Genomic DNA, 54,999 nt, shown 5'->3' on the forward strand with positions numbered 1-54,999 from the left:
CGGAAGCGGGACTTACCGAAACTTACGATTACGCTCTTTCGGCATACGATGCCTTTCAGTTGCCTTACATAAATTCCGCCGACGTTATGCCCGTTGTGTCGTGGCTTCGCACCGCCGTGTTTTACGAAATTTTCGTAGACAGATTTTATCGCGGCGACCTGAAAAAGAACGCCGACTACATAAATCTTAAATGGGGCGAAATACCCAACCCAAAAAGCTTTGCGGGCGGCGATTTAAAGGGAATAACGGCTAAACTCGATTATCTGAAATCTTTGGGAATAAACGCCGTTTACCTTACGCCTGTTTTTAAATCCGTTTCAAACCACAAATACGACATAAGCGACTATTTTGAAATAGACGGCTGTTTCGGCGATAAAGAAACTCTGCGCAAGCTTGTTTGCGAGGCGCACGCTCGCGGTATGAAAATAGTGCTCGACGCGGTTTTCAACCATTGCAGCGAAAACCTTGCGCAGTTTCAAGACGTGCTCGCGCGCGGCAAGGAGTCGCCGTATTTCGAGTGGTTTATAATAAAAGGGGATAAGATAAACGAGCAACGCGACAACTACGAGTGCTTCGGATTTTGTCGATACATGCCTAAGTTCAACGCTTCTAATCCGGAAGTGCAAAAATTTTTGCTCGGAGTGGCAACATATTGGCTAAAAGAATTTAAAATCGACGGTTGGCGTCTTGATGTGTCCGACGAAGTTGCGAACGATTTTTGGCACGAGTTTAGAAAGACAATCAAATTCGAGAACCCCGATTGCGTCATTTTGGGCGAGAACTGGCACGACGCTTCCGCGCATCTTCGCGGCGATAAATTCGACGGCATAATGAACTATGCGCTCACAAAGGCGTGTATGGACTATTTTGTTAGCGGCGCACTTTCGGCAGAGGAATTTGCGAACAGGTTGAGCGGATTGTATTTGCGCAACACAAAGCAAGCAAACGCAATGATGCTCAATCTTTTGGATAGCCACGACACTCACAGATTTTACACGCTGTTGAATAAGAATAAAAACAAACTGTTGTGCGCTTTGGCGCTAATATATTTGCATACGGGCGCGCCTTGCGTTTATTACGGCACCGAAGTTTGCGCCGAAGGCGGCTACGACCCCGACTGCCGTCGCACAATGGATTGGAGCGACTCGGCGGCTCCCGATATAAGAGCTTCGCTCGCAAGCTTTGCTTCGCTGCGTTCGCTTGCGGAAGTTTCGCACGGAGAAATTTCGTTTTATTCTCGCGGGGAACTGTTTGTTCTCGAACGTATGGAAAAAGGCGTGTTGCGGTTGGTAATAAACAACTCGGAAAAACAGCAGGTTTACTGCGCCGAAGGCAAGGTTTTGCTCGGCAACAATTATTCTTGCGGCGAGCTTTTGCCCGACGGATTCGTTATTGAATATTGCGTATAACGAGTTCCCCACGAAAGTGGAAATCGGTTGACATTATCTTACAAAAAGATATAAAATAAATAAGTTGAATATGGCGAATTTTGTCTTTTCGGCGCGAAAAATTGCGGAAAAGGGCGAAAGGCGCGTGGCGTTCGGCGGCAAATCGCCGAGTTTTAAACCGTGAAAAGGAGTTGATAAAGTATGCGTCGGGTCGTGAACGTGCGCGCAACCGTGCTTGCGGCGGCGAGTGAAACGGCGGTTATACTTATTCTCGCGCTCGGCGGAAAAAGCGTCGGTGCCGCTCTTATTATCGGCTTGTTCATGTTGGCGGCTTATATTATTGCGGGTGTCGTAAGCGTGAAAACTTCTAAAAAGAAGTTGCTTGCGGCGCTCGTTTTCGCATTCGTTCTTTCGGTTGTTACGACTGCGACTTATACGATTAGACTTTTCTCTTATAATTCGTTCGTGCCCGATGCGAACGCGCAATACGAAGTCGACGGCGAAATAGACGCGGTTGTCTCTAAACACGGAACTGTTGAAAGCTTAACTCTAACGGCTGTGAAGATAGACGGAAAGAAAACGAACGGCAAAGTGCAAGTGTTTTTCGAAGAGGACGATGTTCCCGCCGACAGCTTGCCGCTCGGCGCGTCGTTTTCTGTTCGCGGCAAACTGCGCGCCGTAGAACTTGTTTCCGACGCCGAAATAAACGGCTCGGCATACAGAAAAAATTTGCGTTACAAGTTGTATGCCGAATATTCCGACGCTGTGAGCGTAGCGGGCAAAGCGGGGCTTTTCGTTAGAATGCGAGCGACGATTTATAACCGTTTGCGTTCGGCGTGCGGCTATAAATACGGTTCTGTTGCATATTGTATGCTAACGGGCGACAAGAGCGAACTCGATTCCACCGCGTCGGATATGTTCACTCTTGCGGGAATAGGACATGTGCTCGCGGTGTCGGGGCTTCATGTGGGGTTAATTGCGGGCATGTTCGAATTTTTGCTGAGAAAGCTAAGAGTTCCGCGACTTGCGCGCGTCATATCCGTTGTGGCGGCGCTTAGCTTTTACGCCGCGTTCGTAGGTTTTTCGGCATCGGTTGTTCGCGCGGTTATTATGTGCGCCGTAGCGCTTGCCACGCTTGTGAACGGGCAAAGAAAAGACGCGCTTTGTTCGCTTGGGTTCGCGTATTCTTTAATACTCGCGGCGGAGCCGTTTTTGCTCGGCGAGGTAGGCTTTTTAATGAGTTTTTCGGCGGTATTTGGACTTGTTCTGTTTGCGGGCACTTTCACCAAAATTTTGCGCAAAATAAAGCTGCCCAAATTTGCGGCGGCTCCGCTTGCGGCAACGGTATCGGCTCAAATAGGAACGCTTCCCGTGTCGGCATATTTCTTCGGCGCCATTCAAACTTATTCGGTGCTTTTCAACCTGCTCGCCGTGCCTCTTTTATCGGTGATTTTCGCACTCTTTTTATTTATAACGCCGATTAGTATTTTGTTTAAAACCGACGTGTTGTTGCGCGTGTGCGGAATGGGACTCGCCGTTACGGACATTTTGGTGGGCTTTGCGGCTAATTTGCCTTTCGCCTCGTTGAACACCGTGCCGAACAAAGCCGTGTTTGCGGCTTATCCCGCAATGTTCGTTGCGAGTAAGTTTTTTATGCTTCCCAAGCTGAAACGCACGGTGTCGTTGTGCGTTTTCGCGTTGGTGCTCTCGTCCGTTTTTCTGCCGTCGGCAGTGGCTCTGCAAGTGCCCCGAAAGCTGAGAAACTCGGTTTTGGCGGTAAACTCTTACGGCGAAGTTACAACGGTGATTCTAACCGAAAAGGCGTTTGTTGTCGGCGACGTTAAAAATCCGTCGGCGCTTTCGCGCACACTTGAAAAATACGGAATTTTAAAGATAGAAGCTATTCTGTTAAACCGCTTAACGGAAGAAGCGGGCGAGTCGGTGAGCGAGCTTATGAGAAAATATTCTGTGCAAAAGGTGCTGTGTCCGCTCGATTGCGTGGAGCCCGACGGACTTGCCGCAATGGGGAAGTACAAAAATTTTTACGCATGGGAAGAAAGCCCGTTGCAAAGTTTTGCTCCCGTTTCGGTTGGCTCTCGCCATGCGGGATATATTTACACTTCGGAAACGGGCGCTGCGCTTCTTGCGGTGAGCTACTCTTCGAGGTATACCGCTTTGTCGCCCGAAACTCTCGATTCGGCTGCAATTATACGCTGTTTCGCCTATTCGAACGCGTATTCCGAAAGAATTTATTTAACTAATTTGCCGCGCGGCTATTTCGGCGAAGAACCCGCGCATCAATTTTCTACAGCCGAACTCGGCTCGTTCGCGTTCGGGCTTTCGTCGGGAACTGTGATAAGCAAAAAATAAAGCCGCAACGTCGGCGTTTATCCGTTGCGGCTTGCGTGATTTTTTATTACGTTGTGTGAGAGTTATTTGCTCAATTCGTCGGCAAGCGCCGTAAGTTCCGAAATTGTTTGCTCGTTTACCGCCGAATTTACGGTAACGGATTTTTCGGTAAAAGTTATATTTTTCATGGTTTCGAATATCGAACGCATAACTTTGTTTGCTACCGGCGCCCAACTGCCGTTTTCTATTAGCGCCACTTTGCGGTTTTGATAGTTTTTGCTTTTTATGCGGTTTAAGAAATGTTCCATAACGGGGAAGAGCCAACCGTCGTATGTCGAGCATGCAACCGCGAGCTTATCGTAGCGGAAAGCGTTCGCAACGGCTTGCGGCATGTCGTCGCGCGTTAGGTCTGCGGTTTCCACTTTAACGCCTTTGCCGCGCAAAATGTCGGCAAGTTTTTCGGCGGCTTCGGCGGTGTTACCGTAAATAGAAGCATACGCAATCATAACGCCGCTGTCTTCGGCGGCATAAGAGCTCCAAATGTCGTATTTGCCCAAATAATATTCGAGATTTTCGTTGAGAACGGGACCGTGCAACGGGCAAATCGTTTTAATATCGAGTGCGGAAGCCTTTTTGAGCACCGTTTGAACGGGCGCGCCGTATTTGCCCACTATGTTCATGTAATAGCGCCGTGCTTCGCTTGTCCAGTCTTCGTTTACGTCTAAGGCTCCGAATTTTCCGAAAGCGTCGGCGGAAAACAACACTTTTTCGGTGGTTTCGTAAGAGAGCATAACTTCGGGCCAATGCACCATAGGCGCGAATATGAATTTAAGAGTGTGCTTTCCGATAGGCAGTTCTTCGCCGTCTTTCACCGAGAGCTTGTTTTTTATAACGTCGCCGAAAAATCGCTCGGCTATCGTAAACGTTTTTTCGTTGCCCACTACGGTTACATCGGGATATTTTTTCAAAAAAGCCGTTAAGCTTGCCGAGTGGTCCGGCTCCATGTGCGACACAATGAGGTAGTGCGGCACTTTTTTACCGAGTGCGGCTGCCACTTTCGAAAGCCATTCGTCGGTTTTGCGTTTATCTACGGTGTCGAACACCGTAATTTTTTCGTCGAACAATATATAAGAATTATAAGACATTCCGTTGGGCACAACATATTGCCCTTCGAACAAGTCTATTGTTTTGTCGTTTACGCCGACGTACTTAATGCTTTCCGAAATATTTTCCATTGAGTTCACCTCTGTATAGTATTGTAAATTTTCGCTTGTATTATAACAACCGCTTGTCGTTCAAGTCAACCGTTTTGTATAGAGCGGCGCTATTTGCATTTAAATGAGCGATTAAATATTTGCCGAAATAGTTTCTATAAGTATAACATAATTTATAAAAACATACAAGCGTATGCGCCGAAAATTGAGTGCCGCAAACCGTACAACTAAAATAAAAGCTCGAACGCGTTGTCGCAATCGAGCTTTTAACTTGCTATTCGGTTATTTCTTCGTCGGTGATTTTTTCGAACGTGATATTGAAATCGCCGTAGTATAAGATTTTAGGTTTTTCGTCGCCGCGATATTTAATTACAATATTAGCTTTAATAATATTGTAATCGGGGCTGTCGGCTATAATAATTTCGTTAACATTGCTTGAAACGGTCATTGTGCATGTTGCGCCTACCGTTTCGGTGGTTATATCGGGATTGTTGTATAAATTCGTGGCGTAAGCGTAGTGGGCAACCAAGTTCAAATCGTGTTCGAATTCTTTCGGAACGGTAATTTTAGTAAGGTTTTCGCCGCGCGTAGGTTCCGCTTGCCCTTCGTATGTCCAGCCTAAAAACAAATAACCTGCGTATCTGTTGTGGTAAAGAGTTAGAGTTGTGTCGGTTGCGCCGTTTGACGTAAAAGAAGTTTTCGTATTGTCTTCGTGGATTTTAATGTGCGAAGTCGTTGTGTTCGTAACGTCTACCGAATATGAAATATTGCAGGTTTTTCCCCATTTCGCATGGCAGTGGATTGTAGTGTCGTCCGCGTCTAACTTGAGCGAAAGAGTCTTTATCGGAGTTGTAAAGCTTTCGTCCTCGTACCAACCCAAAAACACATAGTCGCCGTTTTTAGTCGGGTCTTTCAAAATTACTTTGCCGTTGGCTCTCTCGGGATTATCGGGATTGTTAATTCCGCCGTTCAGGTGATACACTACGTTGTAAGAAATGGGTTCGTATTTGGCGTAAAGATTGTAGACTTTGCCTGCGCCGCCCTCTCCCGTGATGGGGAACGGAAGACTTATCACTTCGCCTGCGCCGCCTTCTTCAAGCGTGTAGCCCATAAAAGTATAACCGGGTTTTTCGGGCGGGGTATAGAATTTTTCGATATTATAAGTTTCGCCTTTCACAATAGAATACTTTTCTTGATAATAGTGTTCTATTGCCACGTCATATTCGTAATGATAATTAACTTGCGCAAAGGTGTACGCTATGTTCGGCGTCGTTTTGTCCGAACTTGACTCGGTGTTTAAGCAACCCGTAAAAAACGAAAAAGAACACATGCAAAAAACAAGTAAAATCAAAAATCTTTTGATACTCTTCATTATATTTATACTCCTAAATTTGCAGTATATATAGCTTAGCATATATATTGTTTTTTGTCAAGAGGACGGAAAAAACGAACCGCGATTACAAAGCAAAGACGGATAGGCAGGGTGGGGCTTGTTATAATTTGACTAACTTAGCGTTTCGATGAGGCAGCCGTTGCGCTTATAATAGTCTATCATTTCGGGGATTTTCTTTTTATCGTAGCTTGTAACGCAGTCGGATAGCACATGCACTATATAGCCGTTCTTTGTCATATTGTAGCAAGTGGATTTAACGCATGCTACGGCGTCGGCGCCCGCCACATAAAATTCTTTAATATTGTTCTCGCTTACGAAAGCGGCAAATTCTTCGCTTGTTAACGCATTGCCTTTGCTTTTAACGAATATGTTATTTGACGCTATTTTCATATCGGGCACTAATTCCGCTCCGCGAGTATTCGGCTTGAAAGTTCTTGTGCCTGCCGATAAGTTATTGTGTTTGATATATACAACATGAATATTGTTATTAACAGCCCAATCGATAGCGGCATTTATATTGCCGATTATTTCTTTGTAGTTTTTGGTTATATCGTTTTGAATGTCGATTACAATCAACGCTTTATCTTGCATTCGGTTACCTCTCTTTATGTTTTTTTATCGTTTATTAAACAAATTCATTATACCATAAACGTCGCGTATTTTCAAGAAAATAACGCTGTTGAATTTATACGACGGAAAAATGTTGTTTTGATTTTTTCAAAAATAAATATCAAAAGCTAATTCTTTTTCAAGCATAAGACATAAAAGAAAAAACAGAAACGAAAAATAAGACGAAACCGTATTCTGCAAGAGCAAAGTTTGAGTGTGCTTTCGGGCAAAATAAAGAAACAAACGAACCGCTATGTTAAGCGGTTCGTTTTAGGTTTGGACTGGTGGACGGGGGTGGATTCGAACCACCGAAAGCTGAGCTGGCAGATTTACAGTCTGCTCCCTTTGGCCACTCGGGAACCCGTCCGTAATATTCGAGTGTTTTAATTCACACTTTTATGTCGTTGGAGCCGGAGAAGGGACTTGAACCTTCAACCTACTGATTACAAGTCAGTTGCTCTACCGATTGAGCTACTCCGGCATACAAAAAAAGGATTTAATCCTTTTAATGGTGCCTCGAGACGGAATTGAACCATCGACACGAGGATTTTCAGTCCTCTGCTCTACCGACTGAGCTATCGAGGCATAAAAATGGCGACCTGGAAGGGACTTGAACCCTCGACCTCTAGCGTGACAGGCTAGCGTTCTAACCAACTGAACTACCAGGCCAAATTTATGAAAAATAGGGAAAGTGGTGGGCCTTCAGGGACTTGAACCCCGGACAGGTCGGTTATGAGCCGACTGCTCTGACCAACTGAGCTAAAGGCCCTAAAGCTCGGTTTTGCGTTATAGTTTTTTTATGCTTGCGCACGCAAAAACGCTCTTGCAAAAACTGACTTGTTTACTATACTACAAATCGGCTTTTCTGTCAAGAAAAAAAACTCTGTTTTCGGAAAAAAGTGCAAAAAATATTTAATCGGGTTTGCGCGGCGCAATGGGGACGACGCTTTTTTGTTTTGCGCAGGTATTGTGAGAGTATAAAAGCGTAGCCGACAAAATTAGCCTGTTTAGCGCCATTATCGACAAAATCGTTGCGGCGGTTTTTGATACAATGGTTTTACGCAAAAAGAGAAAGCGGAATTTGCGGCACGGCGTCAAACGTTTGGCGCAAATAACCGTTCACGGAGGTATGAACAAAATGAAAGTCGCTCATAAAATTGCGAACAACACGCTTTATGTGTCGATTTGCGGCGAGCTCGACGAAAGTTGCGCCGCGCCGCTGCGCGTTCGCCTCGACGAGCTTTTCGATGCGGCGGGAATAGCAAGAGTTGTGCTCGACCTCGCGGGCGTGTCGTTTATGGATTCTACGGGCATAGGTATGCTCATAGGCAGATACAAGGTGCTGAAAGCGAAAGGAATACCGCTGTTGCTGTCGTCGCCGCAAACGGTTGTTGATAAGTTGTTGTCGCTTTCGGGAATTTACGAAATAATGCCAAAAATCGGATGAGTTCGAAAGCTCGGCGCCGCAAACGGTTGTGCGGCGGGGAGCTAAGCGTTAGGAGGTTTCGGAATAATTTATGGACAATTACATGCGTTTGAAAATAAAGGCAATCAGTTCGAACGAGGCGTTCGCGCGTAGCGCGGTAGCCGCTTTTTGCGTTGACGCAAACCCTACGGTAGATAAACTCGCCGACGTGAAAACGGCGGTTTCGGAAGCCGTTACTAACAGCATAGTTCACGGATATAACGGAAGCGGCGAAGGAGAGGTGGAAATATACGTCGAACGTAGCGGCAACACGGTACATATCGAGGTTAAAGACTGCGGCGTGGGAATAGAAAACATAGAAAAAGCGCGCACGCCGTTTTTCACCACTAAACCCGACGAAGAGCGTTCGGGAATGGGCTTTACGGTTATGGAGTCGTTCATGGATTCTCTTTCGGTAGAGCCTAACGTTCCGCGCGGAGTTGTGGTGAAAATGAGTAAAAACCTCGACGGAGCCGAAAAAACTACGGAGTGACACGGAATTTGCTGGAACAGAGCGTAACTCAAGAATTGATTTCAAAGGCGCAGGACGGCAATAACGAAGCGAAAACGGAGCTTATAGAGCAAAATTCGCCGCTTATAAAAAGCGTTATTCGCCGTTACCGCAACAAGGGAGTGGACTACGAAGATTTATATCAACTCGGTTGCATAGGTTTTTTAAAAGCAATCCGCAATTTTTCCGATGCCTTCGGAGTAAAATTCTCGACCTATGCCGTTCCCATGATAGCGGGCGAAGTAAAGCGCTTTTTACGCGACGACGGATATATAAAGGTTTCGCGTTCGGTTAAGTCGCTTGCGTCTAAAATAAACTATTATATAGAGGAATACAAAAACAAAAACGGCGATAGCCCGAGCATAGAAACTATTGCCGAAGAATTCGGAATAGAGGCGCAAGAAGCGGTGTTCGTGCTCGATTCGGCAAAGTTCCCTGTGTCGCTATACGATAAGACGGACGACGAGCACAACCGCACGCTAATGGATAAACTCGCGTCGAAAGAAACGGTTGAGGACAACCTCGATAGAATTGTGCTTAAAGACGCTATTCAAAGCCTTGACGAGCGCGAGAAAAAAATAATACTTTTAAGATACTACCGCGACAAAACCCAAAGCGAGGTTGCGCGCGTTCTAAACGTTTCGCAAGTGCAGATTTCGCGGCTTGAAAACAAAATTCTCGAAAAGCTCAAACGAGGATTTTCGTAAGACACGAAAATATTTGACAACGGAGTTGCGCTTCTTGTATAATTAAAACATAATAATTTTACAAGAGGTGGATTATGAAAAAGAGGTTGTTTGCCGCCGTTACGGTGCTCGTTATGTCCGTGTTGGCGGCTTTTTGTATGCTCGGTTGCAATTCGGGCGGCTCGGATACTTTGCGCACATACAGTTCTTTGAAAATGAAAGAAAAATATGTAAGGCTTGATGACGATTCTTCGCCAAGTACATCTTTGCAAGTTTCTTACACTTTTTATTCAAACGGAACGGGAGAATATGATTATTTTAACAAATCTTATTCTTATACCGGCGGAGGTAATACCACTTATAACATTTCTTCATACATTATAAAATTCAAATACACTTATTGCGATAAAGATAAGGAAGGAATTGCTTGTTTTTACGATTCAATCGAATATAAGGATAACGACAATCAACATTCCGATAAGTCGGATTGGTATTCGATTTTAACGGTCTCGGAAAATATACTTATGAATATGGGCGGCACAGTTTATGTGCGCGAGGGATATAAAGACAAAGAGTTGCCTAATTTTACTCTGTAACGAAATTGTTTTCTTCGTGTTCTTTAACTTCTTGCTCGCGCTTTCTGAACACTTTGGGAAATGTTGAGAACAGAACTGCGGCGGTTATTATTCCCGCCGCAAAGTCGGCTATTCCTTCCGACAGATAAACTCCTTTAAATCCGAGAAAACGGGTGAGGGCAAAGCACAGAGGAATGAGTATAATCACTTTGCGCAGCACGGCAAGAAAGAGCGCCGACTTTGCTCTTCCTAAAGCCACGTTCACGTTTTGCAACGTCATTTGCACAAAAAACATTATTGAGCCCATAAGGAAAAGCGGCGAATATTTTTTAACGATTATCCGCACGCTTTCGCTCGCCGAAAACAAAAACGAGTAGGCTTGCGGAAACGCCATAGACGCCGACCACATAACTGCGGCGAAAATAAACGCAATCACGGTTACGCACTTTACGCCTTGCTTTAATCTGTCGGCGTTGCCTTTGCCGTAGTTGTAGCTAACGAACGGTTGCATGCCGTAGCCCAGCCCGTTAAGCGGCAGGGAAATGAGTTGCAAAGCGCTCAGCATAATGGTGAGCGCGGCTGTATAGTCTTTGTTTCCGCCTGTTGAGCGTTTAAGATTTATGTTAAACACAATTTGAATGGCGCATTCGGTGAGCGTCATAATAAAAGGGGAGAAGCCCAAAGAGACGATTGCGAATATTCGTTTGCCGTTCGACTTCATATCTTTTATTCGAAGTTTGAAAAAGCTTTTTTTTGAAAAAAAGAATACTGTAATCCATAAGAACGACAGGAATTGAGAAAGCACGGTTGCAAGGCTCGCACCTTTCACGCCCATATCGAGTGCGAAAATAAACAGAGGGTCTAACGCAATGTTGGCGAGCGCGCCTATAAGAACTGAAAACATTGCTGTAAGCGAATGTCCTTGCGCTGTTATAAACGGATTAAGACCTTGCGCCAAAAGTACGAAAACGGTTCCCGCCGAGTATATTTTTAAATAAGATTCCGCAAAATCGACTGCGCTTTCAGGACACCCGAAAAGCACGACTATTTGTCTTGCCGAGAAAAACGTTGCGACGCTAATTATTAAACCCGTAAGCAGTAGCAAAACGAACGAAGTGTTAAATATTTTATCTGCTTCCGCTTTTTCGTTTTCTCCGAGTTTCATGCTTGCTCGCGGTGCTCCGCCCAACCCTATAAGGTTTGAAAATGCTTGAATAATAAGCGTTATGGGTAGCACAATTCCGAGCGCCGCCAACGCGTCCATGCCCACGTCGTCTATTTTCGCAACATACATTCTGTCTACGATATTATATAAGAACGTTATAAGTTGCGCGACAACGGCAGGTACCGTAAGTTTAAAAACCAACGGCAGTATTTTTTCTTTTTCCAATCGTTCGGCGGAATTCATAGTTAGAATATTATATCACGGACTAATAAAAAATTCAATCGCTTTTCTGCGGATTGACAAATTCTTTAAATTATGTTAGATTAAATCTTATGAGTAACGTAAACAAATTCAGCAATAAAGCGAACGAATATTCGGCGGGCAGACCTTCTTACGCGAGCGGTTTAATAAACATGCTTTACGGTGAGCAAGGTTTTTGTTCGGGTTCGGCGATAGCGGATATAGGTTCGGGAACGGGCATATTCGCAAAACAGATGTTGGAAAGGGGAAGCGTTGTTTACGGCGTGGAACCTAACGACGATATGCGCAAAAGAGCGGAAGATGATTTGAGTCGCTTTGAAAAGTTTTATTCAATAAACGGAACTGACGAAAATACTACGCTGGAAAGCGGTTCGGTTGATTTCGTTACCGTCGCTCAAGCTTTCCACTGGTTTAACGTTATGCCGTTTAAAAAGGAATGTTCGCGCATATTAAAACCCGGCGGTAAAGTATTTTTAATTTGGAATACGCGCGACGCCGAAAGCGAAACAAACCGCAGGCAAGAAGTAATATTCAAGCGTTTTTGTCCGTCTTTCAAAGGTTTTAGCGGCGGCATAAAAGAAAACGACGAAAGAATACGTTCGTTTTTCGGCAACGATTTTACTTATGCCGAGTTCGCTAATCCGCTTTTGTATAACAGGGAAAAATTTATTCAAAGAAGTTTGTCGAGTTCTTATTCGCTTTGCTCAGCTAACGAACGCTACGGAGAATGTTTGCAGGCGTTAAACGACTTGTTCGATGAATTTTCTATCGACGGCGTTTTAGCCGTTCCGAATAAAACGGAAGTGTATTTCGGCGCGATATAATTGACTGAATTGCGCCGTTTAGTTAAATTCTGCTTAGAGTAACCTAAAAAATTGTTAAATGAAAAAATCGAGACGAATTGCACTGTGGCGGCGTAACCGCGCAAAGATTAACCCCGCGCAAAAAGAACTCTTTATGGTTGGAGCTGAATAAAGAGCGCTGTCGAAGAATGGAAAAGTTGGGGCTTATGACTGACGCGGGGCGCGCCGTTTTGCCGGATATGTCGCCGTCCGGTTTTGTTATTGACAATGAAATTTTTAACGCATTACAGACTGACGCGGTAGTATGGAACAATTTTTTGAGTTTCCCGCAATTATATCGGCGTGTTGGAATCGACACGATACAAATCAAGAAAAAACAATCCGAGCTTTTTCAAAGTCGTTTACAAAAATTTATTGAAAACACAAAGAGGGGTATAATGTACGGCGAATGGAACGACAACGGGCGACTACTTAATTATTAGGGTCTTTGTCATTTTCGACTAAACAATGTTTTATATAATCGCTTCGACTACCGTCCCAATAACAATGAATGCATCTGCCATCCTTAAAAATATGGCTACAATTCGGATAACCATATATTATACTTGCACATTCCGGGCATAAAGATTCCATCATTGAACTTGATTTAAGGAATTTACTGCCGCATTCATCACAAATAGCGTATTTTTTATTTCTCATAGTATGACTCGTAAGTTGCTAATTTGAATATTACATTGCAATCCAACATCCAAATATCCATTAGAAAAAAAATAAAACGCACCCATTTTTAAAAAGCGGTTCGTATTATTTCTCTTGGCGGAGCGGTAGTAACCTAAAACGAATTTTTGTAACTTATAAAAATGTGGCACACGGCAAAAAGAACGGAAAAGAATATCAGCGGAATACTTGCCAAAACAATGCCGCCGAATAAGAATATGCAAGACGGAATTATCGAAAGCGAAAACGCTTTTAATTTATCGTTTCTATTCCAACATATTGCCCAAAATATCAAATATGACAAGCATAAACTGCCTATTACAGCCAAATATACTATTAGCGTATAATTAAACCAAAAGTTAAAATACGTGTGCGGAATATTGAAAATCATAAATGCAAAACAGCCGTATCTGCCTATTTGTTCTAAAAGTTCAACCGCTTTATTGTGATAAGTGCTTTCGCCGTTTTTATGTTTTACGGCATAAATGATATTCGGTATCATAATAACCGCCATAACGGTAAGTCCGTAATAATTAAACCACCCCATAACATTCGCCCAAAATAATTTTTCTCCGTTAAATTGAAATTTAATTTTCAATTTTAATAATAATGTCGTATGCAGTAGAACATTCTTCTTTTGATAATTTTGTTTCATTGACCAGATACTCTATTGCCTCATCTTTGCTATCAAATTTTTTTAATATATCTTTTACCTCTTTAAATTTATCAATAGCAACCTGAATTTCGGTGTTCATAATTTCTCGCCTCACTTGTAAATTACTGTTTATCGCTCTATATGAGCAAATAAATTATAGCATAAACGACAGTATTTTTCAACTATATGACAGCGTAAAAATGGACTTATGGCACTGTGGTGGGTGCTTGAATAAACAAGCGGCTCGTTTACGCTCGCCGTCAAGCACCCGCGACAAAACCAACCAAACAAACCAAGAAACCGCCTAAAAAGCAAGGCGGCGGCTAAAATACGGCGACACGCGCAGGCTTTCCGTGTTCGCCGTATTTTTTTACACCGCCGCACTTTCTGCTTTTTATTACGGCGCATTCTTCTCAGAGTGTTATTCGCACCGTCTTTTTACCGCCGTTTACGCTACGTTATGCAAAACCGAAAAGGCAAAGAAAAAACCTAAACCGAGATGTTCGATTTAGGTTTCACTTGGCGGAGAGGGCGGGATTCGAACCCGCGGTACGTTTTAGCGTACGCACGCTTTCCAAGCATAAATATGTATTATCCCTATAATCGGGACATATTTCCCATTGCGTGGGATTTATTCCAGATGTCTGGAAAATGATTGTTCCGACTTGGAATGATAGGGGATAAAAGAAAACCGTATCGGCGTGATACGGTTTTTTAATCTTCATAATATTCGGCGTCAAGTGACAAGAGTTCATCAGAGGCAAGGGCAAACAAGAGGTTTTCTAAATGTATTTTTGCTATTGTGAATGAAATTAGAGTTTCGTTGTTTTTATTTTGCTCGTAGTGTTCTTTGGTTGTGTTATATTCTTCTAATGTGCTTTTTAAGCAATTTTTGGAATAATCACTTCCATGCATTTGGGTTTCTTCAATTACTCTTGGCGCAATTTCGCGTAGATGTATTTGTGTCTTTTTGTCCTCTCCGAATAAATATTCTATCGGTATGTGAAAAAGTCTGCTTAAAGTGATTAGTTTTTCGTATGATGGCTCTTGTCTTCCAGACTCCCAATTACTTATTGTGTTTTGTGTAGTATGTAGTAATTTTGCGAGGTCATGTTGTGTTAGTTTGTGCTTTTTTCTGAGAAAGCGCAAACGATTCATAAAAACATCATCAATCATTATGTTTTAATTATAAACCATTTTGCGATAAATTGCAAGAAAAATTGTGTCCAAATACATTTTATCGCAAAATGCGATAAAATTGTTGACATTTGCAAAGCAATGGTTTATTATATAAGCAATATCGCAAAATGCGATATTAGATTGTGTAAGGGAGTAGCGCAAAAATGGATATGTGGGATTTAGTAAACGATTTGCAATTAGAAGTTGCAGAACTGCAAGAGACGCAAGAAGTGTTCGTTGAGGATTTAGGACAACTGCTTGTGAGTGAGAATGTAAGTAAGGATACACAAAAGCGGCTTGCATTGTTGTGTTTTATCGGAAACGCAATGGCAAACCGCTTAGGCGGTTTGTGTAAGCGCATTTCGGACTTTTGGGGGATAGATTCTAAATTATCCGAATAGTGCGGAAATGACGCTACAAGGGGCAAATGCGGGCGAAAAATGCAAAGAGGTGGCAAAACTCTTTGCAAAGCGAAAACCCAAAACCAACCCCGCCACCCACGCCCCGCTTGCGGGGCGATATGGAGCGCCGTAACGGAGTGTAGGCAAGAGAAGTGAAATCAATCCGTTTAGGGTGGGGTTCCCTAAACGGACAACAGTGCGGTGGATTAGTGGGCAACCCAACGAACTCCTATGGGTTCGGACTATGCGACGTGGGTTGTCCACTTATCCCCCCGCAAGACCGACGGGCGGAAGCATTGCGAACGCCCTGTGAAACGGTTGTGTGACGGACGCATGCGGACGGTGCGTAGCCCGCCGCTTGCGTCGTGCCGTTGGTGTGAGCGTCAGCGAACACCGCGCAGTGCCCTTTGGGCGCCTCGCGCGCGTGCGCGCGTGTGCGCGTTAGTATTACCCAAAGGGCACTGTGTAAAAGTGTAAAAAAAAATCCCACAAAAAGGGAAAAGAAAAAGGAAAACAAAAAAATGAAAAACACTAATTTTGATAGCTACTATTACGGAGCAAAACGTATTGATAGTTCTTCGTTCTTGTTTGATGTATTCGGCAAAAGTGCGGGTATTCGTCGAACATCAAAAAATCATTACGAATTTGTTGCGGTTATGCCCTGGCGAATTTATGTACAGTGTTTTCCTACTTTTCGGGCGGCTTGGGGTTATGTTTGGGGCGAATTTTACGAGGAATATAAAAAATATACAGAGGAAGTAAAAAATTGACTATTGAGGAAATGCAAGACAAAATTAAAGATTTATCGCAAAAGGTTGATTTACTTATTGCCTTAGTGGTAAAGGGTGGTCAAGGTGCGCTTGCACCTTGTGCTTCTTCATGTGTCTATACTTTGTTTTCGTGGATTGATGAGTGGTTTGTGTTGTATAAGGCTTCTACACTTTCGGATAAAGGCTATAAAATGGGATTGAGTATAGAGAAGCATATAAAGCGTAATTTTGAGGATAAGCCTTTGCAAGCCGTTACAAGTGATGATATAACATGTGCGTTGAACGCGGTTAAAAGCGAGCGTATGCGGCAAATAGTTTGGAGCATATATAACCAATCATTTGCCAAAGCTGTTAAGCTCGGATATATTGCCGAAAATCCAATGTCGAATGTGGATACTGTTAAGCATCAATATCAGAACGGGCGAGCTTTGACAAATAGTGAGCAATCGCTTTTTCTTTCAGTAATAGTCGGTAATGAATTGGAATCGCTTTATCGCTTTTATTTGCTGACTGGTTGTCGTAGAGCCGAAGCATTGACGGTTAAGTGGTCGGATATTCAAGACGGATATTTACATATTCGCGGTACGAAAACAAAAAACGCCGTTCGGACTTTCCCGTTATATACTCCATTGGAAAATTTGTTACAATCTATACCGAGAACGGGAGAACGGTTGTTTCCGTACACGGTGGGCAAAGTACGTAAAAACTTTGAGCGCATACGCAGCCACTTGCCGTTTTCCGACTTTACCATACATGATTTGCGGCATACTTTTGCTACACGTTGTCTTGAAAAAGGCATTGCAATGAAAACTGTTCAAAAATGGTTAGGACATTCAAAATATGATACTACCGCCGATATTTACAGTCACATAACCACGCAATTTGAGTTAGAAGAAATAACTAAAATTTCGGAATAAATTTGTCCAAAAGTGTGTTCGTAGCGTGCGCCCCGATTTATAACCTAAGTGGGCATGATTATTTGAAAATATATAGAAAAATACCCTTTGAGTGGTTACTCATAGGGTATTTTTGCATTATTTGGCGGAGAGGGCGGGATTCGAACCCGCGGTACGTTTTAGCGTACGCACGCTTTCCAAGCGTGTGCCTTCGACCACTCAACCACCTCTCCAAGTGCGAGTGCTCTACAAAGATTGCATTGCCTAATAAGGATATAGAAAAAAAGAATTTTTGTCAACTGTTTTACGCGGACTTTAAAAGAAAATGCGCTAAGGGAGAAAAACTTCCGCAAAGCGCATTTTTAATTATAGATTACAAATAAAAACTTTTAATTTACACTACCAGCGACGGGGCGGCGTATACGCGAGCGGCAAGCTCGTTGTTAAGCATATATAGTCCGTTGGGGGTGGAACCGAACAATTCCATTTTGGCAATAAGATTGTTGGCGTTATCCTCTTCTTCGCTTTGTTCTTTAACAAACCAATCGAGAAGCTGCATTGTGCGGTAGTCTTTTGCCGATTGCGCGGCGGAATAAATGTCGTTTATAAGCGAGGTAACATATATTTCATGTTCCAAGCCCGCTTTCAAAACGCCCATGTCGGAATCAAGTTTTTTGTCGGGCTGCGCGATTGCTTCCAACGCAACCTTTTCGTTGTTTTTGTGCAAGTAGCGGTATAACAGCATAGCATGGTCTCTTTCTTCCTGCGCCTGAACGTAATACCAGTTGGCAAAACCGTTTAATCCGCGCGATTCGAAATAGTTTGAAAAGTCGAGATACAAATACGCGGAATACAGTTCTTTGTTTACTTGTTCGTTAAGCAGTTTTTTTACTTTTTCGTTTAACATAAATTTTCCTCCGTTTTCTTATGCTGAAATTTTAACACCTTACGAAGCGGCTTGTCAACCGATTTTCAAAAAATGGAAGAATGCGTTTTTTTTGCAAAATCGGCTTGCTCGGCAAATTGCGTTTCTATCCTTGCCAAATCGAAAAATATGTGCTATAATGTTTCAAACGCAAAAATAAAGGAAGAAACGGCGTTCAAAATTTTTTTGTCGAATTTTGAAAAACGTTATTTTACGGCGGCTTAAAAGGCGTTCCGTTAGGTAATATAAATATTAAGACAGTTTGCCGTTTAACGCTGTTTGCGACGCGGCTACGAGAGGAATTTATGAAAGCATGGAGATTGCACGACAAAGAAAAGCTCACGCTCGACGAGTTGCCCGTTCAAAACGTGGGACCCGACTGCGTTAAGCTTAAAACTTTGGCTTGCGGCATTAGCATAACCGACGTTTTAATGTACGAGGGCAAAATGCCGCTTTCGTCGTCGCCGCTCATAATGGGCAGACAGTGTGTGGGGCTTGTTGTGGAAACGGGCGAAAACGTTACGGGGCTTAGCAGGGGAAACCGCGTTGCCGCCGACCCGTTCGTTTGTTGCAAAACGTGCGCGCCGTGTAAGTCGGGTAAAAGCGACGAATGCGAAAAAATGCTGTGCTACGGAGTGAACGACAACGGCTTTATGAGCGATTTTTCGGTTGTGCCCGCAAATATGCTGTACGTTTTGCCCGACCGCGTGCAAGACAGCGACGCCGTTTTTATAGAGCACATAGCGCTTTCGATTAACACCGTAAGCAAGTTGGGGCTCGATAAGGGCGAGCATATAGTTATAGTTGGCGCAAACGCGCTCGGAATAATACTCGCGCAAGTGGCCATATATTACCAAGCGGTGCCCATACTTGTTGATACCGATGCCGAAATGCTTTCGCTTGCAGAAAGTCTCGGAGTTTACTACACGGTGAACAGCGTTGAAGCCGACCCAATGAAAAAGATATTCTCGCTCACGGGCGGAAAGATGGCGGAAACGGTGGCTTTCGTAACAACTTCGCACATGGCTTTCGGGCGTAGCCTCGAATATGCCACGAACGGCGGCAGAGTTGCTTTGGTGGGTTGCTCGGATATTGCCGACGAACTTTCGGGAAGTTTCGCGAGCATTTTGAATAAGCAGTTGAAAGTTATGGGTGTGAACAACGGCGCGCGAATGTTCCCTGCCGCAATAAACTTGCTCGCCACCCGCACGGTAGACGTGAGCAAACTCGTTAGTTGCGAAATAAAGTTTGCCGACGTTGAAAAATGCGTGCGCGAACACGTTGAAAACAGAGACAGGTTTATTAAAGCGGTTGTAAAGCCGTAAAGTTTTTTAAATGCGACGCCCCTTAATAAAATTTTGGCGGTAAAACTAAAAAGGGGCGGGCAGTCGCAATAAAAGAAAATGTTTTCGCAAAATGGTGAAAATCGGTTGCGGTTTGTTTTTAATTATGATATACTGTTTAGGCTCGGTTATTTTCCGAGCCTTATCCTTACTCTCGCGCGGCGAGGGTCAAAGACCGAAAGGAGGTGCGAAATAGCATGAACAAGTACGAAATTCTGTACATTCTCGCGTCCAACCTCGACGAGGCTGTTAAAGAAGCCCAAATCGAGAAATACAGCGCTTTGGTAACTGCCAACGGCGGCGAAGTGGAAAGCGTGAATAAGTGGGGCAACAAGCGCTTCGCTTATGAAATCGACGGCAAGAATGACGGCTATTATGTGCTTATGAATTTCACGGCTAAATCCGACTTACCGCAGGAAATCGAGCGGCAAATGAAGATTAGCGACGAAGTTATACGCTACATGACGGTACGCAAATAAGGAGTACGCAAGATGAACAAGTGTATTTTGGTAGGAAATTTAACCCGCGACCCCGAACTTACTCAAACGCAGTCGGGCATATCGATGTGTAGGTTTTCTATTGCGGTGAACCGCAACTACTCGAACGCCAACGGCGAACGCGAAGCCGATTTTATAAATATAGTGGCTTGGCGCGGTTTGGCGGAAAATTGCGGAAAGTATCTTGCCAAAGGTCGCAAAGTTGCCGTTTGCGGTCAAATTCAAACCCGCAGTTACGACGATAAAGACGGCAACAAGCGTTATTCCACCGAAGTGGTGGCTGACGACGTCGAGTTTATAGGCGGCGGACAGAGCGAGGGCGGCGGAAATTACGGTGCCCCGCGCGAAGAAAGAGCGGCTGCGCCCAAAAAGCTCACAAGCGAATTAAAGCCTGTGGAAGACGACGGTCTGCCTTTCTGATTCGAGAGAGCGTTCGGGCGTTTTAACGCCTAAAATATACGCTTTCGAAAAAAATTGATTAGGAGTTATATTGAAAATGGAGCAGAAAAAAGTGGAGAACGGCGAAGAAAAACAAAAACGCGTTCGGCGCGCCCCCAAGAAAAAGGTGTGCGCTTTCTGCGTTGAAAAAGCCGAAGAAATCGATTATAAAGACGTTGCCAAGCTTAAACGCTATATCACCGAAAAAGGCAAAATCATTCCCCGCAGAACAAGCGGAATGTGCGCCGAGCATCAACGCGCTCTTTCGGTGGCAATCAAGCGCGCGCGCATAATGGCGCTTCTGCCTTTTAAGGCGGAATAATTTTTCCGAGAGGAAAAGTTTAATCGTTCCCAAGAGTATAAAAACTTTTGTCGAATAGTTGAGCGCAAAATTTGTGTAACATTTTGAAAGACCTTGTATGATTACAAGGTTTTTTTCTTTTATTTGCCTCTAACAGTTAAAATAAAAAAGTTTACTGCCGTTATTTCGATAGCCTTTTTGTATTGAATCAGCTTTCCAAATCCAGTTCATCATAGTGAAAGTACTCGTCGCTTAAAAACTCGCTTATGCTTATCCCAAATCCACGTGCAAGCATAATTAAGGTTTTTAGCGTTATTCCCTTTGTGCGTCGTTGCATGATGCTCTTAATTGTGGGATATGGAATGCCGCTTAATTCAGCCAACATATATTGTGAAATGTGTGTTTTGCCTAAATAAAAGTTTATACGGTCAATCACCATTTCGTTTAAAGTTTTCATTGCTAGTACCCCAATACTAATATTTTAATGTACAAAAGTTAAAAACATGGGATGATATGTCATTCTTTTGGTTGACATATCATCCTAAATAAGATATAATAATACTGATGGGATTATGTATAGTCCTATAATGAAAATAAAAGGAGTATCGAAAATGTTTCAAATTTCAAAAAGTTTAAAAGAAAAGCTAACGACTTTAAGACAAAAATTGCAGCCGCAACCTGCAGGAATCCAAATTTCCGCATATTGTTCTACATGCGAGGGAGGATGTTTAGGAAATTGTGTGAATATGTGTAAAGGAGCTTGTGACGGCGGTTGTATGGGCGGTTGTTATGGTACCAGCGTGGTGAGGTAGTATGCTTGACAAGAAATGCGTAACAATCACTCTTACGGAACAATGTAATTTACAGTGTACATATTGCTATGAAAAACATAAGAATGTAAGAAGCATTTCATTTGAGCGAGCGAAAGAAATTTTGGATTACGAGTTTCAAGTCGATGATGGCATGAATGAGTTGGAAATCGATTTTTTCGGTGGAGAGCCATTCTTTGCCTTTGAAACTATGCGAAAACTTGTTGAGTACATTAAGACAAGCGCATACACAAAAAAGTTTGTTTTTTTCGTGTCGACCAACGGTACGTTGGTGCATGGCGATATACAAAAGTGGTTGGAACAGAATATTGGATATATATGGTGCGGTTTGAGTCTCGATGGCACAAAAGATTCTCATAATTTGAACAGGTCAAATTCATTCGATAAAATAGACCTTGATTTTTTTGCTAAAACATATCCAGGTCAAGACGTTAAAATGACGATAGCGGAAAATACGTTAAAAAAATTATGTGAAAACGTTATTTTTTGTCATAGAAAAGGTTTTAACGTAAATTGTAATCTTGCGTATGATATCGATTGGTCTAATTCTGTTAACGAACAAGAGTTGGAAAGTCAGCTTATGGACTTAATTGATTTTTATTTAAAAAATCCAATTATCAAACCTTGCAGTATGTTAAGTTGTTCTATTGAAAGAATTCAGACTCGAGAAAAATCTCGATACTGTGGCGCAGGTATAGAAATGCGTACTTATGACGTTGAAGGGAATGTGTATCCGTGTCATTTTTTTATGCCGATTTCTGCAGGCGATAAAGCGCTAAAATTAGGAGAAATCACTTTTTATGAAAATCCCGATACCGAGAGGTGGGGCGAGTGCTATACATGCGATTATTTTAATATTTGTCCAAATTGCTACGGAGCTAATTATGTTGCTACCGGAGATATTTACAAAAAAGACTTAGATATGTGTCGCTTATTCAAAATCATTTTGAGAGCTAATGCTTATTTTGTTGCTCACAGGATAGAACGGGGAATTTTGCATCAAACTGAATTGAGCCAAGAAACCATAGACGCTATATTTAAAATACTGAAATAGCAAATGGTTATCATTATAGTTTATATATGGAACGGTCTCGTTCAACGGAACTCCTGTTTTGTGTGCTATATTTCGAGTTAATGTAAAACATCCGTTGCCGTAGAAGCTTTTAAGGTCTCGAAAAGTTTGTTCAAAACAGTGTACTTTTATTTTTAAACGTGATATAATTACACTGGCAAGGTTAAAGTAATATAAATGTGCACGTCTAACTGTTTCAAAGCGTAATATTTGTCGCATGGTTAGGTATAAATTTTATTGAATAATTAAAAGACCTTGTTTAACTGCGGGGTCTTTTTTATTTGGCTCCGGCAGCTGTTTAACTGCTATTTCGGAGAAGGACTAAATTATGATTAGCGTAAATAACGTTACACTTCAATTCGGCGGCAGAGTGCTGTTCGAAAACGTAAACCTTAAATTCACAAAAGGGAATTGTTACGGGATAATAGGCGCGAACGGCGCGGGAAAGTCTACCTTTTTGCGTATTTTAAGCGGCGAGCTCGAACCGAACAAGGGCGACGTTACGATAGACAAAAACGAGCGCATGAGCGTGCTTATGCAAAACCAAAACGCCTACGACGCGTATTCGGTGCGCGAAACCGTTATGTGGGGGCATAAGCGGCTTATGGAAGTTGCCAAAGAGCGCGAAGCTCTTTATTCGAAGCCCGATTTTTCGGACGCGGACGGCGAGCGTGCCGCAGAGCTTGAAGGCGAGTTTGCCGACATGAACGGCTACGAGGCTGAGTCTGCCGCCGAAACTCTTTTATCCGGGCTTAAAATAGATTCTTCGCTGTTCGACACCCCTATGTCGGATATGGACGCAAAACTTAAAGTTAAAGTGTTGCTTGCGCAAAGTCTTTTCGGCTCTCCCGATATTTTGGTTCTCGACGAGCCTACAAACAACCTCGACGCCAAAACGGTGAAATGGTTAGAGGGGTATCTTATGGAGCTTACCGACACCACCGTTATAATTGTGTCGCACAACCGCCACTTTTTGAATCGCGTTTGCACTCATATATGCGACGTTGACTTTAAACAGATAAACGTTTTTGTCGGCAACTACGATTTTTGGTATGAAACGAGCCAGCTTCTTGCGCGTCAGGCAAAAGAGCAAAATAAGAAAATGGAAGCGAGAGCCAAAGAATTGCAGGAATTTATTGCGCGGTTCTCGGCAAACGCAAGCAAATCGAAGCAAGCCACAAGCAGAAAACGCGAACTCGAAAAAATCAAGCTTGAAGATATTAAGCCTTCGAGCCGCAGATACCCGTTTATAGACTTTAAATACGAGCGCGAAATAGGCAACGAAATTCTCGAAGTGGAAGGACTTACTAAAAAAGGCTTTTTCGAGAACGTTTCTTTTAAGTTGAAACGCGATGACAAAATAGGCTTTTTGTGCTCGTCGAGCCAAAGCATGAGTATGCTGTTCGACGTGCTTATGGGGCTCGAGCAACCCGATTCTGGTTACTTTAAGTGGGGACAAACGATTACAACCGCATACTTACCGCAAAACTACGACAACTTTTTCGACGGAGTGGATTTGTCGCTTGTAGAGTGGCTCAGTCAATATTCAAAAGACCATTACGAAGAGTATTTGCGCGGTTGGCTCGGCAGAATGTTGTTTTCGGGGCAAGAGGCGCTCAAAAAAGCGAAAGTGCTTTCGGGCGGCGAAAAAGTGCGCTGCATGCTTGCGAGAATGATGCTGCTCGGCGCCAACTTTTTGATTTTCGACGAACCCACCAACCACCTCGATTTAGAGAGCATAACGGCGCTAAATAAGGGCATGACAAACTTTAAAGGCGGCATGCTTTTCGTTACGCACGACGAAGAAATTATTTCCACCGTTGCAAACCGCATAATAGAAATAGAGGGCGGCAAGAAGATATTCGATAGGGATATGACTTACGACGAATATCTTGAACTCGACGCGTAAACGTTGCGGAGGGGCGCGCTGTGGCAACAAGCAAAGAATTTGTCGATTTTATCGTCGGGCAGTTATCCGAGCTAAACGAAATCGCCGTGCGAAGCATGATGGGCGAATATATAGTTTATTACAAAAGCAAAATTGCGGCGTATATTTGCGACAATAAACTGCTAATAAAGCCCGTTCCTAAGGCGTTCGAGCTAATGCCCGATGCGCCGCTTGTTCCGCCTTATGCGGGAGCGAAAGAAATGCTTTTTGTTGAAAGACGTTGAAGACAAAGAGTTTATAACCGAATTGTTTGCGGCAATATATGGCGAATTGCCCGAACCCGCCAAAAAGAAGAAAAAAAAGTGAACTAAAAATGCGGTTGCGTATTAACGCAGCCGCATTTTTTTAGCAGGAGTGGGGAAGAAGCAAACCTATTCGCCTAACGTCTGCAACAACCGCAGAACAAGCGGCGAAGGCACGAACAAAAATCGCAACGTTGCACTTGCGGGCGGCAGCAGTTGCAGTTGTTTTGCTCGTGGCAATGGTTGTGTTCGCGGCACGGTTTTTGCTCGCAGCAGCAATTATTTTGCTCGTGGCAGCAACCGCACTTAGGGCAACGCGGTTTGTTGCAGCCGCAGTTGTTGCCGCAATTTCCGCACATAGAACAGGATTGGTTGTAGTTGTCGAATTCGTTCATAATTTTATCCTCCGTATATTACCATGCTATGCCCGAAATATCGGCGGCGTTACAAAACCGAGCAAGTATTTTTGTCAAAATATTGTAATTTTGCTTGACATATTGCGTAAAAAAAATTATAATATAAACAATAATAATTATTATTATTATAAAAATTATGTTATTGAAAATTTTTGATAAGCAAATATCTTTATGGAGTTGCACGAAGCGGATTGAGTAAGCGCGCGTGTGGCAGGAGAATTTATGCGTTACAGCAGTAGGCGGGAAGCGATACTCGAAGTGTTGAGAAACACGAAAGAGCATCCCGACGCCGACACGGTATATGAAAAAGTGCGCGAAAAAATTCCCAACATAAGTTTGGGAACGGTTTACCGCAACTTGCGCGAGCTCGGAGAAAGCGGCGAGTTGAATACGCTCGAAACCGAAGACGGTAGCACGCATTTCGACGCCGACACTTCGCGCCATGCGCACTTTGTTTGCAAAGGGTGCGGCAAAATAGGGGACCTGTTCGGGTACGGCGACGTTGCCGACGCTCTCGAACATGCGGGTTATAAAGTTGAATGCGTTAAAACCGTTGTATACGGGCTGTGCCCCGAATGCGCGCGCAAACAAAAAGACTGCGACCCATCGCTTTCTTAGCACGGCATTTTGTATATTCGAACCCGTAAAGTTTTGAAAATAAACGCGGTTTTGCGTGGGTATTCATTATTCGCAACAAAAAAGGCTTTTTCAATGCGGAAAGGCATTGCAAAAACATAAACAAAAAAATAAAAAGTAAAGGAGAAAAACAAAATGAAAAAGTATGTATGCTCGGTTTGCGGTTACGTTCACGAGGGAAACGAGCCGCCCGCAAAGTGCCCTCAGTGCAAAGCTCCCGCTTCCAAATTCGTGGAACAGGGCGCGGGACTTGCGTGGTCGGCGGAGCACGTTGTGGGCGTTGCTAAGGGTGTGCCCGAAGACATTATAAACGATTTGCGCATGAACTTTAACGGCGAATGCACCGAAGTGGGAATGTATCTTGCTATGGCTCGCGTGGCTCATCGCGAAGGTTATCCCGAAATCGGTTTGTATTGGGAAAAAGCCGCCTACGAAGAAGCGGAACATGCCGCTAAATTCGCCGAACTTTTGGGCGAAGTGGTAACCGATTCCACAGAGAAAAACCTTAAAATGCGCGTAGAAGCCGAAAACGGCGCCACGGCGGGCAAAACCGATTTGGCTAAGCGCGCCAAAGCCGCCAACCTCGACGCCATTCACGACACAGTTCACGAAATGGCTCGCGACGAAGCGCGTCACGGCAAAGCATTTGAAGGGTTGCTTAAAAGATACTTTAATAAATAAAAGCCGCATAGCGGCACATATAAAGGCTACGTGTATGTAGTCGGCTCGGTTACGTACTAAGAAGTACGCGCCCTCGTCGACGACATGCCTGTTGTCTTTCTCTGCACCACTCTGCGGCTTTTTGTGCGGAGTAGTGTTTAAGGCGGCAAAATGTTATTGCATTTAGCCGAGTGTGAAAACGCAAACGCCACGAGCGTAGCGAGTATCATAGAGAAACAGTTTTTGCAAATAAAAGCCGCTTGTCATTGCGAGGGCGTAGCCCGAAGCAATCTCATGCGTAAGAACACTATTCAATAAAACAAAAAAAGAGCAAGTTATATAAGCTTGTTCTTTTTTGTTGCTTTTTATTGACTTTTTCGAAAGGAAAGGGATATAATATATCGTAAAGATTTTTTGCTTGAATTTGATTTAAGCGAAGAGGTGCGGTATGCCTGAGGAAAACGAAAACATAGAGCGAGAACAAGAAGAACAAAATACGACTGCGAAAGAGCAACAGCAAGAAGGCGGAAGCGAGCCTCAAAAAAGCGAAAGCCCTACGATTGACAAGGCTACGGAAAGAAAAGTTATTTTTTCGTTATGCTATTTGTGGGGTATTTTGTTTTTTCTTCCGCTTGTTTTATATAAGGGCGACGCTAAGGCAACCCGACACGCCAACGAGGGCTTGGTATTGTTTTTGTTTTCGGTTATAGGGAATGCAGTGTTCGGCATTTTAACGATTTTCGGCGGCTTTATAGGAAGGCTTTTCGTAATACTTGCGGGCGTTTATTCGCTTGCTCTGTTGTTACTCGGTATTCTCGGAATAGTGTATGTAGTTACCGATAAAGACACTCCGTTGCCTTTCATAGGCGGCATAAAAATTTTAAAATAAAAAGTATGAGCGGGCTTTTAAACCCGCTTTTTTATATCGTGTCGGTAATGCCGAGAAAATAGTCCGCCGACACGCCGAACTCGACCGCCATGCGTTTAAGCATGTCGTAGCCGGGCTTTGCTTTTCCTTTCAGCCATTCGCTAACTTGACTTTGTTTTATACCTATTTTTTGCGCGAATGCAGTTTGAGTAAGTCCGCGAAGTATTAAAAACTCTTCCAAAATTTCGGAAAAAGACAAATCCATATTTATATATTATAGAATATTCTATTAAATGGCTTGACGTATAGAATATTCTATTCTACTATAATTATGTTTTCACAGCAGAAAATATGCAAATAATTTAGAAAAAGGAAGGTTTTTATGAGAACATATGAAGAACTGAAAAACGAATGTTACTTTAGAAAAAAAGGAATCGATGCGGTTCTTGAAAAATTATATGTGAATGAAGAAATTATTACGGTTTTATACGGGTGCTATTTTTTAACGGATGCAAACCGTATGATTTCGGTGGACGAGCATGTCGGTGGCAATAGCTTATTAAAGAACTATACTTATAATATTTCGATTTGCGATTTAAATTTGTAGACCCTAAAAAAATATCTTTAAATTATTACAAAGAGGGGCTTATTTTTAAAACTAAATATGCCGTAATTAGTTATTCAAGTAGGCTTACGGTAAATAACAATAATGATTTTCAATCAATAGAGAACGCCTCGTTTTCTATAAAATGCAGTAGCGATATGGCGGAACAATATTATAATGTGCTTTTGAGTCACATTAAAAAATATAAAGCAAAAAGCAAGGTAAAAAGCGAAAGCAAATCGTCTTCGAGTGCGTCTTCAAACATAGCCGAGTTAAGACAAATGTTGGAAGACGGTTTGATTGATAAAGAAGATTTCAAGGAATTGGTAAAAGCAGCGAAAAATTAGTAAAAAATAGCAAGTGTAACTGCGCTTGCTATTTTTATGAACGAAAAAGATTAAGGAGCCGTTGCGTTTTGCAATAGCTCCTTTCGTTTAATTCAGTATTGCTATAAACAAATTCAAGTACAGCGCGAACATTAGCCACGCTTGATAGGGAATTAAGAGCGCGCCTGCGGGGTTGGATACTCGGAACGCGCAAATTATAAGCGCAAGATTTAAAGCCACGAGCGCGGCGAGCCATAAAAAGCTGAAAATATAGAGCTTTAAGGTGAAGAACGCGAACGGCCAAGCGAGCATTGCCCCAAACTGAATAAACCATAAAATCGCGGCGGTTTTTCTGCGCATTGCGAGCGATTCGGTTATAGCGGTTTTTCTCAAAATGAAAAACAACGAAAGTCCTATCATTGCGTAAAGAATGCTCCACACAACTGGAAACACTGCATCGGGCGGTGTTGCCGGCGGAAGGGCAAGAGAATTGTAGCCCGCTTTGCTGCCGGAAAAAAGACCTGAAAGCATGCCGAGCAACAGCGTGCCGAAAGTGGTTGTTATAAAAAGCGGAATACTCGCTCTTCTTTTAAGATGTGCGGTTTGCGCCATAATTTAGCTATCCTCCGTGTTCGATTAAGGATAGTTTGCGCCGCGCGTTCGGTTTTTATCCGCGTTTAAAAAAGATGAAGCGCGTAGTCGTTTAACAGCATAAACACCGAAAGCAAAAACAGATAAATCGCAAAACCGTCGAGGCTGTGCTTTTTTAAGAGTTTAAGCATAAAAGTGACAGCCGCAAGTCCGCTTGCAAACGACGAAACGAGAGCGGCAAAAAGCGCCGCCGCGCCTACGTCGGCGCCTACGCCGTGTAGCGCAAGCTCCACAATGCTCGAACCTATAATTATGGGAATTGATATAAGAAAAGAAAAGCGCGCCGACTGTTCGCGGTTGTAGCCGAGAAGAGTTGCGGTTGCCATAGTAACGCCGCTGCGGCTGAGTCCGGGAAGCGCGGCTATTCCTTGCGCCGCGCCTATTACGGCGGCGTGAGGGTAGAGCATACGCTTTTCTTCGTTTTGTCCGGAAGCAAACCCGCAGCACAAAAGCAGTATGCCCGTTATAATAAAACAGTACACAAGCATTGAGCCTTCGAGGATGTCGCGGAAAAAGTACGATATTGCGCCCGCTATAATCACGGTGGGAATCGTTGCGATTATTACCGTTCTCACTTGGCGGGAAAACGGTTTTTTAATTATTCCCGCAATGTCTTTGCGCATGGCTAAGCAAACGGCGGCGAGCGTGCCCAAATGACACACGAGTTCGAACCCGACGCTCACTGTTCCCACGCCTAAAAATTTTCCGAAAAGCAAAAGGTGTCCGCTGCTCGATACGGGTAAAAATTCGGTTAGTCCCTGAACGAGTCCTAAAATTATCGCTTCCAATACGGTCATGCTCTATTTATATGAGCGAGCATGCGCAAAAATAACGTACTAAGGCGCTACTTAAACAGCGTTCGCCAAAATTAGCGCAATACCTTTTGCGCGGTGCGGCGTTTATTCGTTTGTGTAATTCGAAAAAAAATGTTATACTTTATATGCGCGCCGAAATTGCGGCGTGAAAGAGAGAAAACTAATGTTTAAAATTTGGGCTAAAACAATCAAGAATCACAAAATTTTGCAAAGCTATCTTTACCATAGCGCCGATAAATTCAATCCCGACGATTTTTTATATTATTTAACCGACATTTGCCACGATATGGATATTCCCACGCCGGTAATATTAAGCAGTCATGTTAAAAATTACACGCAGTTCAATATTGCAAAGTTTCGTTCCACCGACTTCGTGGAACATGTGGGATTCGATTTGTTGCAGCTCGAAAACGCGAGCGAATAAAAACTTTTAGGCAAACGGGAGAACGGGGCTTAGAAGCGGTTTTAATTGACATTGCGCGGCAAATAAGTTACAATAGAACGAAAAAATAAAACACAGGCGGAACAATATGAATATTACCGAAAAAATCATTAAAGCGCACCTTATTAGCGGCGATATGAAAGCGGGAAGCGAAATCGGACTCAAAATAGACCAAACGCTAACGCAGGATTCTACGGGAACTATGGCGTATCTTCAATTCGAGAGTATGGGCGTAGACAAAGTTAAAACCGAATTGAGCGTCGCGTATATAGACCACAATACCTTACAGTCGGGATTCGAGAACGCCGACGACCACGCGTACATACAGTCGGTTGCTTTAAAACACGGCATACGCGTGTCTAAGCCGGGAAACGGAATTTGCCATCAAGTTCACCTCGAACGGTTTTCTAAACCGGGCAAAACGCTTATAGGCTCCGACAGCCATACTCCCACTTGCGGCGGCATGGGAATGCTTGCAATAGGGGCGGGCGGGCTTGACGTTGCGCTTGCTATGGGCGGCGCTCCGCTTTATCTCAATATGCCCAAAGTGGTTAAAGTGGAACTTAAAGGAAAGCTGACTCATAACGCGGCGGCGAAAGACATAATTTTGGAAGTGCTTAGAATTCTCACCGTTAAGGGCGGCGTAGGCAAAGTTATGGAATATTGCGGCGACGGAGTTAAAACTCTTTCGGTGCCCGAGCGCGCAACAATCGCCAACATGGGCGCGGAACTCGGAGCTACGGCGTCGGTTTTTCCGTCCGACGAAACGACGCTCGCGTTTCTTAAAGCGCAGGGGCGCGAATCCGACTTCGTGCCGCTTTTCGCCGACGCAGACGCAAGCTACGACGAAAGCATTGCAATAGACCTCGCTAAGCTTCGTCCGCTCGCGGCGTGCCCTCACAGCCCCGACAGCGTGAAACCCGTGTCGGAGCTTAAAGATATTAAGGTTGACCAAGTTTGCATAGGAAGTTGCACTAATTCGAGCTATGCCGATATGCTTAAAGTGGCGGCTATATTAAAGGGCAAAACGATTGCGCCGAGCGTGAGCCTAACCGTTAGTCCGGGTTCCCGTCAGGTTTTAACAATGCTCTCTAAATGCGGCGCTCTTGCCGATATTATATCTGCGGGCGCGCGCGTGCTCGAATGCGCCTGCGGACCGTGCATAGGAATGGGGCAGTCGCCCAAAACGAACGCGGTGAGCGTTAGAACGTTTAACCGCAATTTCTACGCTCGCAGCGGAACGGCTTCGGCGAACGTGTATCTTGTAAGCCCCGAAACTGCGGCTTACACGGCGCTTTTCGGCAAACTTACCGACCCGTCGGATTTTCCCGAAGTGAATGTGCAACTTCCCGAAAGGTTCGAAATAAACGACAATCTTATTTTAAAGCCCGAAGATTTTTCGGACGTGGAAATAGTTCGCGGACCTAATATAAAACCTTTTCCCAAAGCGAAAAAACTCGAAAAGAAGATTAGCGGAAAAGCTTTAATTGTGTGCGACGACAATATAACCACCGACCATATTATGCCGTCGAACAGCAAGCTGTTGCCGTACCGTTCTAATATACCGTATCTTTCCGACTACTGTCTTAATCCCGTAGACCCCGAATTTTCTGCGAGAGCGAAAGAAAACGGCGGCGGGTTTATTGTGGCGGGTTCGAATTACGGGCAAGGCTCGAGCCGCGAGCACGCCGCTCTCGTGCCGCTTTATTTGGGCATTAAGGCGGTTATCGCGGTGTCTTTTGCGCGCATACATCAAAGTAACCTGATAAACAACGGCATTATGCCGCTCGTTTTCGAAAATCCCGCCGATAAGAAAAAGATTGCCGAAGGCGACGAGCTTTATATTGCGGACGCGCTCTCCGAAATAATGTCGGGCAGTAAAATTACCGTTGTGAACAAAACGAACGGAGCGACTATTCCTACGGTTCTCAGCCTTAGCCCGCGCTTAAAAGAGGTTATGCTCGGCGGCGGCGTTTTGGCGTTGAGCGCGGCAAAATCGAAGTAAGTTTTACAGTGCTTTCAAATGGTTTGGAGGATATTGCAAAATCATGAATAAGTTGTATTCGAATATTATATCCATTTTAAAAGACGACGGCAGAACCCCGCCCGAGACTGTTGCGGTTATGCTCGGCAAGCCTCTTAAAGAAATAACCGACGCTTTGGCAGATATGGAAAAGAGCGGCGTTTTGGCTAAATACACAGTTCTCGTAAACGAGTCTCGGCTCGGAAGCGACGGAGTGCAAGCCTTAATAGAAGTTAAAGTAAGCCCGCAGTTTTCTCACGGCTTCGATAGCATTGCCCAAGACATATACCAATTCGACGAAGTGAAAAGCGTTTATCTTATGTCGGGCGCCTACGACCTTGCGGTTTTTATAGAGGGAAAAACGCTCCGCGAAGTTGCCGGTTTCGTTAGCGAAAAGCTGTCGGTTATGGATAAAGTGCTTAGCACCGCCACGCATTTTATATTAAAAAAATACAAATCGGACGGAGTTGTGCTCGAAGACGAAAAAAGCAAAAGGCTTGCGGTGAATCCGTGACGCCGCTCACATTCAGCGCTTCGGAGGCGGCTCTATGAATTACGACGAAATTATAGGAAAGACGGCGCATTCCATTCCGCCGAGCGGCATTCGGCGGTTTTTCGGAATTGTGGAGGAAGACCCCGACGCGATTTCGCTCGGAGTGGGCGAGCCCGATTTCGTTACCCCTTGGGAAATACGTGACGCGGCTATAAAGTCGCTTCAAAAAGGATACACGGCTTATACCTCGAACAGCGGTCTTAAAAGATTACGCGAGGAAATAAGCGAATATCTTTTTTCGCGGTTTAACGCTAAATATTCGCCCGACGAAGTTATGGTTACAATCGGAGCGAGCGAGGCGATAGACCTTAGTTTGCGCGCGCTTTTGAACGCGGGCGAAGAGGTGCTTGTGCCCGACCCGTCTTACGTCAGCTATTGCCCTGCGATAGCGCTTGCGGGCGGTGTCGCCGTGCCTGTTGCGTGCAGTCCCGAAAACGGTTTAAAGCCCACGCCGCAAGCTGTCGAGGCGGCTATAACGAAAAAAACCAAAGCTGTAATACTTCCGTATCCCAATAATCCCACAGGAGCGGTGCTCAATAAAGCCGAGCTCGAAGCGATTTGCGCCGTTATAAAAAAACACAACCTTATCGCCATATCCGACGAAATTTACGCCGAACTGACATATTCGGGGCGGCATGTTTCGGTTGCGGCGCTCGACGGTATGGCGGAACGCACCGTGCTGATTTCGGGTTTTAGCAAGGCATTCGCCATGACGGGCTGGCGAGTGGGGTATGTTTGCGCGCCCGCCGAAATTCTCGGGGCAATGCTGAAAATACATCAATACACTATTATGTGCGCGCCCACTATGAGCCAGTACGCCGCGTTGGCGGCTCTCGTTACCGGCAAAGAAAGCGGGTTTGCGGCGGTGGAAGAGATGCGCGACAAATACGACATGCGCCGCAGGTTCGTTGTGAACGCGTTCAACGAAATGGGGCTGCAATGTTCGGAGCCGAGCGGCGCGTTCTACGCTTTCCCGAGCGTGAAATCGCTCGGGCTTACGGGCGAGCAGTTTGCCGAGCAATTACTGCGCGAAAAGCATGTGGCGGTTGTTCCCGGCGACGCGTTCGGCGCGGCGGGCAAAGAGCACGTTCGTTGCAGCTATGCCACAGGTATGGCGCAGCTTAGCGAAGCTATGAAGAGAATAGGCGAATTTGTGGCGTCCCGCAAATAAATTTGACAACGGTAAGCCACTTGCGTTATAATATTATAATAAATCGGCAAAAGTTTGTTTGTAACGTTTAAACGTTGAACTTTCGATATAAAAAAGAATAACAGAGTGTAAAAAAAGGAGAAATAGAAATGGCAGAAATTTTTATGACCGCCGAAGGCAAAAAACAGCTCGAAGAGCGGCTCAAAGATTTAAAGGTGAACGGCAGAGCGGAAATGGCGGAAAAAATTCGCGTGGCGCGCGAATTCGGCGACCTTAGCGAAAACGCGGAATACGACATTGCCAAAGAAGAACAGGCTAAAATGGAAGCGGAGATTATAGAAATCGAAGCGAAACTCCGCAACGTTCAAATAATAGACGAAAAAGTTAAGGGCGACAAAGCCGACGTCGGAAGCAAGATAGAAATAAAAGACGTTAAAACGGGCGCAGTGTATAGCTACACCATTGTCGGCACTCACGAATCCAACCCTATGGAAGGCAGAATTTCCAACGAATCGCCTATCGGAAAGGCTGTGCTCGGCAAGCGTAAGGGCGCCGAAGTTGTGGTTAAAGCGCCTATGGGCGACGCCGTTTACAAGATTGTCGATATAAAGTAAACGCGGATAAAAAATTCGTTTTAAAGATTCCCAAAACAAAGGAGCGCGACTCGCAAAAATGGAAAACGACAATCTTACCGAAGAAAATTATAACGAAATAGTAAAGGTGCGCCGCGAAAAACTCAAAAACCTTGTGGACGCGGGCAAGAATCCTTTTGAAAAAGTGCGCTTCGAGCGCACCGCTTATTCCGCCGACGTGGTGAACAACTTTTCCGAATTCGACGGAAAGAGCGTGCGTCTTGCGGGCAGACTTTTAAGCAAACGCGTTATGGGCAAAGCGAGCTTTGCCCATCTTCTCGACGGCAAAGGCAAAATTCAACTGTACGTCAGCATAAACGATTTGGGCGAAGAACAGTACGCCGAGTTCAAAAAGAGCGACATAGGCGACATTTTCGGAATAGAAGGCGAAGTGTTTATGACGCACAAAGGGGAAGTGAGCGTAAAGGCTAAGGCGGTTGAACTTCTTTCTAAATCGCTCTTGCCGCTTCCCGAAAAGTTTCACGGACTTAAAGACAACGACCTCAGATACCGCCAGCGCTACGTTGACCTTATTGTGAATCCCGAAGTTAAAGAGGTTTTCGAATCGCGCGGCAAAATAATATCCGCGATTCGCAGATGTCTTGACGAACGCGGGTTCACCGAAGTGGAAACTCCTATTTTAAATACGATTGCGGGCGGCGCGTCGGCGCGTCCGTTTATAACCCACCACAACACGCTCGACCTCGATATGTATATGAGAATAGCGCCCGAGCTGTATTTAAAGCGCCTTATAGTAGGCGGGTTCGACAGGGTTTACGAAATAGGCAGAATGTTCCGCAACGAGGGAATGGACATAAAGCACAATCCCGAATTCACAATGATGGAGCTTTACCAGTCTTACGCCGACTATAACGACATGATGGACCTTACCGAAAGCATTTTTGCGGCGGCGGCAAAGGCTGTGGGCAAAAACGGCGTAATAAACTATCAGGGCACCGATATAAATCTTGCCGACAGGTGGGAGCGCCTGACTATGATTCAGGCGGTTAAAAAATATACTGGGCTCGATTTCGATAAGCTTACCGACAAAACCGCTGCGGATGCCGCGAAAAAAGCGGGCGTGCAAATCGACCCGAAAAAGTCGAGTTGGGGACATGCTCTATACGAAACGTTCGACCAACTTGTGGAAAGTAAGCTTATTCAACCTGTGTTTATAACCGATTATCCCGTTGAAGTAAGTCCGCTTGCAAAGCGTATTCCCTCCGACCCGCGCTTAACTTACCGCTTCGAATTCTTTATTTACGCGCGAGAAATGGGCAACGCTTACAGCGAGCTGAACGACCCCATAGACCAAAAAGAAAGGTTCAACGCTCAAATGGCAATGCGCGCGGGCGGCGACGAAGAGGCTCAGCAAAACGACGACGATTTCGTTACGGCGCTCGAATACGGTATGCCTCCCACAGGCGGGCTCGGCATAGGAATAGACCGCATGATAATGCTTTTGTGCGACTGCGCGTCGATTAGAGACGTTATATTATTTCCCACAATGAAACCACGCAATTAGCGGCGGCAGGTAATTACGCGTCTTTCGGTAACGGTTGAAAAAAAATTCGAGCGCTCGCAGAACAACAAGCTAAATGCTGTTGCCGCAAAAAATTGCGTTAGTTAAAATGTTGCCGCTCTTAAATCGGGTGTTGCAACAAAGTAAAAATTATGGATAACAAAGTAACGAAAAAGCGAATAAACGACCACCTCGAATACGATTGGTACAAATACCTTATTATTCTCGTTTTGGGCATAGTATTGTTTTATTTCGCCTTTTCGCAGATTAACCGCACGCGCGACTACGAGGACGTGAATATTTTCGTGTCGTGCTACGAAGCCGACGACAACCGCTTTACGGACAGAGTGCTCGAAGACATGACGCGCCAAAACTATGAAAACGCAAGATACGGCGAGGCGGTGCTCAGAGAAATTTCGTTCGAAACGCAAGACCCTCTCGGCAAAGAGTATTCTACTCTGTTTCAAACTCACGGCATGGTGTCGAGCGACGTGCTTATTTTAGGCAAATCGTTGCTCGAATCGATGGGGGCAGGCTTTTTGGTGCTCACCGACGAAATTTTGAACGACTACATTTTGCCCGGTTTAACCGCAGACGGCAATCCCGACGGCGCGGCTCTCGGCATAAACGACTTACAATATCATTATGTGAAACGCGAAGACGGAACGGAGCTCAGAACGGGAATTAAGGTAAGCGGTTTTTCAAATCTTCCTTTTAAAACAGATTGGCGCAGCGTTGAGCAATACAAAGAACAATATTCCGAAGTGGAAGAAAACGAACAGCCCGACGACGAATTCTATCTTGTTATAAACACGTCGAGCGTGAACATAGGCGGGTTCGGAAAGAAAGCCAAAAAAGCCAACCGTCAAACGTTTTACGTTGTGAACAGATTTATTAAATATTACCGCGTGAGAGTATGATTGAGCGCGGTGAAAAAAGAGGTTACATTTCCGCTTTATTAAACGAATATGCGTCGGGCGGCTACGATTCGTATCACACGCCCGGACATAAGGGCGAGTTCTGCCCGCGCGACGTTACCGAGCTTGGAATAGGCGGAAAAATTTTCCCCGCCGACGCCGTGATAAGGGCGCAGGAGCGCACCGCAAAACTTTACGGCGTTCGCGCCGTTCGCTATCTTACGAACGGTTCGAGTATAGGCATTAAAGCGTCGCTTTTATTGTTTCGCGGCAAAAAAGTGCTGTTCGCGTCGGGCGCACATAAAGCGTTTGCCGACGGGTGCGAGCTTGCGGATATAAAACCCGTTCCCATTGCTCGGCACGGAGAGAAGTGCGTGGGCGGCGCGGTGTTTACCTGCGGTTGCGGCAATTTGCCCGCTCCGCTCGAATTTTCGGAAGCGGAAGAAGCTTTAAAGCGCAATCCCGACGCAAGCGCTCTGTTTATAACGTCGCCCGATTATTTGGGCAGAACTGCCGACATAGAAATTGCAAAGCTTTGCAAATCGCGCGGAGTGGCTTTAATAGCCGATTCCGCTCACGGCGCGCATTTCGCTTTTGCGCCCGAGCTCGGAAAATTCCGTTTCGACAACGTTGCGGATTTGTGCAACATGAGCGCGCACAAAACGCTTGGGGCGTACACTCAAACGGCTTTGCTTGCGGTAAACGAACCGCGCTTTTTGCCCGAAGCGGAACACGCTCTCGGGTTGCTCGGAACTACGAGCGAAAATTACGCGCTGTTGGAACGGCTCGAAAATTCGGTGCTCGAAGCGTCGGCGAATTTCGAATGTTACGCCTATTTAAAAGAAGTGTCGCAAAAAATTCGAGCGGTTGCCGACGTTTTGCCTAATTCGGATTACACGAGAATTTGCGTAAAGCCGAGAGCGGGAACAGCCGAAGAACTGTTCGATGCGCTTTATAAAAAAGGAATCGCGTGCGAGGCGGTTATAAACGGCAGAGTGGTGTTCATATTGACGCCTTACGATTCGGAAGAAAAACTCGCTCGGCTAATTAAAGAGCTTACGGAGAAAGCATGAAAGGAAAGTTCGTTACAATAGAGGGCTGCGAGGGCGTTGGCAAAAGCACGCAACTCAGGCTTTTAAAAGAATATTGCGAAACTCGCGGAATAAACGCGTTGTTCACGCGCGAACCGGGCGGTTGCGAACTAAGCGAAAAAATTCGCGGAGTTATTCTCGACCCGCAAAATTCCGAAATGAGCGACATGACCGAATTGCTTTTGTATTGCGCGGCGCGCAGCCAGCACACCGAAACGGTTATAAAGCCCGCGCTCGAAAACGGAATAACTGTTTTTTGCGACAGATATTCCGATTCGACCGCCGCTTATCAGGGGTATGCTCGCGGAATAGACGTTTCTACGGTTGAGGCTCTTAACCGCGCGGCAATGTGCGGAATAAAAATCGATTGCACCGTTTTTATAGACGTGCCGCCCGACAAAGGTTTTGCGCGCAAAGGCGGAGCCAAGCAAACCGACAGGTTAGAGCGCGAAACGCTTGAATTTCACCGCAAAGTATACGACGGTTTTAAAGCTATAATAAGCCGAGAACCCGAAAGATTTTTATGTTTTAAAGCCGAAGGCACAAAATACGAAACGCACGCGCAAATTGTGGAAGCGCTCGCAAAGCGCGGCGTGTTCGGAAAAAGCACGGGAGAATAGGAAACAAACTTGCAAAGCCGTCATGCACAACTTATAGCTTCGTCGCATGCGTTCGCGGAGCTCAAACGCGACTGTAAAGAAAACGTGTTGAAGCATGCGTATATTTTCGAGTCGTCGGATTTTGCCGCGCTCGAAACTCTTTCGGCAATGTTTATTTCTTGCGCCGAATACGGCGAAGTGAGCGAGTTTGTTTTAAAACGCGTTTTCGACGGCGGATATATAGACATTGTGCGAGTGCCGAGCGCCGAAAAAAACGGCAAAATGGACGTTGAGGACGCCGCCTATATAACCGACACCGCGTATTTCACGCCTACCGAACTGAAAACAAAATACTATATTATAGCGGCTGAAAACGGCATGAGCGCTCCCGTGCAAAACAAGCTTTTAAAAACGCTCGAAGAGCCGCCTTCGTCGGCAAGATTTATAATTTTTACGGCGGGCGGGGATTTGCTCCCTACGGTTTCGTCGCGGTGCAGCTCTGTGCGTCTCGAAGAATTTTCGGTGGAGGATATAGAGCGCGAGCTGATAAACGGCGGAACCGACGAGCTTACGGCACTGTTTTCGGCGGCGGTTGCGCGCGGCAACATAGGCTACGCCGAAAAAATAGCTTCCGATTCGGGATATAGGCGAGCCTACGAATCGGCAATGAACTTTTTGCTTAACGTTAAGCGTTCGCCTCAAATTTTGCCTGCGGCGGGTTCGATAATAGCCGAGAAAGAAAAATTCGGAGCGTTCGTCGATTATCTCGAACTTATATTCCGCGATATTATGGTTTATAGGGAATGCGGGGCTTCGGCGATAGTGTTAAAACCTGCAGCGGGAGACATACTAACGCTGTCGCGCGAGTACGACACCCGAACATGCCTTGCGCTTATGCCGCTTTTAACCCGCGCGCGCGACAGAATGAGGCTTTACGGTAACGCGGCAAGCTGCGCCGACGAATTACTTTTTTCGATTTTGGAGGTAAAATCAAAATGCCTGAAATAGTGGGAGTTAAATTCGACTTCAATCCCAAAATTTATTACTTTTCGCCCGGCGAGTTACAGCCGCAGGTAGGCGACGACGTTATTGTGGAAACGAGCAGAGGAACGGACTACGGCACCGTTGCAATGCCGCTTTCCGAAGTGGATAACAAGAAGATTGTGGGTAAGCTTATGCCCGTAACCCGCATTGCCACGCCCGAAGATAAGGAAAAGCACAAAAAGCTTCTCGAAAAGAGAAAAACTTCGTACCCTCAAATCGCCGAAAAAATTCGCGCGAGCGGGCTTGAGATGAAGCTTGTGGGGGCGGAATACACGTTCGACGGCGGCAAGCTGATAATATATTTCACAGCCGACGGGCGTGTGGATTTTCGCAATCTTGTGCGCGACCTCGCGGCGTCGTTCCATACGAGAATAGAATTAAAACAAATAGGCGCGCGCGACGAGTGCCGCATGATGGGCGGAATAGCGCCGTGCGGACGCGCTTGTTGTTGCAGCGACCACATGTCGGACTATGCGCATGTAAGCATTAAAATGGCTAAAACGCAAAGTTTATCGCTTAATCCCGCGAAAATAAGCGGACTGTGCGGACGCCTTATGTGTTGTTTGGCTTACGAAAACGAATACTATGCCGAAGTAAACAAAAAACTGCCCAAAATAGGCAGCGTGGTAACTGCCGTAACGGGCGAGACGGGCACCGTTATAGGAGTTAATCAATTAAAGAAAACGGTTAAACTCAAAATAGAGAATAAAGAAAAAGATTCGGTAACTATTTCCGATTTCGAGCTTAAAGACATAAAATTCGCTCCCAAAAACGCGAAGCCGCAAAAAGAGGAACCCGACGACGACGGGGAAGAACTTTTAAAGCTTGAAAAAGACTGAGTTTTATCTAAAAAACAATTTACAAAAATTATGTTTCATGATATAATTTGTGCATAGCGGATAAACTTTACGGGGTCGATTCCGCTATGCCAAACAAAAAATAAAAAGTAAAGGAGAACACACAAATGCCCAGAGTAATCAACGACGAATGTATCAAATGCGGCAACTGCGAAAGCCAGTGCCCCGTTAGCGCTATCAGCGAAGGCGCCGACAAGTACGAAATCAATGCCGACGAGTGCATCGATTGCGGAGCTTGCGAAGGCGGCTGCCCTGTGGGAGCGATTAGCGAGAAGTAATTTTTCGCTGTTTTTCCAAAAAAAAGAAACTTCGGCTTTGCGTTAAAAAGCCGAAGTTTTTTTATATAATCGCGCATACTAACGGCGTGAAAAAGTCGGACTCTAAACTTAAATTTTTGAGCGGGGCGAGCATACTCACCGCCGCCGCTCTCGCCGGAAAGCTTATAGGCGCGCTATACCGTATTCCTCTTACGCGCGTTATAGGCGCGCAAGGAATGGGAATGTTTCAATCGGTGTTTCCCATGTACGCTTTGCTCGTTACAATTACGGGCGGCGGGCTTACTGCGGCGGTTAGCAAACTTGTTGCCGAAAACGAGGGGGAAGAGGCGTGCCTTGCCGCAACGTTTTTTTCGCTGTGCGTGTCGGTTGCTGCGGCGCTCGCGGCGGCGGTGTTCGCGCGCAATATAGCGTCGGCGGCGGGCGCTCCGAAAGCGGCTTCGGCGCTGTTGATTCTTCTTCCGAGCGTGCCGCTTTCAGCCGTCTGCGCCGTGTTTCGCGGCTATTTTCAGGGTAAGGGTAATATGTATCCGTCCGCTTTCGGTCAGCTTATAGAGCAAATCGCTAAGCTTGCGGTGGGGCTTTCGCTCGCGTTCGCGCTCGCGCGCGTGTCGCTTGCCGCCGCAACCGCAGGGTGCGCGGCGGGAGTAACGGCGGGCGAAGCGCTGTCGGTTATATATTACATTTTGCGCTACAAAAAACACGAAAAACAAACCGCTTTAAAACCCGAAATTTTCGAAAAAGAATGTTGCGATTCCGCCGACGCTGCGGCGTTGTTGGCGGAGCCCGCTTCGTCGGTTGCCGACGCAAACGTGTTTTTTTCCGACGGCGTTCAGTCGGCGGAGATTGCCGCCGAGCTTTCGCCCGCAACTCTTTCTTCTAACGCGCAAACCGAGTCGGCGGCAGTGAAAACCCGCCGAAATGTGTTTTCGGGGCGGAGCGGCGAGCTTTTGTTGAAATTGTTGAAAGTTGCTTGCCCCATAACTTTCGGGCTTATGGTTTTGCCGCTGTGCCACGTTGCCGACAGCTTTGTGATAGTGAATCTTTTAATGCGCGCGGGCGCCGAGCACGCGAACGCCGTGTCGCTCTACGGGCTTGTTACCGGTCCTGTGAACGCCATTGTAAACATGCCCGCAGTGTTGTCGGTGGGGTTGTGCGGCACGTTGCTTCCCAAAGTGTCGAGGCTTATGGGGCGTGGCGAAAAGGTGGGAGGCACGGTGCGCCGCGTAACTGCGCTTTGCGCCGCTATGGGAATTTTCTGTTTTGCGGCAATAGCCGTTGGCGCGCCGCTCGCAATTCGCGTGCTATACGGAAACGAACTCGGAGTGCCGCTCGGCGAAGTGTCGGCGCTGTTGCGTTCGGCGGCTGTGTCGGTGCCTGCAATAGCAGTTATGCAAGCGGCTTCGGCTGTGTTGCAAGGCGGCGGAAAGGCTTACGTTCCCGCGCTGTCCCTTCTTATAGCGGCGGTGGTGAAAGAAGCGTTGAATTTTGTTTTGTTGCCTCGTATGGGAATTTACGGTTTTGTAGTGGCTACCGATGTGTTCTATCTTTTGGCTTGCGCGCTCGATTTTATTGCTCTAACGGTTTTCGTGCGCAAAACCGACAAGAAAAAATCCGCCTGAATTTAGGCGGATTTTTTATTCGTTTATGCAGAGAATGTCGTTAGTGTCAACGTCTAAAATTTTACATAAGTTCGCAAAAGTATCAAGCGCGGGCATTTTATTGCCGTGTAAGTAATGAGAAATCAACGATTGAGAAACTCCTAAAAGTCTCGCAAGTTCGGCTTGCGGCATGCCGCTTAGTTTAATCGCTTCGGCAAGTTTAATTTGAATTTGTTTAAGTGTAATCATAAGTCAATATTATTACCCACGGTAATAAAACGCTTGACTATTTACCATTGGTCATATTATAATGAAATAAATTAGTCGGTAACTATTTCGCGTTTAAAGCGGGGCGAATCAAAAAATTCTTTTAAACTTATTTCCAACCCCTCGCATATTCCGTAAATAGTAGAAAGCTTAACAGTGCTTGAACGAGGCATAGTAATAACGGTTGTTTGAGGTACGCCGCTCATGGTACATAAGCGATACATTGAAATATTGCGTTCTTTTGCCAAATCTTTAATTCGTAATTGTACGGCGTCAACTAATCGCATTTAGGCTACCTCTTAAAGTAATATATAGTATTGTATTATTTTTTTTAAATTTATTACCTTTGCGCGCCAAGCTGTTGGTGTGCCGACATATCAAAAAGGAGAAAAAAATATAATGACTGTTGCATTTATAGGGCATAGAAGAATTCCGAAAGACGAATCCTTTGCGGAATTGATACGCGATTGCATAGAATATTTAATCGTGAATGAAAAAGCCGACAAATTTATTTTCGGGGATATGACAGGAAGATTTAATAATTTATGTTGCAAAATAGTTCACGAATTAAAAGAAAAATATCCGCACATAGAAAGAATCGATATATGCGTGTCGTCCTATTATATAGGAAATGATTTCGGTGGAAAAATAGACGCCGTAATAGAACCGTCCTCAGTGGCAAAAGCCACCACTTTAAAACTTATTAAGCGGAACGAGGCTATGATTGATATGTGCGATTTGTTTATGTTGTATGGCACACGTCCGCCGGCGTTTAGCGGGTTCGGCACTGCAATCGCGTTACAATATGCGCTTTTACATAAAAAACCTGTTTTGAATATCGCCTCATTACTGTCGGAAGAAAAAGAGTATATAAATATTGAAGCGGTTAAAAAAATTATGGCAATTAAAAATTTGTCGGTTGAAAACGTATGTTCGTTATTACCTGAATTTGCCGAGCAATTTGAACAATTTTATAGCGGCAAATCGCAATGCGACAAAAATGTCCGGTTCTTGTTTTCGCTCGCCAAAGCCTTAGATGTTTCGGTGGGGAAAATATTATTGCAAAGTAAGCCCGCCAAACGTCCGCCTAAAGTTACGGCGGAACAATTAAAAGAGTTTAAAAAAGAATTATACGAAAGAAATATCCAAATCCGTAAAGAAATCGAGGAACTGATAGAGAAAAGAAAAAATACGCCCGAAAAGTAAATGTTATGAAATAACTTGCTTTTTCATTTTGCTTGGGGTATAATAATAGGTATGAAAATTTCGTTTGACGAAAGAGAGTTGAGCGGTGCTTTGCTATGCGGTCAGCTCGAAGTGAACAACAAGCCCACGCTAATGAGAAAAACTATTGCAGGCAAAAAGAACATGCTTGTAATTGTGGATATGGTTAAAGGCTTTTGCGAATTCGGCGCGCTATCAAGCAAGCGTTGCAAAGACGCGATTCCCGAAATCAAACGCGTTGCCGAGCTTATGCCCGACGCCGAAAAAGTTTTCGTGCGCGACTGTCATTCCGAGAAATCTGCGGAGTTCGGCTATTTTCCCAAGCATTGCGTTGGGGAAGAAAGCGAAATCGTATCCGAGCTGTTGGCGCTTGGCGGCGTTGAAGTGAAAAAAAATTCAACCGACGCTTTCATACAGCTTTTGAGCGCTCGGAGCAATCTTTTGGATTACGACAACGTGTTTATAACGGGAGTGTGCACCGATATTTGCGTTATGCAACTTGCTCTTTCGGTGCGCGCGTATATATCCGAATTTAACGGAAACGGCAACGTGGTTGTGCTTACTGACGCGGTGGAAACTTACGACAGCCCCACGCACAACGCCGACCTTTATAACATGATGGCTATAAAACTCATGGAGCAGTCTGGTGTGCTCGTGTTCAAACGTTTGGCTTAAAGTTTCGGTTCGAACGGAATCGATTGCAAATAGAAGGATATAATTATGTTAGACCTAAAATTCATAACCGAAAACGCCGATTTGGTAAAAAAGGCAATGTCTACGAGAAGCGGTTCTTACGACGTTGACAAAGTGCTTGCGCTTAACGCTCGCCGCAAAGAAATTATTTCTAAGGTTGAGGCAATGAAGGCGGAGCGCAACCGCGTGTCCGACGAAATCGCCCGTATGCGCCGCGAAAAGAAAAACGCGGACGAAGCCATTGCGGCGATGAAAAAAGACAACGAGGAAATAAAAAAGCTCGACGAAGAACTCGGCGTTATAGAAGCCGACTTAAAGCTTGCGGTTATGAGTATTCCCAACATTCCGCACGAGAGCGTGCCTTTGGGCGCCGACGACACCTTTAACAAAGAAATCCGCAAAGTGGGCGAGCCTACGAAATTTGATTTCGAGCCGCTTCCGCACTGGGATATAGGCAGTAAGCACGGCATACTCGACCCCGCGTGCGCGGCGAAAATAACGGGAGCAAGATTTACCGTTTATCGCGGATTAGGCGCAAGGCTCGAACGCGCGGTAGCAAACTTTATGCTTAACGTTCACACCGAAAACGGCTACACCGAAATATTCCCGCCGTTTATGGTGAACCGCGACAGTATGTACGGCACCGGTCAGCTTCCCAAATTCGAAGAGGACGCTTTCGCCGTTAAGAACACAAACTACTTTTTAGTGCCCACAGCCGAAGTGCCCGTAACCAACATGCATCGCGGCGAAGTGCTCGACTCTAAGGCGTTGCCTATTTATTATTGCGCCTACACCGCGTGTTTCCGCGCCGAAGCGGGAAGCGCGGGGCGCGACACTCGCGGGCTAATTCGCCAACATCAATTCAATAAGGTTGAGCTCGTTAAATTCTGTAAGCCCGAAAACAGCTATGCCGAACTTGAAAGTCTTACCTCAGAGGCGGAGCTCATACTCAAAAAGTTGGGGCTTCCGTACCGCGTGGTTTGTCTGTCGAGCGGCGATATGGGCTTTTCATCGGCAAAAACTTACGATATAGAAGTTTGGATGCCGAGTTACAACCGCTATGTCGAAATTTCGTCGTGCTCTAACTTTGAAGACTACCAAGCGCGCCGCATGAATATAAAATATAAAGAGAACGGTAAATCCGCGCTCGTTCACACGTTGAACGGAAGCGGACTTGCGGTAGGGCGCACGACTGCCGCAATTTTGGAAAACTTCCAAAACGCCGACGGCAGCGTGACGATTCCCGCCGCGCTCGTGCCTTATATGGGCGTTGAAAAAATAGGTTAAAAAAAGAAAAATTACAGACGGAGAACAATCGGAAAATGCGAACGTTCGGAAAGGTTATAACCGCGATATGCGACGGAGTGGCGAAAGTTTTTTCGTTTATTTTCGGCACGCTCGGATTGTGGTTGCCCACCGTTTACACCGTCGTTTTTTTGGTTGCTTGCGGATTATCCGACGTTAAAATAAGCGGCAGGTTGAGCGTTTTGTTCTACTGCGGACTTGTGCTTTCTGTGGTGCTCGGCTTCGCTTTTTCAATGTGGCTTCGCTCCAACCGCAAAAAGAGGGCGATAGAGTCGGGCGAGATTCACGAACGCGGAAAAAAGAAAAAGAACAAAGACAAAGCGCCCGTTTCGGGAGTTAATTCTTACGCGCCGTATCAATCGGCGCCCGCGTCGTACAACGGCGTTCCCGACGGCTACGCAAATCCTAATGCGAGCTACGGTTATTCGCACGGCAACTATATGCCGCCTCCGCAATATCCGCCCAACGGCTATTCGGCGCCTCATCAGGGCTATACGGCTCCTCCGCCCGCGCAAAGCGGCGGTTATATGCAAAACGGCGCCATGCCGCAGCAAGGCAACTACCAACAGGGGGCGTATTCGGGCGGTTATGCGCCGAATAACGTTCAAAACGGGTATCAAAACGGCTACGCTCAAAGCGTGCCCGCGCAATCGCGTCCTGCCGAAAGAACGGATAATTCCGACCTTGAAAGAAAATACTTTTCGAATAAGCCCGCGCCCGAACCCGAGCGTTTCGAGCGCACCGTTTCGTTCGATAGCGACGACGCCGTTAAAAAAGCTTACGGTATTCCCGACGAAAAAGAGGCGCGCAAAAAATCGACGGAATACAGTTTGGGCACCGACGAACTGTGGCGTAGGCTTACGGGCACCGACGTTCCCGACGAGCAACCGCTTGTTTTCCGCACCCGCAAAGACCCCGACTTATATGTGTACGAGTATTCCGACCGCTATCAATATTGGCGCCGCACCCGCAGCGGAATGGTGCTCGATAAAACCGAATTCAAAACAGAAACGAACCGCAGATAAAAAGAACCTCTTAGAAAGGTTCTTTTTTGTTAGTAAAAACGGCGAAAATTTTTAGCGGCGAAAAACAAAAACTTTATCGTAAAAAATTAAAAGCAATGAAAACGTTTGTATTTCTCGAATAGCTGTGATATAATATTTTCGGTCGATATAGGTCGATTCGTTTGGTGTGCGCAAATTTTAAACGTTGTTCGGCTTAACCAAATTTGTAGTAACGAAATAGAAAAGATAAGAGGATTTTATAATGCAAATTCATTTTTCGCCTCCCGACATATCCGATTTGGAAATTGACGAAGTGACGCGCGCTCTTAAATCGGGTTGGATAACTACGGGGTTGCGAACAAAGGAGCTCGAAAAGCAAGTCGCGGAATTTTGCGGCGTTGAAAGAGCTGTTTGTTTGAACTCCCAAACGGCGTGCGCCGAAATGGCGCTTAGGGTTTTCGGTATAGGCGAAGGCGACGAAGTGATTACCACCGCTTACACATATACCGCCACAGCTTCGGTTATTTGCCATGTGGGTGCAACTCCCGTTTTAATCGACACGCAGAAAAACAGCCTTGAAATGGATTATGCCCAGCTTGAAGCCGCCGTAACTGAAAATACTAAGGCTATTATACCTGTTGATATTGCCGGCATTCCTTGCGATTACGATAGAATATTTAAAATAGTCGAGCAAAAAAAGAAAATATTCAATTCGAAAAACGATATGCAAAAAGCGCTCGGAAGAATTTTAATTTTAGCAGATACGGCGCATGCGTTCGGGGCAAAATATAAGGGGAGAAGCGTGGGGAGCGTCGCGGATTTTTCGGCGTTTTCATTCCATGCTGTGAAGAATTTTACTACTGCCGAAGGAGGGGCTCTTACTTGGCGCAATATTAAAGGCGTAGACAATAACGAAATATATAACAAACTGCAATTATTGTCGCTTCACGGGCAATCGAAAGATGCGCTGTCTAAAATGAAGCTCGGAGCTTGGGAATACGACATAGTGGGAACTTGGTATAAGTGCAATATGACGGATATTGCCGCAGCCGTAGGTCTTGCTCAAATGAAGCGTTACCCCGATATGTTGAAAAGAAGAAAAGAGATTATAGAAAGATACGACAGCGCGTTTAATCCGTTGGGACTAATTACGTTAAGCCATTATACTAATGAGCACAGTTCGTCGGGGCATTTGTATATTACCCGAATAAACGGAATAAACTCCGAGCAAAGGAACGAGGTTATAAACAAAATGGCGGAGCGCGGTATTGCGTGCAACGTTCATTACAAACCGCTTCCCATGCTGACGGCATACAAAAACATAGGATTTAAAATTGAAAATTATCCTAACGCTTATAACAATTTCGTTAACGAAATCACGTTGCCGTTGCACACCTGTTTAACCGACGAAGAAGTGAATTATATTATCGACAATTATTCGGAGCTTATTAAATGCTACTGAAAAGTTGGGACAAACTTCCGGACTTTGTAAGAAACGACGCCGTATATCCGTATTACAGAAAGTTAAGAAGAAAAAACTTTTCGCTGTTTTGGAAACGTATTTTCGATATAATAGTTTCGTTTATTTTATTGATTTTGTTGTCGCCGATATTCGTGTTTCTTGCATTAGCAATTAAAGTAACTTCCAAAGGACCCGTGTTTTTTCGCCAACAAAGAGTTACGCAGTACGGAAAAATTTTTCGAATTTTCAAATTTAGAACTATGGTGGTTAACGCGGAAGCGGTAGGCGCGCAAGTTACCGAAAAAAACGACGCCCGCATAACGAAAGTGGGTAAGTTGATTCGCAAATGTCGTTTGGATGAAATTCCTCAGCTTTTAAACATTTTATTCGGCACCATGACTTTTGTCGGTACGCGACCCGAAGTTCCCAAATATGTGGAACGTTACACTAAGGAGATGCGGGCAACGTTATTACTTCCGGCAGGCGTTACAAGCTTGGCGAGCATAAAGTATAAAGACGAAGACGATTTGCTTGAAAATTCCGAGAATATAGACGAAGCTTATATAAACGTCGTGTTGCCGGGAAAAATGAAATACAATTTGCTGTCTTTACGCAAGAGCGGTTTTTTCCGCGATATAGGAGTAATGTTTTTAACAGTGTTTGCGGTGTTTAAGAGATGAATAATTTGCAAGAACAACAAACGCCGAAGTTTTCGGTTTTGCTTTCGGTTTATTATAAAGAAGTGCCCGAATTTTTCGACACTTGTTTAGAAAGCGTTTATAATCAAACGGTTAAAGCTTCGGAATGGGTGATTGTTAAAGACGGACCTATTACGGAAGAATTAGAAAGCGTTATACAAAAGTATAAAAGTTACGACGGCGTTTGTATTAAAGAAGTTCCGCTTGCCGAAAATCAAGGGTTGGGTATAGCTCTTTCTCACGGCGTTGTTGCGTGCAGTAATGAACTTATAGCGAGAATGGACACCGACGATATTGCTGTACCCGACAGATTTGAATTGCAACTGAAAGAGTTCGAACTCAATCCCGATTTGGATTTGTGCGGCGGGCATATAATTGAATTCGAAACCGACCCGAACGACCCCGTTGCGGAGCGCAAAGTTCCTTTAACGCAAGAGGAGATAACCGAGTATCAAAAAAAGAGAAGCGCTTTTAATCACATGACGGTTATGTTTAAAAAAAGTAAAGTGCTTGAATCGGGAAATTATAAACACGCTCCTTTAATGGAGGACGATATGTTGTGGGTAGACATGTTGATGCACGGGGCAAAGTGTAAAAACATAGATTCCTATTTGTGTATCGTGCGAACTAACAGAAACATGATAGCGCGGCGAGGCGGTCTTAAATATTTTAAAAAATATAAGAACGCGCGAAAACTTATTTATAAGACGGGGTTTATAAGTCGTTCGCAATATTCAAAGACGAATTTTATTCAGTTTTTTGTGTGCATTATGCCGAGTTGGTTGAGAAAGTTCGTGTTTTTCCGTTTAATACACAAAAAGCCTAAAAATAAAGACGTAAAAGATGAATAACGAAATAAATTTAGAACAACTTAAAAAAATCGAGCTCGATTTGGTAAAGTCCGTTCACGAAATTTGCGTGCGCGAAAATTTTCGTTATTCTTTGGGCGGCGGCACGTTGCTCGGCGCGGTGCGTCATAAAGGGTTTATTCCGTGGGACGACGACATAGACATTATGATGCCTCGCCCCGACTATAACGCGTTTATCGACTATTGCATTACGCACGACGACGTTCCGTTTTCGGTGCAGTGTTATAAAACGGATAAAGAATACGTTGACTTATCGGCGAAAATTTATAATCCGAACACTGTGTTAGAAGAAGAGTGCGCAACCGACAAAGAGCAAAAAACTGGAGTTTTTATAGACGTATTCGTTATAGACGGGCTCGGAGACACATATAAGAGGGCGAAAAAAGCGTTTAGAGCAACTTCGTTTAAACGCGAATTGCTTGTTGCCGCGCAATGGAAAAAGTTTTTCAGGTCTAAAACTCGCGCATGGTATTACGAGCCTATTCGCTTTTTGTTTTATATAATGAGCAGATTTGTGAATAAGAGCAAATTATTCGAAGCCATTCAAAAAAAGTACGAACGCATAAATTTTAACGCAGTTAATTACGCGGCGGCGGTGGGAGGCTCGTACCGCGAAAAAGAAATTTTGCCGCAAAAAGTTTTTTCTAACTTAACCGAGCTGCAATTCGAAGGATACGGCTTTAAAGCTATCGAGGCATACGACGAATATCTTTCGAGTATTTACGGCGATTATATGCGGCTGCCGCCCGAAGAGAAAAGAGTTTCGCACCATTTGTTTAAGGCGTATTATAAAGACGGCGTCGAAGGCGGTGCGAATGAATAAGTCTGCGGCTATAATGTTAAGCGCCTACAACGGCGAAAAGTATTTGCGCGAGCAACTTGACAGTTTGCTGCGTCAGGAAAACGTTGCGGTTGAAATTTTTGTGCGCGACGACGGTTCGAGCGATTCCACCCGAAATATTCTGTCGGAATACGAAAGTAACAATGGCAATTTTCATGTGGATTACGCGCAAAACGCGGGCGTGGGAAATAGTTTTATGCGGCTTTTGTATTCCGTTCCCGCATCGTTCGACTATTATGCTTTCGCCGACCAAGACGATATTTGGGAAAGCGATAAGATTTTAAAAGCGGTTGAACTTTTGGAGAAAAGCGGAGCGAGTTTATACGCTTCGAATCAAGAGTGCGTTGATAAAAGCGGCGTTTCTTTGGGTTTACGTTACGATACCTCATGCTATATAAACCTGTTGCCAGACGAAATTATAGGCAAGAATATGCTCGCGGGTTGCACAATGGTTTTTCCGCATAGCTTTTTCGAGATTTTGCGCGAAGAAAGTAGACGACCTTCCGAATCGCTTTTGCGAAACAGAATTCACGATGTTTGGGTGGCTGCGGTTGCGTCGTTGCATAGCGGCATTGTTTACGACGAAAGGTCGTTTATTAAATATCGCCAACATGAAAATAACGTTGTGGGCGCTTCCGAAGGCGGAATTAGAAAAAAGCTTAAAAACAGAATGAAAAAAGTTCGGAATAAAGAACTCAGAAACGGAAGGAGTTTGTTGGCGAAAGAGCTAATCGAAAAATTTCCCGAAGCCGTAGAAAAGTATCCGCTCGTGAAAGTGTGCGCGAACTCAAAAACGCTTGCGGGAAAAAAACAAATTTTAAAACACGGAAAACGTTTGCGCGCAAGTACGGGCGAGAGCGGTTTTGCGTTTTTTATAAAAGTTATGTCGGGGTTGTTTTAAATGGCATTTTTGATGTTTGCCGTGCTTGCGGCATTAGTCATAATTGCATATTTCGTAGGAAAACGGGATTTACTTTCACCGTGGTTTTTGTTGTGTTTGGCACTGTTTGTTTCGTATTCCATAGTTATGCTCAACTACGAAAACTGGGAAGTTAAAATAAATGAAAAATTTATGCTGTATGTTTGTACGGCGCTTTTGGCATGGGGTGCGGGCAGTTTTATAGTAAAGATATTTAGTTTTCGTGCGGTTGAATGCAACGCGCTATACTGTGTTTCCGCCGAAAAAAAATTGAAAAAATATCCGGTGAACTTTTTTGCCGTATTGTCTTTGGTTTTCGTCGCGGCATACATAAGCAAGCTGTTGCTTGACGCCGGCGACGCTTCGTCTTTCAGTCAGCGAATCAGAAATATATACGACAATATTGTTGAGAACAATTATTCGCCCGGCTTCGTTTTTACTCAAATGATGGAAATAGTTACCGCGATTGCGTATGTCAGCGTGTATAGATTGTTGAAAAAAATATATTCTAAAAACGATAAAATAAGCGTTTTAAAATTGTTGTTGCCCATCGTCGCTTTTCTTTTGCTTATAGTTGTTTCAACCGACAGAAACAAATTTTTAAGATTTGCGTTTTATTCCATTTGCTTGTATGTGCTGTTTTTCCGCGCGAATTTTAAGAAAAAGAATCCGAATAGAAAAATTATTCAAAGAGTTGTAATTATGCTGGTTGCAATAATCGTATTGTTTTTCTTATTAGGTAAGGTAAAGCAATATTCTTCGAACATTACGAGAGCTTTGGGTATTTACGGCGGCTCGGGATTATATAACTTTAATTTGTGGATTGAAGAGTTTAACGAGCCTTTAATGTACGGCAATTCAACTTTCAGTACGTTTTTAAGCACGTTGGACGTTTTGTTAAAACCTTTCGGACTAAATTTTTCGCATGCTTCGATAGACAGATTCGACCCGTTTATAGAATATACGGCGGCTAACGGCTACGTTTACAGTTCGAATATTTATTCGGCGTTAAAACCGTTTGTAGAAGATTTTGGATATTTCGGCGTAGTAATCTTCCCGCTACTGATGGGAATATTATACGAGCTTTTGTTTTCAAATAGCAAAAAGAAAAGTTACGGATTTTCTTGGGTGTTGTATTGTTTGCTGATTTATCCCATTGTTTTCTTTCCTATTGCGGAACAGCTGTTCAGAAGGCTGCATTTGGGAATGTTGTATGAAATCGGGTGGGTTGCAATAGCGTATTTCTTTGCGTTCAGACGTAAGAAGAAAAAAGCTTACGCTTGTGCGGAATTGTTTCCCGCAAAAGGAGCTGTTAATAGATGAGTGGCGAAAAAGTAATGAACATAGGCGTAATTTTTGCGGGCGGCGTAGGCAGCAGAATGCGCAGCAAGGAAAAGCCGAAACAGTTTTTGGAAATATACGGCAAGCCTATAATTATATACACATTAGAACATTTCGAACGCAATCACGAAATCGACGCGGTAGTTATTGCATGCGTTGAAGAATGGATACCGTATTTAAAAGAATTGCTGTATAAGTTTCGCATTGAAAAAGTTAAAAGCATAGTTACGGGAGGTAAAAGCGGACAACTTTCCATTTATAACGGCTTGTGCGCGGCGAAAGAAGTTGCGGGAGAAATGCGCGCTATAGTTTTAATTCACGACGGCGTTCGCCCTCTTATAACTTCCAAACTGTTATCCGAAAATATAGAATGCGTTAAAAAACACGGTTCCGCAATTACTGCAGGAATAGTTAAAGAAACTATTGTTGTTATAGACGAAGCGGGGCGCGTTGAACAGGTGCCGTCGAGAGTTAAATCGAGAGTGGCTAAAGCTCCTCAAAGCTTTTGGTTGAACGATATTCTTTCCGTTCACGAGCAGGCAATGAAAGATAACGTTTTCGATGCGGTGGATTCGTGCACTTTAATGAAAAATTACTCTCGTTCGCTTTACATGATTGACGGACCTTACGAGAACATTAAAATTACCACGCCCGACGACTATTACACCATGAGGGCGATATTGGAAGCGAAAGAAAACGCTCAAATTTACGGATACGAGGAATAAGGCAATGGATTTGTCGCGTTTGGAAGGTAAAACTGTGTTTATTACGGGCGCGAGCGGCTTAGTGGGTAAGGCGCTTGTTTCTTTGCTGAGTTCCTATAAATTTACCGCTCCCGTAAAGATAATTGCGGCTGTCAGAAACGTCGAAAAGGCAAAAAAAGCTTTTTCCGAGTTGTCGGGGAATATCGAATACTTAAATTGCGACGTTTGCAATCTTAAGCCCGAAAATATGGGCGTGGATTATGCGATACATTGCGCTGGCCAAACGTCAAGCAAAAAGTTTGTTGAAGAGCCTGTGGAAGTAATATTGAACAATATTAAAGGCACGGAAAACGTTTTGAAGTTTTGCAAGGCGAACGACGTTAAAGGAATGGTATATCTTTCCACTATGGAGGTATACGGCACGCCAGAAACCGACTCTAAGATAAACGAGGAATTTCCGTGCAATTTGAACGTGACGAGCGTTCGTTCATGCTATCCCGAAAGCAAAAGAGCGTGCGAAAGTTTGTGCGCCTCTTATGCGAAAGAATACGGCGTTCCCGCAAAGATAGTGCGTTTAACCCAAACTTTCGGTCCGGGAGTGTCGTATAACGACGGAAGGGTGTTCGCCGAATTTGCAAGGTGCGTTATAGAAGGCAAAGACATTGTTTTGAAAACAAAAGGAGAAACAAAGCGCAATTATTTATATACCGCCGACGCCGCTACCGCTATTTTAACCGTGCTTTTAAACGGGGAATCGGGCGAGGCGTATAACGCGGCTAACGAACAAACTTATTGCTCCGTTTACTCTATGGCGAATGCCGTTGCCGAGAAATTCGGCGTCGGAAAAACAAAAGTGCGGATTTGCGAAGAAAAAGACGCGGGCGCTCTCGGATACGCTCCCACGTTGAAGATGAATTTGAGTTGCGATAAACTTAAAAAGCTCGGTTGGAAAGCCGAAACGGATTTAATGACGGCTTTTTCGGAAATGATTTTACACATGAAAAACCGCAGAGAAAGCGAACTTGACACAACGGAGTTTAATGGCTGAGAAAATAACAACTAAAAAATTTGCGAGCAACGTAATAATTTCGCTTGCGGCACAGATTATATCGATGGCGGTGAGCTTTGTTACCGCGCTTATCGTTCCGCGATTTATCGACGTGTATCAATATGCGTCGTGGCAAATTTATGTGCTTTACGCGGGGTATGTGGGCGTTCTGCATTTCGGTCTGCTCGACGGGCTTGTTTTGCGTTATTCCAAATACGACTACGACGAGCTTGATAAAGAAAGACTTAGGTCGCAGTTTAAAATTCTGTTGCTGTTCACTTGCGCGCTAACTACTGTTGTAACAATAGT

The 54,999-nt window shown here is 44.7% G+C and carries 63 protein-coding genes, 6 tRNA genes and 1 pseudogene (2 of these 70 cut by a window edge); 49 read left to right on the plus strand and 21 right to left on the minus strand.

The window, feature by feature from the left end; genetic code table 11:
- On the plus strand, window positions 1-1,409 hold the 3' portion of the coding sequence (locus NFR62_RS05340; RefSeq protein WP_251615385.1) for a glycoside hydrolase family 13 protein. 286 nt of this gene lie to the left of the window's left edge; only the last 1,409 of its 1,695 coding nucleotides appear in the window; its start codon lies off the left edge, out of view; the stop codon is at window positions 1,407-1,409.
- A gap of 180 nt (window positions 1,410-1,589) precedes the next feature.
- The gene (locus NFR62_RS05345) at window positions 1,590-3,758 is read left to right on the plus strand and encodes a ComEC/Rec2 family competence protein (protein ID WP_251615390.1); all 2,169 of its coding nucleotides are present in this window, start codon (window positions 1,590-1,592) and stop codon (window positions 3,756-3,758) included.
- A 62-nt stretch (window positions 3,759-3,820) separates the two neighbouring features.
- Here the strand turns inward: NFR62_RS05345 and NFR62_RS05350 are convergent, their stop codons facing one another.
- The 8 genes from NFR62_RS05350 to NFR62_RS05385 form a co-directional block, all read right to left on the minus strand.
- Window positions 3,821-4,972: an FprA family A-type flavoprotein gene (locus NFR62_RS05350; RefSeq protein ID WP_251615393.1), complete on the minus strand. Its 1,152-nt coding sequence runs from the start codon at window positions 4,970-4,972 to the stop codon at window positions 3,821-3,823.
- 253 nt (window positions 4,973-5,225) lie between these two features.
- Entirely contained in the window at window positions 5,226-6,323 is a 1,098-nt protein-coding gene (locus NFR62_RS05355; protein WP_251615396.1) for an InlB B-repeat-containing protein, read from the minus strand.
- A 132-nt stretch (window positions 6,324-6,455) separates the two neighbouring features.
- A complete protein-coding gene (locus NFR62_RS05360) occupies window positions 6,456-6,935 on the minus strand; it encodes a cysteine hydrolase family protein (RefSeq protein WP_251615399.1) in 480 nt (159 codons plus the stop codon).
- A 300-nt stretch (window positions 6,936-7,235) separates the two neighbouring features.
- Window positions 7,236-7,320, minus strand: a tRNA-Tyr gene (locus NFR62_RS05365).
- 38 nt (window positions 7,321-7,358) lie between these two features.
- Window positions 7,359-7,434: transfer RNA gene (locus NFR62_RS05370), tRNA-Thr, on the minus strand.
- Between the two features lie 28 nt (window positions 7,435-7,462).
- Window positions 7,463-7,538: transfer RNA gene (locus NFR62_RS05375), tRNA-Phe, on the minus strand.
- A gap of 7 nt (window positions 7,539-7,545) precedes the next feature.
- Window positions 7,546-7,622: transfer RNA gene (locus NFR62_RS05380), tRNA-Asp, on the minus strand.
- 23 nt (window positions 7,623-7,645) lie between these two features.
- Window positions 7,646-7,722: transfer RNA gene (locus NFR62_RS05385), tRNA-Ile, on the minus strand.
- Window positions 7,723-8,004: 282 nt separating this feature from the next.
- Here NFR62_RS05385 and NFR62_RS05390 point away from each other — a divergent pair.
- The 4 genes from NFR62_RS05390 (at window position 8,005) to NFR62_RS05405 (ending at window position 10,211) form a co-directional block, all read left to right on the plus strand.
- The gene (locus NFR62_RS05390; protein ID WP_251615401.1) at window positions 8,005-8,400 is read left to right on the plus strand and encodes an STAS domain-containing protein; all 396 of its coding nucleotides are present in this window, start codon (window positions 8,005-8,007) and stop codon (window positions 8,398-8,400) included.
- Between the two features lie 70 nt (window positions 8,401-8,470).
- Complete coding sequence (spoIIAB, locus tag NFR62_RS05395; protein ID WP_251615403.1) at window positions 8,471-8,911, plus strand: anti-sigma F factor; 441 nt, start codon at window positions 8,471-8,473, stop codon at window positions 8,909-8,911.
- An 8-nt stretch (window positions 8,912-8,919) separates the two neighbouring features.
- Window positions 8,920-9,636, plus strand: a complete 717-nt coding sequence (locus NFR62_RS05400; protein WP_251615405.1) for a SigB/SigF/SigG family RNA polymerase sigma factor — start codon at window positions 8,920-8,922, stop codon at window positions 9,634-9,636.
- Window positions 9,637-9,710: 74 nt separating this feature from the next.
- Window positions 9,711-10,211, plus strand: a complete 501-nt coding sequence (locus NFR62_RS05405; protein WP_251615408.1) for a hypothetical protein — start codon at window positions 9,711-9,713, stop codon at window positions 10,209-10,211.
- Here NFR62_RS05405 and NFR62_RS05410 read toward each other — a convergent pair.
- On the minus strand, window positions 10,201-11,580 hold the full coding sequence (locus NFR62_RS05410; protein WP_251615410.1) for an MATE family efflux transporter: 1,380 nt from the start codon (window positions 11,578-11,580) through the stop codon (window positions 10,201-10,203). The genes NFR62_RS05405 and NFR62_RS05410 overlap by 11 nt on opposite strands.
- 107 nt (window positions 11,581-11,687) lie before the next feature.
- Here NFR62_RS05410 and NFR62_RS05415 point away from each other — a divergent pair, with 107 nt between their 5' ends.
- Window positions 11,688-12,440, plus strand: a complete 753-nt coding sequence (locus tag NFR62_RS05415) for a class I SAM-dependent methyltransferase (RefSeq protein WP_251615412.1) — start codon at window positions 11,688-11,690, stop codon at window positions 12,438-12,440.
- Window positions 12,441-12,607: 167 nt separating this feature from the next.
- Window positions 12,608-12,901, plus strand: a complete 294-nt coding sequence (locus NFR62_RS05420) for a YdeI/OmpD-associated family protein (protein ID WP_251615415.1) — start codon at window positions 12,608-12,610, stop codon at window positions 12,899-12,901.
- Between the two features lie 350 nt (window positions 12,902-13,251).
- Here the strand turns inward: NFR62_RS05420 and NFR62_RS05430 are convergent, their stop codons facing one another.
- The 3 genes from NFR62_RS05430 to NFR62_RS05440 all read right to left on the minus strand — a co-directional run bounded on the left by NFR62_RS05430 (window position 13,252) and on the right by NFR62_RS05440 (window position 14,967).
- Window positions 13,252-13,683 (minus strand): hypothetical protein, encoded by a 432-nt coding sequence (locus tag NFR62_RS05430; protein WP_251615418.1) that lies wholly within the window; start codon window positions 13,681-13,683, stop codon window positions 13,252-13,254.
- A 40-nt stretch (window positions 13,684-13,723) separates the two neighbouring features.
- Window positions 13,724-13,891 (minus strand): hypothetical protein, encoded by a 168-nt coding sequence (locus tag NFR62_RS05435; protein WP_251615420.1) that lies wholly within the window; start codon window positions 13,889-13,891, stop codon window positions 13,724-13,726.
- Window positions 13,892-14,505: 614 nt separating this feature from the next.
- Complete coding sequence (locus tag NFR62_RS05440; RefSeq protein ID WP_251615446.1) at window positions 14,506-14,967, minus strand: helix-turn-helix transcriptional regulator; 462 nt, start codon at window positions 14,965-14,967, stop codon at window positions 14,506-14,508.
- Between the two features lie 167 nt (window positions 14,968-15,134).
- Here NFR62_RS05440 and NFR62_RS05445 point away from each other — a divergent pair, with 167 nt between their 5' ends.
- From NFR62_RS05445 to NFR62_RS05455, 3 genes are all read left to right on the plus strand, one after another.
- Window positions 15,135-15,371, plus strand: coding sequence for a hypothetical protein (locus NFR62_RS05445; RefSeq protein ID WP_251615448.1), 237 nt, complete (start codon window positions 15,135-15,137; stop codon window positions 15,369-15,371).
- A 521-nt stretch (window positions 15,372-15,892) separates the two neighbouring features.
- Window positions 15,893-16,141, plus strand: a complete 249-nt coding sequence (locus NFR62_RS05450; RefSeq protein ID WP_251615459.1) for a hypothetical protein — start codon at window positions 15,893-15,895, stop codon at window positions 16,139-16,141.
- On the plus strand, window positions 16,138-17,058 hold the full coding sequence (locus NFR62_RS05455) for a tyrosine-type recombinase/integrase (protein WP_251615462.1): 921 nt from the start codon (window positions 16,138-16,140) through the stop codon (window positions 17,056-17,058). Before NFR62_RS05450 ends, NFR62_RS05455 begins: the two co-directional genes overlap by 4 nt.
- Before the next feature lie 122 nt (window positions 17,059-17,180).
- Here NFR62_RS05455 and NFR62_RS05460 read toward each other — a convergent pair.
- Both NFR62_RS05460 and NFR62_RS05465 read right to left on the minus strand, forming a co-directional pair.
- A tRNA-Ser gene (locus NFR62_RS05460) sits at window positions 17,181-17,270 on the minus strand.
- 161 nt (window positions 17,271-17,431) lie between these two features.
- Window positions 17,432-17,944, minus strand: a complete 513-nt coding sequence (locus NFR62_RS05465) for a ferritin (RefSeq protein WP_251615465.1) — start codon at window positions 17,942-17,944, stop codon at window positions 17,432-17,434.
- Window positions 17,945-18,267: 323 nt separating this feature from the next.
- Between NFR62_RS05465 and NFR62_RS05470 the strand changes: the two genes are divergently transcribed.
- The 4 genes from NFR62_RS05470 to rpsR all read left to right on the plus strand — a co-directional run bounded on the left by NFR62_RS05470 (window position 18,268) and on the right by rpsR (window position 20,562).
- Entirely contained in the window at window positions 18,268-19,287 is a 1,020-nt protein-coding gene (locus NFR62_RS05470) for a zinc-dependent alcohol dehydrogenase (RefSeq protein ID WP_251615468.1), read from the plus strand.
- Window positions 19,288-19,502: 215 nt separating this feature from the next.
- Complete coding sequence (rpsF, locus tag NFR62_RS05475; protein ID WP_251615471.1) at window positions 19,503-19,784, plus strand: 30S ribosomal protein S6; 282 nt, start codon at window positions 19,503-19,505, stop codon at window positions 19,782-19,784.
- Between the two features lie 12 nt (window positions 19,785-19,796).
- A complete protein-coding gene (locus NFR62_RS05480; protein WP_251615474.1) occupies window positions 19,797-20,222 on the plus strand; it encodes a single-stranded DNA-binding protein in 426 nt (141 codons plus the stop codon).
- Between the two features lie 76 nt (window positions 20,223-20,298).
- Complete coding sequence (gene rpsR / locus NFR62_RS05485) at window positions 20,299-20,562, plus strand: 30S ribosomal protein S18 (protein WP_251615476.1); 264 nt, start codon at window positions 20,299-20,301, stop codon at window positions 20,560-20,562.
- A gap of 187 nt (window positions 20,563-20,749) precedes the next feature.
- Here the strand turns inward: rpsR and NFR62_RS05490 are convergent, their stop codons facing one another.
- Window positions 20,750-20,998 (minus strand): helix-turn-helix domain-containing protein, encoded by a 249-nt coding sequence (locus NFR62_RS05490; protein ID WP_251615478.1) that lies wholly within the window; start codon window positions 20,996-20,998, stop codon window positions 20,750-20,752.
- 356 nt (window positions 20,999-21,354) lie between these two features.
- On the opposite strand from NFR62_RS05490, the gene NFR62_RS05495 reads away from it, so the two are divergent.
- The 3 genes and pseudogenes from NFR62_RS05495 (at window position 21,355) to NFR62_RS05505 (ending at window position 24,697) form a co-directional block, all read left to right on the plus strand.
- A complete protein-coding gene (locus tag NFR62_RS05495) occupies window positions 21,355-22,425 on the plus strand; it encodes a radical SAM/SPASM domain-containing protein (protein ID WP_251615480.1) in 1,071 nt (356 codons plus the stop codon).
- 346 nt (window positions 22,426-22,771) lie between these two features.
- Window positions 22,772-24,352 (plus strand): ABC-F family ATP-binding cassette domain-containing protein, encoded by a 1,581-nt coding sequence (locus NFR62_RS05500; protein WP_251615482.1) that lies wholly within the window; start codon window positions 22,772-22,774, stop codon window positions 24,350-24,352.
- A 20-nt stretch (window positions 24,353-24,372) separates the two neighbouring features.
- A pseudogene (locus NFR62_RS05505) lies at window positions 24,373-24,697 on the plus strand (TfoX/Sxy family protein).
- A gap of 73 nt (window positions 24,698-24,770) precedes the next feature.
- Here the strand turns inward: NFR62_RS05505 and NFR62_RS05510 are convergent.
- Window positions 24,771-25,028: a hypothetical protein gene (locus NFR62_RS05510; RefSeq protein WP_251615484.1), complete on the minus strand. Its 258-nt coding sequence runs from the start codon at window positions 25,026-25,028 to the stop codon at window positions 24,771-24,773.
- 243 nt (window positions 25,029-25,271) lie between these two features.
- On the opposite strand from NFR62_RS05510, the gene NFR62_RS05515 reads away from it, so the two are divergent.
- The 3 genes from NFR62_RS05515 to NFR62_RS05525 all read left to right on the plus strand — a co-directional run bounded on the left by NFR62_RS05515 (window position 25,272) and on the right by NFR62_RS05525 (window position 27,234).
- Window positions 25,272-25,667: a Fur family transcriptional regulator gene (locus tag NFR62_RS05515; protein WP_251615486.1), complete on the plus strand. Its 396-nt coding sequence runs from the start codon at window positions 25,272-25,274 to the stop codon at window positions 25,665-25,667.
- A 153-nt stretch (window positions 25,668-25,820) separates the two neighbouring features.
- Window positions 25,821-26,366 (plus strand): NADH peroxidase, encoded by a 546-nt coding sequence (locus tag NFR62_RS05520; RefSeq protein WP_251615488.1) that lies wholly within the window; start codon window positions 25,821-25,823, stop codon window positions 26,364-26,366.
- A 427-nt stretch (window positions 26,367-26,793) separates the two neighbouring features.
- Complete coding sequence (locus NFR62_RS05525) at window positions 26,794-27,234, plus strand: hypothetical protein (protein ID WP_251615490.1); 441 nt, start codon at window positions 26,794-26,796, stop codon at window positions 27,232-27,234.
- A gap of 31 nt (window positions 27,235-27,265) precedes the next feature.
- On the opposite strand, the gene NFR62_RS05530 is transcribed toward NFR62_RS05525, so the two are convergent.
- Window positions 27,266-27,478, minus strand: coding sequence for a helix-turn-helix transcriptional regulator (locus tag NFR62_RS05530; RefSeq protein WP_251615491.1), 213 nt, complete (start codon window positions 27,476-27,478; stop codon window positions 27,266-27,268).
- Window positions 27,479-27,595: 117 nt separating this feature from the next.
- Between NFR62_RS05530 and NFR62_RS05535 the strand changes: the two genes are divergently transcribed.
- Together NFR62_RS05535 and NFR62_RS05540 are read left to right on the plus strand one after the other, a co-directional pair.
- Complete coding sequence (locus tag NFR62_RS05535) at window positions 27,596-27,820, plus strand: hypothetical protein (protein ID WP_251615493.1); 225 nt, start codon at window positions 27,596-27,598, stop codon at window positions 27,818-27,820.
- Window positions 27,821-27,975: 155 nt separating this feature from the next.
- On the plus strand, window positions 27,976-28,164 hold the full coding sequence (locus NFR62_RS05540; RefSeq protein WP_251615506.1) for a hypothetical protein: 189 nt from the start codon (window positions 27,976-27,978) through the stop codon (window positions 28,162-28,164).
- Window positions 28,165-28,251: 87 nt separating this feature from the next.
- On the opposite strand, the gene NFR62_RS05545 is transcribed toward NFR62_RS05540, so the two are convergent.
- A complete protein-coding gene (locus NFR62_RS05545; RefSeq protein ID WP_251615508.1) occupies window positions 28,252-28,755 on the minus strand; it encodes a TspO/MBR family protein in 504 nt (167 codons plus the stop codon).
- Window positions 28,756-28,820: 65 nt separating this feature from the next.
- Window positions 28,821-29,591 (minus strand): undecaprenyl-diphosphate phosphatase, encoded by a 771-nt coding sequence (locus NFR62_RS05550; RefSeq protein ID WP_251615510.1) that lies wholly within the window; start codon window positions 29,589-29,591, stop codon window positions 28,821-28,823.
- Between the two features lie 181 nt (window positions 29,592-29,772).
- Between NFR62_RS05550 and NFR62_RS05555 the strand changes: the two genes are divergently transcribed.
- The 13 genes from NFR62_RS05555 to NFR62_RS05615 all read left to right on the plus strand — a co-directional run bounded on the left by NFR62_RS05555 (window position 29,773) and on the right by NFR62_RS05615 (window position 42,336).
- The gene (locus NFR62_RS05555) at window positions 29,773-30,033 is read left to right on the plus strand and encodes a hypothetical protein (protein WP_251615512.1); all 261 of its coding nucleotides are present in this window, start codon (window positions 29,773-29,775) and stop codon (window positions 30,031-30,033) included.
- Between the two features lie 106 nt (window positions 30,034-30,139).
- Complete coding sequence (locus tag NFR62_RS05560) at window positions 30,140-32,056, plus strand: aconitate hydratase (protein ID WP_251615514.1); 1,917 nt, start codon at window positions 30,140-30,142, stop codon at window positions 32,054-32,056.
- A 43-nt stretch (window positions 32,057-32,099) separates the two neighbouring features.
- Window positions 32,100-32,588, plus strand: a complete 489-nt coding sequence (locus NFR62_RS05565; RefSeq protein WP_420851355.1) for an Lrp/AsnC family transcriptional regulator — start codon at window positions 32,100-32,102, stop codon at window positions 32,586-32,588.
- A 34-nt stretch (window positions 32,589-32,622) separates the two neighbouring features.
- Window positions 32,623-33,798, plus strand: a complete 1,176-nt coding sequence (locus NFR62_RS05570; protein ID WP_251615516.1) for an aminotransferase class I/II-fold pyridoxal phosphate-dependent enzyme — start codon at window positions 32,623-32,625, stop codon at window positions 33,796-33,798.
- Between the two features lie 128 nt (window positions 33,799-33,926).
- On the plus strand, window positions 33,927-34,391 hold the full coding sequence (gene greA / locus NFR62_RS05575) for a transcription elongation factor GreA (protein WP_251615520.1): 465 nt from the start codon (window positions 33,927-33,929) through the stop codon (window positions 34,389-34,391).
- Window positions 34,392-34,449: 58 nt separating this feature from the next.
- A complete protein-coding gene (gene lysS / locus NFR62_RS05580; RefSeq protein WP_251615524.1) occupies window positions 34,450-35,934 on the plus strand; it encodes a lysine--tRNA ligase in 1,485 nt (494 codons plus the stop codon).
- 149 nt (window positions 35,935-36,083) lie between these two features.
- Window positions 36,084-36,851, plus strand: coding sequence for a hypothetical protein (locus tag NFR62_RS05585; protein ID WP_251615527.1), 768 nt, complete (start codon window positions 36,084-36,086; stop codon window positions 36,849-36,851).
- Complete coding sequence (locus NFR62_RS05590) at window positions 36,848-37,921, plus strand: aminotransferase class I/II-fold pyridoxal phosphate-dependent enzyme (RefSeq protein WP_251615530.1); 1,074 nt, start codon at window positions 36,848-36,850, stop codon at window positions 37,919-37,921. Before NFR62_RS05585 ends, NFR62_RS05590 begins: the two co-directional genes overlap by 4 nt.
- On the plus strand, window positions 37,918-38,559 hold the full coding sequence (gene tmk, locus NFR62_RS05595) for a dTMP kinase (protein WP_251615546.1): 642 nt from the start codon (window positions 37,918-37,920) through the stop codon (window positions 38,557-38,559). Before NFR62_RS05590 ends, tmk begins: the two co-directional genes overlap by 4 nt.
- A 9-nt stretch (window positions 38,560-38,568) precedes the next feature.
- Complete coding sequence (locus tag NFR62_RS05600; protein WP_251615550.1) at window positions 38,569-39,546, plus strand: hypothetical protein; 978 nt, start codon at window positions 38,569-38,571, stop codon at window positions 39,544-39,546.
- Window positions 39,534-40,421 carry a PSP1 domain-containing protein gene (locus NFR62_RS05605; protein ID WP_251615553.1) on the plus strand — a complete coding sequence of 296 codons (888 nt, stop codon included), beginning with the start codon at window positions 39,534-39,536 and terminating at the stop codon, window positions 40,419-40,421. Before NFR62_RS05600 ends, NFR62_RS05605 begins: the two co-directional genes overlap by 13 nt.
- A 125-nt stretch (window positions 40,422-40,546) precedes the next feature.
- Window positions 40,547-40,717 carry a DUF362 domain-containing protein gene (locus NFR62_RS05610; protein ID WP_251615555.1) on the plus strand — a complete coding sequence of 57 codons (171 nt, stop codon included), beginning with the start codon at window positions 40,547-40,549 and terminating at the stop codon, window positions 40,715-40,717.
- 86 nt (window positions 40,718-40,803) lie between these two features.
- Window positions 40,804-42,336 carry an oligosaccharide flippase family protein gene (locus NFR62_RS05615; protein WP_251615558.1) on the plus strand — a complete coding sequence of 511 codons (1,533 nt, stop codon included), beginning with the start codon at window positions 40,804-40,806 and terminating at the stop codon, window positions 42,334-42,336.
- A 15-nt stretch (window positions 42,337-42,351) separates the two neighbouring features.
- On the opposite strand, the gene NFR62_RS05620 is transcribed toward NFR62_RS05615, so the two are convergent.
- Together NFR62_RS05620 and NFR62_RS05625 are read right to left on the minus strand one after the other, a co-directional pair.
- Window positions 42,352-42,564, minus strand: a complete 213-nt coding sequence (locus tag NFR62_RS05620) for a helix-turn-helix domain-containing protein (RefSeq protein WP_251615561.1) — start codon at window positions 42,562-42,564, stop codon at window positions 42,352-42,354.
- Between the two features lie 71 nt (window positions 42,565-42,635).
- Window positions 42,636-42,869 (minus strand): helix-turn-helix domain-containing protein, encoded by a 234-nt coding sequence (locus NFR62_RS05625; protein WP_251615562.1) that lies wholly within the window; start codon window positions 42,867-42,869, stop codon window positions 42,636-42,638.
- A gap of 112 nt (window positions 42,870-42,981) precedes the next feature.
- On the opposite strand from NFR62_RS05625, the gene NFR62_RS05630 reads away from it, so the two are divergent.
- The 13 genes from NFR62_RS05630 to NFR62_RS05690 form a co-directional block, all read left to right on the plus strand.
- A complete protein-coding gene (locus tag NFR62_RS05630; protein WP_251615566.1) occupies window positions 42,982-43,788 on the plus strand; it encodes a hypothetical protein in 807 nt (268 codons plus the stop codon).
- 51 nt (window positions 43,789-43,839) lie between these two features.
- Window positions 43,840-44,481 carry a cysteine hydrolase family protein gene (locus tag NFR62_RS05635; RefSeq protein ID WP_251615569.1) on the plus strand — a complete coding sequence of 214 codons (642 nt, stop codon included), beginning with the start codon at window positions 43,840-43,842 and terminating at the stop codon, window positions 44,479-44,481.
- A 45-nt stretch (window positions 44,482-44,526) separates the two neighbouring features.
- Window positions 44,527-45,786, plus strand: a complete 1,260-nt coding sequence (gene serS, locus NFR62_RS05640) for a serine--tRNA ligase (protein ID WP_251615573.1) — start codon at window positions 44,527-44,529, stop codon at window positions 45,784-45,786.
- 35 nt (window positions 45,787-45,821) lie between these two features.
- On the plus strand, window positions 45,822-46,829 hold the full coding sequence (locus NFR62_RS05645; protein WP_251615578.1) for a hypothetical protein: 1,008 nt from the start codon (window positions 45,822-45,824) through the stop codon (window positions 46,827-46,829).
- 241 nt (window positions 46,830-47,070) lie between these two features.
- Window positions 47,071-48,270: a DegT/DnrJ/EryC1/StrS family aminotransferase gene (locus NFR62_RS05650; protein WP_251615582.1), complete on the plus strand. Its 1,200-nt coding sequence runs from the start codon at window positions 47,071-47,073 to the stop codon at window positions 48,268-48,270.
- Window positions 48,261-48,950, plus strand: coding sequence for a sugar transferase (locus tag NFR62_RS05655; protein WP_251615585.1), 690 nt, complete (start codon window positions 48,261-48,263; stop codon window positions 48,948-48,950). Before NFR62_RS05650 ends, NFR62_RS05655 begins: the two co-directional genes overlap by 10 nt.
- Window positions 48,947-49,819 carry a glycosyltransferase gene (locus NFR62_RS05660; protein ID WP_251615589.1) on the plus strand — a complete coding sequence of 291 codons (873 nt, stop codon included), beginning with the start codon at window positions 48,947-48,949 and terminating at the stop codon, window positions 49,817-49,819. Before NFR62_RS05655 ends, NFR62_RS05660 begins: the two co-directional genes overlap by 4 nt.
- Window positions 49,812-50,660 carry a LicD family protein gene (locus NFR62_RS05665; RefSeq protein WP_251615592.1) on the plus strand — a complete coding sequence of 283 codons (849 nt, stop codon included), beginning with the start codon at window positions 49,812-49,814 and terminating at the stop codon, window positions 50,658-50,660. The genes NFR62_RS05660 and NFR62_RS05665 overlap by 8 nt, the downstream gene beginning before the upstream one ends.
- A complete protein-coding gene (locus NFR62_RS05670; protein ID WP_251615595.1) occupies window positions 50,653-51,579 on the plus strand; it encodes a glycosyltransferase in 927 nt (308 codons plus the stop codon). The genes NFR62_RS05665 and NFR62_RS05670 overlap by 8 nt, the downstream gene beginning before the upstream one ends.
- On the plus strand, window positions 51,580-52,920 hold the full coding sequence (locus NFR62_RS05675) for an O-antigen polymerase (protein WP_251615598.1): 1,341 nt from the start codon (window positions 51,580-51,582) through the stop codon (window positions 52,918-52,920). It abuts the gene before it with no gap.
- On the plus strand, window positions 52,917-53,663 hold the full coding sequence (locus NFR62_RS05680) for an IspD/TarI family cytidylyltransferase (protein ID WP_251615601.1): 747 nt from the start codon (window positions 52,917-52,919) through the stop codon (window positions 53,661-53,663). Before NFR62_RS05675 ends, NFR62_RS05680 begins: the two co-directional genes overlap by 4 nt.
- A gap of 4 nt (window positions 53,664-53,667) precedes the next feature.
- Window positions 53,668-54,690 (plus strand): NAD-dependent epimerase/dehydratase family protein, encoded by a 1,023-nt coding sequence (locus NFR62_RS05685; RefSeq protein ID WP_251615605.1) that lies wholly within the window; start codon window positions 53,668-53,670, stop codon window positions 54,688-54,690.
- Window positions 54,683-54,999: the 5' portion of a lipopolysaccharide biosynthesis protein gene (locus NFR62_RS05690; protein ID WP_251615610.1), read on the plus strand. It continues 1,120 nt past the right edge of the window; 317 of the gene's 1,437 nt are visible here — the first part of the coding sequence; its start codon is at window positions 54,683-54,685; its stop codon lies beyond the right edge, outside the window. The genes NFR62_RS05685 and NFR62_RS05690 overlap by 8 nt, the downstream gene beginning before the upstream one ends.

It is taken from the genome of Pumilibacter muris (assembly GCF_943193045.1).
Classification (GTDB): Bacteria; Bacillota; Clostridia; order Christensenellales; family Pumilibacteraceae; genus Pumilibacter; species Pumilibacter muris.

Coding starts and splice junctions, on each gene's coding strand:
- NFR62_RS05345 (WP_251615390.1), top strand. CDS start 1,590: ATGCGTCGGGTCGTGAACGTGCGCGCAACCGTGCTTGCGGCGGCGAGT.
- NFR62_RS05350 (WP_251615393.1), bottom strand. CDS start 4,972: ATGGAAAATATTTCGGAAAGCATTAAGTACGTCGGCGTAAACGACAAA.
- NFR62_RS05355 (WP_251615396.1), bottom strand. CDS start 6,323: ATGAAGAGTATCAAAAGATTTTTGATTTTACTTGTTTTTTGCATGTGT.
- NFR62_RS05360 (WP_251615399.1), bottom strand. CDS start 6,935: ATGCAAGATAAAGCGTTGATTGTAATCGACATTCAAAACGATATAACC.
- NFR62_RS05390 (WP_251615401.1), top strand. CDS start 8,005: ATGGTTTTACGCAAAAAGAGAAAGCGGAATTTGCGGCACGGCGTCAAA.
- spoIIAB (WP_251615403.1), top strand. CDS start 8,471: ATGGACAATTACATGCGTTTGAAAATAAAGGCAATCAGTTCGAACGAG.
- NFR62_RS05405 (WP_251615408.1), top strand. CDS start 9,711: ATGAAAAAGAGGTTGTTTGCCGCCGTTACGGTGCTCGTTATGTCCGTG.
- NFR62_RS05415 (WP_251615412.1), top strand. CDS start 11,688: ATGAGTAACGTAAACAAATTCAGCAATAAAGCGAACGAATATTCGGCG.
- NFR62_RS05420 (WP_251615415.1), top strand. CDS start 12,608: ATGGAAAAGTTGGGGCTTATGACTGACGCGGGGCGCGCCGTTTTGCCG.
- NFR62_RS05430 (WP_251615418.1), bottom strand. CDS start 13,683: ATGGGGTGGTTTAATTATTACGGACTTACCGTTATGGCGGTTATTATG.
- NFR62_RS05435 (WP_251615420.1), bottom strand. CDS start 13,891: ATGAACACCGAAATTCAGGTTGCTATTGATAAATTTAAAGAGGTAAAA.
- NFR62_RS05440 (WP_251615446.1), bottom strand. CDS start 14,967: ATGATTGATGATGTTTTTATGAATCGTTTGCGCTTTCTCAGAAAAAAG.
- NFR62_RS05445 (WP_251615448.1), top strand. CDS start 15,135: ATGGATATGTGGGATTTAGTAAACGATTTGCAATTAGAAGTTGCAGAA.
- NFR62_RS05450 (WP_251615459.1), top strand. CDS start 15,893: ATGAAAAACACTAATTTTGATAGCTACTATTACGGAGCAAAACGTATT.
- NFR62_RS05465 (WP_251615465.1), bottom strand. CDS start 17,944: ATGTTAAACGAAAAAGTAAAAAAACTGCTTAACGAACAAGTAAACAAA.
- NFR62_RS05470 (WP_251615468.1), top strand. CDS start 18,268: ATGAAAGCATGGAGATTGCACGACAAAGAAAAGCTCACGCTCGACGAG.
- rpsF (WP_251615471.1), top strand. CDS start 19,503: ATGAACAAGTACGAAATTCTGTACATTCTCGCGTCCAACCTCGACGAG.
- NFR62_RS05480 (WP_251615474.1), top strand. CDS start 19,797: ATGAACAAGTGTATTTTGGTAGGAAATTTAACCCGCGACCCCGAACTT.
- rpsR (WP_251615476.1), top strand. CDS start 20,299: ATGGAGCAGAAAAAAGTGGAGAACGGCGAAGAAAAACAAAAACGCGTT.
- NFR62_RS05490 (WP_251615478.1), bottom strand. CDS start 20,998: ATGAAAACTTTAAACGAAATGGTGATTGACCGTATAAACTTTTATTTA.
- NFR62_RS05495 (WP_251615480.1), top strand. CDS start 21,355: ATGCTTGACAAGAAATGCGTAACAATCACTCTTACGGAACAATGTAAT.
- NFR62_RS05500 (WP_251615482.1), top strand. CDS start 22,772: ATGATTAGCGTAAATAACGTTACACTTCAATTCGGCGGCAGAGTGCTG.
- NFR62_RS05510 (WP_251615484.1), bottom strand. CDS start 25,028: ATGAACGAATTCGACAACTACAACCAATCCTGTTCTATGTGCGGAAAT.
- NFR62_RS05515 (WP_251615486.1), top strand. CDS start 25,272: ATGCGTTACAGCAGTAGGCGGGAAGCGATACTCGAAGTGTTGAGAAAC.
- NFR62_RS05520 (WP_251615488.1), top strand. CDS start 25,821: ATGAAAAAGTATGTATGCTCGGTTTGCGGTTACGTTCACGAGGGAAAC.
- NFR62_RS05525 (WP_251615490.1), top strand. CDS start 26,794: ATGCCTGAGGAAAACGAAAACATAGAGCGAGAACAAGAAGAACAAAAT.
- NFR62_RS05530 (WP_251615491.1), bottom strand. CDS start 27,478: ATGGATTTGTCTTTTTCCGAAATTTTGGAAGAGTTTTTAATACTTCGC.
- NFR62_RS05535 (WP_251615493.1), top strand. CDS start 27,596: ATGAGAACATATGAAGAACTGAAAAACGAATGTTACTTTAGAAAAAAA.
- NFR62_RS05540 (WP_251615506.1), top strand. CDS start 27,976: ATGGCGGAACAATATTATAATGTGCTTTTGAGTCACATTAAAAAATAT.
- NFR62_RS05545 (WP_251615508.1), bottom strand. CDS start 28,755: ATGGCGCAAACCGCACATCTTAAAAGAAGAGCGAGTATTCCGCTTTTT.
- NFR62_RS05550 (WP_251615510.1), bottom strand. CDS start 29,591: ATGACCGTATTGGAAGCGATAATTTTAGGACTCGTTCAGGGACTAACC.
- NFR62_RS05555 (WP_251615512.1), top strand. CDS start 29,773: ATGTTTAAAATTTGGGCTAAAACAATCAAGAATCACAAAATTTTGCAA.
- NFR62_RS05560 (WP_251615514.1), top strand. CDS start 30,140: ATGAATATTACCGAAAAAATCATTAAAGCGCACCTTATTAGCGGCGAT.
- NFR62_RS05565 (WP_420851355.1), top strand. CDS start 32,100: ATGAATAAGTTGTATTCGAATATTATATCCATTTTAAAAGACGACGGC.
- NFR62_RS05570 (WP_251615516.1), top strand. CDS start 32,623: ATGAATTACGACGAAATTATAGGAAAGACGGCGCATTCCATTCCGCCG.
- greA (WP_251615520.1), top strand. CDS start 33,927: ATGGCAGAAATTTTTATGACCGCCGAAGGCAAAAAACAGCTCGAAGAG.
- lysS (WP_251615524.1), top strand. CDS start 34,450: ATGGAAAACGACAATCTTACCGAAGAAAATTATAACGAAATAGTAAAG.
- NFR62_RS05585 (WP_251615527.1), top strand. CDS start 36,084: ATGGATAACAAAGTAACGAAAAAGCGAATAAACGACCACCTCGAATAC.
- NFR62_RS05590 (WP_251615530.1), top strand. CDS start 36,848: ATGATTGAGCGCGGTGAAAAAAGAGGTTACATTTCCGCTTTATTAAAC.
- tmk (WP_251615546.1), top strand. CDS start 37,918: ATGAAAGGAAAGTTCGTTACAATAGAGGGCTGCGAGGGCGTTGGCAAA.
- NFR62_RS05605 (WP_251615553.1), top strand. CDS start 39,534: ATGCCTGAAATAGTGGGAGTTAAATTCGACTTCAATCCCAAAATTTAT.
- NFR62_RS05610 (WP_251615555.1), top strand. CDS start 40,547: ATGCCCAGAGTAATCAACGACGAATGTATCAAATGCGGCAACTGCGAA.
- NFR62_RS05620 (WP_251615561.1), bottom strand. CDS start 42,564: ATGATTACACTTAAACAAATTCAAATTAAACTTGCCGAAGCGATTAAA.
- NFR62_RS05625 (WP_251615562.1), bottom strand. CDS start 42,869: ATGCGATTAGTTGACGCCGTACAATTACGAATTAAAGATTTGGCAAAA.
- NFR62_RS05630 (WP_251615566.1), top strand. CDS start 42,982: ATGACTGTTGCATTTATAGGGCATAGAAGAATTCCGAAAGACGAATCC.
- NFR62_RS05635 (WP_251615569.1), top strand. CDS start 43,840: ATGAAAATTTCGTTTGACGAAAGAGAGTTGAGCGGTGCTTTGCTATGC.
- serS (WP_251615573.1), top strand. CDS start 44,527: ATGTTAGACCTAAAATTCATAACCGAAAACGCCGATTTGGTAAAAAAG.
- NFR62_RS05645 (WP_251615578.1), top strand. CDS start 45,822: ATGCGAACGTTCGGAAAGGTTATAACCGCGATATGCGACGGAGTGGCG.
- NFR62_RS05650 (WP_251615582.1), top strand. CDS start 47,071: ATGCAAATTCATTTTTCGCCTCCCGACATATCCGATTTGGAAATTGAC.
- NFR62_RS05655 (WP_251615585.1), top strand. CDS start 48,261: ATGCTACTGAAAAGTTGGGACAAACTTCCGGACTTTGTAAGAAACGAC.
- NFR62_RS05660 (WP_251615589.1), top strand. CDS start 48,947: ATGAATAATTTGCAAGAACAACAAACGCCGAAGTTTTCGGTTTTGCTT.
- NFR62_RS05665 (WP_251615592.1), top strand. CDS start 49,812: ATGAATAACGAAATAAATTTAGAACAACTTAAAAAAATCGAGCTCGAT.
- NFR62_RS05670 (WP_251615595.1), top strand. CDS start 50,653: ATGAATAAGTCTGCGGCTATAATGTTAAGCGCCTACAACGGCGAAAAG.
- NFR62_RS05675 (WP_251615598.1), top strand. CDS start 51,580: ATGGCATTTTTGATGTTTGCCGTGCTTGCGGCATTAGTCATAATTGCA.
- NFR62_RS05680 (WP_251615601.1), top strand. CDS start 52,917: ATGAGTGGCGAAAAAGTAATGAACATAGGCGTAATTTTTGCGGGCGGC.
- NFR62_RS05685 (WP_251615605.1), top strand. CDS start 53,668: ATGGATTTGTCGCGTTTGGAAGGTAAAACTGTGTTTATTACGGGCGCG.